The organism is Ruegeria sp. HKCCA5763, from assembly GCF_013034545.1.
Lineage (GTDB): Bacteria > Pseudomonadota > Alphaproteobacteria > Rhodobacterales > Rhodobacteraceae > Ruegeria.
Genome location: NZ_WQGF01000008.1, coordinates 167,193 through 224,384 on the forward strand (window position 1 = coordinate 167,193; position 57,192 = coordinate 224,384).

A 57,192-nucleotide genomic window follows, 5' to 3' on the forward strand; every position below is an offset into this window, starting at 1 on the left:
GCAGTGGTCCTTGGACTGGCCGGAGCCGCCTTTCTACCGCACCTGAAAGGCCGGATCGCGGTCGCCGGACACGCGCTTTTAATCCTGTGGTGTCTGGCCATGGGGGCGCACCTTCTGCCCGGTTTTCAGAACCTGAAAGTGCTGGATCAGGTGCAGGCTGGCGCCGGCAGCGCGAGCTTCACAATGTATCTGAATCTGGACAAGCCGATGGTCTTCTTCGCCGTTCTTCTGGCTTGGCCCGCCATTCTCCACAACGCGATTCCGACCAAAACTGGCGCTTTGATGGCAGGGCTGTTGCTTTTGCCCGGACTGTTTGTTTTGGGCTTGGCCTTGGATGCGATACAACCAGAATTTTCGATCCCGCCCTGGTGGCTGATCTTTGCCCTAACCAATCTGTTTCTGACCTGCCTGACCGAGGAAGCCTTTTTTCGCGGCTACCTGCAATCCGCGATCACGTCACGTCTGGGCGCCACTGGCGGAATGCTCGCGGCCAGCGTGCTGTTCGGGTTGGCTCATTTCGGTGGAGGTCCGGCGCTGGTGATCTTTGCCTCCATCCTGGGGCTGGCTTGCGGGCTGGGGTATTATGCAACCCAGAGGCTTTGGGTGCCGGTTGCGATGCATTTCGGGTTCAATCTGTTGCATCTGATAATGTTCACCTACCCTGGACCAGCCTGAAGATCAGACTGGCAGTGCAGTGGTTTTGAACACAGTGCGCAAAGCGAAAGAGCTTTGCATCTGCGCCACCCCGGGCAACCGCGACAGGTATTGCCGGTGAATACGCGCAAAATCCTCGGTGTTTTCTGCCACCACCTTCAGGATATAGTCGGCAGTTCCCGCCATCAGGTGGCATTCCAATACATCAGGGATACGCGCTACAGCCTTTTCAAACGAATCCAGAACCTCTTCGGCCTGGCCTTGCAGGGTAATCTCGACAAAGACGGTCGTCGGTACGTTCATCTTGCGAGCATCCAGCAACGCCACATAGTTGCGAATGAACCCTTCGACCTCGAGACGCTGAACGCGCCGGTGGCATGCGGAGGGGGACAGGTTGACCTGGTCAGACAGCTCCGAGTTCGACATCCGGCCATTTTTCTGCAGAGCAGCCAGAATCTTTCTATCAGTCGTGTCTAAGCCCATTCGCGCAATTCCTTTGCAACAATTTTACTATATACAGGAAATTCTTCCAAAGAAAATTCCCATGGCAGGTTTTCTTTCACAGAAATTGCAAGCCAAACTGCCCATAATTTAGGCAGCTTATGAACGGAGACCCCAATGAAAATCGGTTGCCCCAAGGAAATCAAACCCCAGGAATTTCGCGTCGGCATGACCCCCAACGCTGCTCAGGAAGCGGTCGCACGCGGTCACGAAGTACTGATCGAAAGCGGTGCAGGTATCGGCGCCGGTTTTGACAACGACGCCTACATTGCCGCAGGAGCGCGCATCATCGACACCGCAGAGGAAGTGTTTGCCACGGCTGACATGATCGTAAAGGTTAAGGAACCTCAGGCCGTTGAACGCAAGATGCTGCGCGAAGGCCAGTTGCTGTTCACTTACCTGCACCTGGCTCCCGACCCGGCTCAGACCCATGACCTGTTGGAGTCGGGCTGTACCGCAATCGCGTATGAGACCGTAACCGATGCAAATGGTGGCCTGCCTCTGCTGGCACCAATGTCCGAAGTTGCGGGCCGTCTGGCACCTCAGGTCGGTTCGTGGACCCTGCAGAAGGCCAATGGCGGCCGCGGCGTCCTGATGGGCGGCGTACCCGGTGTGGGCCCTGCCAAAGTCATCGTGATCGGTGGCGGCGTTGTTGGTACGCACGCAGCCAAGATCGCAGCCGGCATGGGTGCTGACGTCACCGTCCTGGACCGCTCGCTGCCGCGCTTGCGTTATCTGGACGACGTGTTTGGCGGACATTTCAAGAATCAGTATTCGACCGCCGGTGCCACCGCCGAGTTGATTCAGGAAGCCGACATGGTGATCGGTGCGGTTCTGATCCCCGGCGCAGCAGCTCCGAAACTGATCTCGCGCGAACAGTTGTCAACCATGAAGCCCGGCGCGGCTCTGGTAGACGTCGCAATTGACCAGGGCGGCTGTTTCGAAACGTCCAAAGCCACCACGCATGCCGATCCGGTGTACGAAGTTGACGGCATCATGCACTACTGCGTCGCCAACATGCCCGGTGCGGTTGCTCGCACATCCACCATTGCACTGGGCAACGCGACCATGCCGTTCATGCTGTCGCTGGCAAGCAAGGGCTGGAAGCAGGCTTGCAAAGACGACGCGCACCTGTTGGCTGGTCTGAACGTTCACGCCGGCAAGCTGACTTACGAAGCGGTTGGCACTGCCCTAAACCTTGACGTTGTCGACCCGACAACGCTGCTCAACTAAGAACGCTCCTGCCTCTGACCGCGCCTCTTCTCCCAGGGCGCCTTTCAGACGAGAGCAAAGCGTCGCGCCATATGCGCGGCGCTTTTTTGATTCACCGCAACTCACAAAAAAAGCACCGCGCCAATGCGCGGTGCCTGCCTCAAAGGAACGAAAGTATCCCAGCGCCCAATCGACGGGCGGAAGCCCTCAGCCTTGTTTCTGGATCTCCACCGCGTGGGGATAGGGAATCGAGATGCCTTTGTCGTCAAAGGCTTCCTTGATCGCTTTGGTCAGCTCGAATTTCGCATCCCAATAGTCGGCGGCATCGCACCAAAGGCGTGCCGTCAGATCGACCGAACTGTCGCCCAGGTTCGTGACTTTGACCCATGGTTCAGGATCACTGTGAATACGGCTGTCAGCTTTGGCCACATCCAGAATGATCTGCATCGCTTTGTCAGCGCTGTCGCCATAGTCGATACCGAACACCAGATCGACACGCCGTGTGTCATGGGCAGAGTAATTGGTGATGATCGAACCCCAGGACTGACCGTTCGGTACGATGATCTGCACATTGTCTGGTGTCACTAGCTCGGTGGTAAAGAGGTTCAGGTCCTTCACCGTCCCCGCCGTGCCACCGATATCCACATACTGGCCCAGCTTGTAGGGTCGGAACACCACCAGCATAACGCCAGCCGCCAAATCGCTGAGCGTCCCTTGCAGCGCCAGACCGATGGCCAGCGACGCAGCACCCAGAATGGCGACGATACTGGTGGCCTGAATTCCGAATATGCCCAAGACGGCAACCAGAACCATGGCCAGAATGGCCCATTTGACAAGGCTCGCCATAAAGTTCCCGAGTGTGGGATCGATATGTGGAGTGGAATTGATCCGACGCCGCACCATGCCTCCGACTGCCCCAGCCACAATCCAGCCCAGAACCAGAACGACAAGCGCCTTGACCGCATTCATGATCAGCGGGGCGTACTCGCCCACCTGTGTTACGACCTCATCCACGCGCATCTCCTTTCAACAGCAAGAAACCCGCGAGGTTTTCGCGGGGGGTCACCGGATTGTGAGCTAAGATTGCGTTTCGGTCTAGGTGCGAGTTTCGCCGGATTTCCCCGTTGTTCGTCAAAAAACACGGCCTGACCGGAGATGCACAGGGCAAAGGGCTTACATGACGGCGGATTGGCCCCTAGCTTTCAACAGATATTCAAACAGGAGCCCCCAATGGCGGACAACACAGCTCATCCGATTATGGCCCGCTGGCCTGCCCAATCCCCGGACAAGATCCAACTCTACTCCTATCCGACACCAAACGGCGTCAAAGCATCGATCATGCTTGAGGAAACCGGCCTGCCTTATGAGGCTCATCTGGTAACGCTCGCGGATGCAGATGTCAAAAGCCCCGAGTTTCTATCGCTGAATCCGAACAACAAAATCCCTGCCATTATTGACCCCAACGGCCCGGACGGTGAACCGCTTGCCCTGTTCGAAAGCGGTGCGATCCTGCTGTATCTAGCTGAGAAGTCAGGAAAGTTGCTGGGACAAAGCGCCTCTGACAAGCACCGTATCACCCAATGGCTGATGTTTCAGATGGGCGGCGTTGGGCCAATGTTCGGTCAGCTTGGCTTTTTTTACAAATTCGCAGGCAGCGAGATCGAAGATCCACGCCCACGCGAACGCTATTTCAACGAAGCCAAGCGCCTTTTAAACGTTGTTAACACCCAGTTGGAGGGGCAGGACTGGATCGCTGGCGAGTTTTCCGTCGCAGACATCGCCCTTGCCCCGTGGCTGAATGCGTTGGATTTCTACGGCGCAAAAGACGTTGTCGGCTGGGACGACCACGTCAATGTCGTCGCCTATGTCGACCGATTTATGCAGCGCCCGGCAGTGCAACGCGGCAAAAACATACCTGCGCGCGGTTAAATGGCTTGGCAGATGAAAGGGTGCCTTGGCCGGCACCCTTCTCGCATTGCTCAGCCCGGCAAAGCGCCGATGAGAACATAGCGCAGGATTTCAACGACCTGAGCAGGTTCTTCAGCAACGGCCAGCGCGGCAGCATCAACTTCTTTCAGCGCGTGTTGATGATCAGGGCCGTGCAGCACGATGATCGACTTGCCAAGCGCCGCCGCATAACCTGCGTCAAAGGCGGCGTTCCACTGTTTGTACTTGTCGCCGAAGCGGACAACCACCACGTCCGCATCCGCAATCCCCTTGCGTGTGCGGATCGCATTGACCATCGCGCCCTTGTGGTCATGCCAATACTTGTTCGGCTCGGCCCCTAGAATGGCCACACCGCAATCGTCGCTGGCGGCATGATCGGTCACAGGGCTATTGAATGTCATATCCAACCCTTGCGCGCCCTCAATGATCTGTTCCCGCCAGTCGGTGTGAATTTCGCCCGAGAGGTAAACGTTCAGCATCTTTAGTCCTCCGCAAACGCAGAAAAGGCGTCGTCGGCCCCTTCATCTTTTTAAGAATACTATCGCCGATGGCGATCCTGAGTTACCCGCGCAGGACGCCACCGGTCGCCTTCGTGACTTTGGCGATGATCTTTTCGGCCACCGCCTCGATGTCTTTTTCTTTCAGCGTCGTGTCCGTCGGTTGCAACCGCACAGTGATGGCCAGAGATTTCTTACCTTCACCCAAGCTGCCACCGATGAATTCGTCAAAGACACGTACATCCTCGATCAGCGCCTTGTCAGCACCCGCTGCAGCATTCACCAACGTCAGCGCCTCGACGCCTTCATCGACGACAAAGGCAAAGTCACGTTCGACCGCTTGCAGATCTCGCAGCTCCAAAGCGGCACGGGTGGCACCTGATTTGCGGGGCAGAGGCACCTCGTCAGGCCAGATGGTAAACGCCATCGCTGGGCCCTTGATGTCCATCGCCTGCAACACACGCGGGTGCAATTCACCGAACACACCCAGCACCTTTTTCGGACCCAAACAAATCTTGCCGTGACGCCCCGGATGCCACCAGGCATCCCCGTCGCGCAGGATCTGTACCTTCGCCGGTGCACCGATGGCAGCCAGTATAGCCTCAGCATCTGCCTTGGCGTCAAACACGTCCACCGGCCGCGAAGCACCGTGCACATCCTTGGGGCCGGAGCGCCCAACCAGCAAGCCGGTGATCTGGGTTTTCTGGTCGCCGGGTTCACCGTCATGGAACACCGGGCCAACCTCGAACAGAGCCACGTCTGCATAGCCGCGTGCCTGATTGCGGGCAGCGGCCTGCAACAGACCCGGCAGCAAATCCGGGCGCATGTGGCTCATCTCGGAAGAGATTGGGTTTTCCAGTTGGGTTGCATCGTCGCCACCACCGAACAGCGCTGCGGACGCCTGATCGATGAAGGTGTAAGACACGCATTCATTGTAGCCCAGCGCCGCGCAGGTGCGGCGCGCCATGGACTGGCGGCGCTGCGTCGGTGTCATAACCGCCTTCGGGATTCCATCCGTCACACGTGGCAGCGGTTTGCCCTGCAACTTGGTCAGCGACGCAATCCGCGCGACCTCTTCCACCAGATCGGCCTCGCCCAGAACGTCTGGTCGCCAGCTTGGCACATGAGCCATCTCACCCTCAAGGCGGAAACCCAGGCGGGTCAGGGTCTGACGCTGTTCGCTTTCCGGAATATCCATACCGACCAGAGACTGCACCCGTGCCGCGTCCAACTTGTAAGCCCGCCCGTGGTTCGGGGCCTTGCCCGCTTCGACCACGTTGGAGGCTTCGCCGCCGCAGATATCCAGGATCATCTGGGTTGCGTGTTCCAACCCTTCACGGGTGTAATCTGGATCAACACCGCGCTCGAACCGGTACCGCGCGTCCGAATTGATCTTGAGCGCGCGACCCGTAAGGGCAATCTGCACATGATCCCAAAACGCGCTTTCGAGGAAGACGTTAACCGTCTCTTCGGTGCAGCCTGTTTCCTCGCCCCCCATGATCCCGGCAATCGATTCCGGGCCTTTGTCGTCCGAAATCACCATCATGCCTGGCTGTAGGGTGTATTCTTTCTCATCCAGCGCCACCAGTTTCTCGCCACCTTTGGCGCGATGCACCCGCAGGTTGCCTTGCACTTTATCCGCATCAAACACGTGCAGCGGGCGGTTGTGGTCGAAGGTCATATAGTTGGTGATGTCCACCAAGGCCGAGATTGGGCGCAGACCGATGGCTTTCAACTGATCCTGCAGCCACTGTGGGCTGGGGCCGTTCTTGACACCGCGGATCAAACGCCCGGTGAAATGCGGTGCGCCGTCCAAAGTGTCTTCGTCAATGCTCACCTTGATCGGGCACTCGAAATCCCCGGGAACCGGCGCATAGTCACGCTGTTTCAGCGTACCGATACCGCGCGCGGCCAGATCACGCGCGATCCCCTCAACGCCCAGCGCATCGGGCCGGTTCGGCGTAATCGCAATCTCGATCATCGGGTCGACCTTCGACGGATCGTTCTCGGCCAGCCAGTCGACAAATTTGTCGCCAACTTCACCCGAGGGTAGCTCAATGATGCCGTCATGCTCCTCCGACAGCTCCAGCTCACGTTCCGAGGCCATCATGCCAAAGCTTTCGACGCCCCGGATCTTGCCGACGCTGATGGTGATATCCAGACCGGGGATGTACATGCCCGGCTTGCAAACCACGACGGTGATGCCTTCACGCGCGTTCGGGGCCCCGCAGATGATTTGCAGATCACCCTCATCTGTTTCAACCGTGCAGACCCGCAGCTTGTCAGCGTCCGGGTGTTTCTCGGCATGTTTGACATGGCCCAGCGTAAAGCCTGCCAACCGGTCCGCCGGGTTCACGATCTCTTCGACCTCGAGGCCAAGGTCGGTCAGCGCCTCGGCGATCTCATCAACCGAAGCGTCAGTGTCGAGGTGGTCTTTCAGCCAGGACAGAGTGAATTTCATTGCACGGGGCCTTTTTTGGCAGATATCCAGTCGGCACAGGCAATGGCAAAGAATGGACCAAGGTGCAAGCGCTGTGCGTCATGGATAGGTTGGGGTGCGGCCCAAAAGCTCGTCCAATTGACGCCCGATCCAGCCATGCGGGATGAAATGCCCGCCCGGATGGGTGTCCAGCACCACCTGCCCCTGTGCGCAATCGGTCCATTCCACGCGGCTGAGCGTCAGGATCGGCACTACGCTCCAATCACCGCGCGGGGTTGCTCCGTTGCAATTGTACTTTTCACGCCACAGCGAGACCGGATAGGTCGTGTCGCCATTCGCGCCATAAGGAAAATCCATCACCGTATCGCTGAGGCCATGCACATGCCGCGCCTCACGCGGGCCTTCGGGGCAGTTTTCTGTCTGGCGAATGCTGCCCGCAACGGCCAGCAAAGCGGCGATGTCGTTGCCTGACTGGCACACATAGCGCCACGCCATCGCGCCGCCGAAGGAATAGCCCGAGACATAGATGCGGTCGGGGTCAATCGGATAGCGCTTGGCCACGTCCTCCAGCACCCGGTCGGCAAAAGGCACATCGCCAGTGTCCGAGGTCCAGAAATTCCAGCTTTTGCCCAGCCCGTTCGGGGCCACCAGCAGCACGCCCCGCAGCTTGGTCGCTCCGGCAATGCGCTCATGGTTCACGACCACGGTCCCCTGCCGCGCCCAGCCGTGGAAATGCAGCAACACAGGCAGAGGCGTTTCGCCGTCCCATCCTTCGGGTTCCAGCACATGGTACGAGCGGTCGCCGACCTCACAGGCCGTGTCGCCGTGGCAGTCGGTGTTCCATGGTCCCATGGCGAAGGCGGGTGAGGCGGTCAGCAACAGAAGGCAAAGCAGTCGATAAATCATGCGCCTGACCCTAGCCAGCCAGAGCGCCAAGTCACGTCACAACCCCGTGGGAACCTGTAACAAGCAGTGGTGTCGCCAGACCGCGGGATGGCGATCCTTGATTGGTGGTGGGTAGTTTATGGAGGCCAAATCCGCGCGCTGTTCGAACGTCGCGCTGGCGGAGACAAATCGCCAGCCCGTGCGGGCGGTGTCGCCCATTGGGCTTGAACCAATGGCGCCGCAATGAACGACCGATAGCGCGGCGGCCTATCGGCCTTTGCTCCGCGCGAGGCAGAACCTCAACTACTTAGCTAAGTTCAAGAATTTTAAGCACCCACGCAACCAACACCGCTGTAACAACGGAAACAAGAACCGTGGGGATGTTGCACAAAATGTTACCGAACCATTTTTTCCACAATGGCTGAGACAGTCTCTCAAGCTCATCAAAACCCTTACTATTCAAACGCAAGCGAAATTCATCAGGCTCATCCGGAGTGAGATAAGACGACGTCGCACTCGATTCATATTTTTCTTCGAAGAGACCTTCGTCCATTAAGAACGAAATCTGAAAAAGCTCATCGCGAGACCAGTCAGGAGAATCCTCAAAGGGGTTTCCATGCTCATCTGACCAAGCTCGCTTTAGTCGGAGCCACTGGTTTGGCGATTGTTCAAATCGCTGTAGTATCGCCTTCCGAACACGTCGGTCTTTGCTCACCGCGACAAACCACCATGCAGGTTCGGCATATCCAACGCCGCAAACCCATAGTGCCGCAGCCAACGCAGGTCGGAATCAAAGAACGCCCGCAGGTCCGGAATACCGTATTTCAGCATCGCCAGGCGGTCGATCCCGATACCAAAGGCAAAGCCTTGATAGACCTCAGGATCAATCCCACCGGCGGCGATCACCTTGGGGTGGACCATGCCGGAGCCGAGGATCTCCATCCAGTCGTCGCCCTCGCCGATCTTCAGCTGACCGTTATCCCAGGAACAGCGGATATCGACCTCGGCCGACGGCTCGGTGAAGGGGAAGTGCGAGGCGCGGAAGCGCAGCTCGACGTCGTCGACCTCGAAAAACGCTTTCACGAACTCTTCCAGAACCCATTTCAGGTTCGCCATCGAGATGTCTTTATCAATCGCCAACCCCTCGACCTGATGGAACATCGGCGTGTGGGTCTGGTCATAGTCGGCGCGGTAGACGCCGCCCGGACAGATCACGCGGATCGGCGCGCCCTGTTTCTCCATCGACCGGATCTGCACCGGAGACGTATGGGTGCGCAGCACATGCGGCGGGCGATTGTCGCCCTCGGCGCGGTGCATGTAGAACGTATCCATCTCGGCCCGCGCGGGGTGATGGCCGGGAATGTTCAGGGCGTCGAAATTGTACCAGTCGGTTTCGATCCGCGGCCCTTCGGCCACCGAGAAGCCCAGTTCGGCAAAGATCGCGGTCAGTTCCTCGGTCGCCTGGCTGATCGGGTGGATCGAGCCCTGACGGCGCGCGCGGGTCGGCAGGGTGACGTCCAGCCATTCGGTGCGCAGACGTTCATCCAGCGCGGCATCGGCCAACGCGGCCTTTTTTGCAGAGAGCGCCGAGTTGATCTCATCCTTCAGGGCGTTCAGCGCGGGGCCTGCAACCTGACGTTCCTCGGGCGTCATCTTGCCCAGCTCGCGCATCTTCAACGCGACCTCGCCTTTTTTACCGACAGCCGCGACGCGGATCGCCTCAAGCGCGTTTTCGTCGCCTGCTTCGGCGATTTGGCCCAGATATTTTGCCTTAAGATCGTCCATGACGGCCCTCTGAATTTTGTCGAGAACCTGCTATCGGCCCCGCCCCGCGAATGCAAGCGGGACGGTGCGGATCAATAGCTGTATTCCGGGAAAATCCGGGTCAGGTCGCCATTCCAGTCGCCATTGTAGTGATCCAGCAACTCATCTGCCGGAACCTTACCAGTGTCGATGCTTTCCTTGAGCGCGTTCAGGAAATGTGTCTCATCCGGGACCAGCCCCCCAGCACCGGCGCGCGCGCGGGCCTTCAACCCGGCCTCAGAGATCGCAACAACCTCGCGCGCCAGATCGTGCATTTTGATGTCACCGACCTGCGCCTGAAGGCCATTGACTGCAGCTTGCACGCGCAGTTCCTCGCGCGTTTCCGCATCCCAGCCCTTGACCAAATCCCACGCCGCGTCCAGCGCGCCCTGATCGTAAGTCAAACCAACCCAGAAGGCGGGCAGCGCACACAAGCGACGCCACGGGCCACCATCCGCCCCGCGCATCTCCATGTATTTCTTGATCCGTGCTTCGGGGAAGGCCGTGGTCAGGTGATCGGCCCAATCGCTGAGGGTCGGTGTTTCACCCGGCAGAGCAGGCAATTCCCCTTTGAGGAAGTCGCGGAACGACATACCTAGCGCGTTGATATACTGGCCGTCGCGATAGACAAAATACATCGGTACATCCAGCGCATATTGTACGTACCGTTCGAACCCAAAGCCGTCTTCGAACACAAAAGGCAGCATACCCGTCCGGGCGTCGTCCAGATGCCGCCAGATATGGCTGCGCCAGCTTTTCTGGCCATTGGGCTTGCCTTCAAAGAAAGGCGAATTGGCAAACAAGGCGGTCGCCACAGGTTGCAGCGCAAGTGCAACGCGCAGTTTCTGCACCATGTCGGCCTCGGACCCGAAGTCGATATTGACCTGAACCGTGCAAGTGCGCCGCATCATGGCGCGGCCCATGGTGCCGACCTTTTCCATATAGTCGTTCATCAACCGATAACGCCCTTTCGGCATCAACGGCATTTCCTCGTGGGTCCATATCGGGGCCGCGCCCAGACCAATGAAACCAACGCCGATCTCGTCGGCGATGTCCTTCACCTCACGCAGGTGGGTGTTTACCTCATCGCAGGTCTCGTGGATCGTCTCAAGCGGGGCACCGGAAAGCTCCAGCGCGCCACCGGGTTCCAGGCTGACATTTGCACCGTCTTTTTCAAGACCGATCAGCTTGTCGCCTTCGCGCACTTCGCCCCAGCCATGGCGATCCCGCAGACCTTCCAGCACGGCCACAATCGAGCGTTTGCCTTCAAACGGCAGCGGCTTCAGCGTATCTTTGCAATAGCCGAACTTTTCGTGCTCGGTGCCGATGCGCCAGTCTTCTTTGGGTTTGCAGCCTGATTCCAGATATTCGGCCAGTTGCTCATGGCGTTCGATCGGACCGCCGCCGGACTGAGGGATGGACATGAACCGTGCTCCGATCCTGATGTGTCTGTTTTGAAGGTCAGTCGTGGTCGTAAATGGCGCCAGTGTCAATGCAACCGCAAATGTGCCGGGCGCGATGGGGTGCGTTCCCAGATGACGACGGGATGTCGTGATTTACCGTTGAGTTCCGACAGCATCTGTTCGGTTTTCAGCCCAGGCAGGCTAGAGAACACATCAAACAAAGCCTCTGCCCCTTCTGCATTCACAGGAATGTGAAGCGCCGGTTGTCCCGACTGATCCAAAACCCAATGCGCCGGGCTTGAGGTCGGGTCGAGCGCAAGCCGTTCAATCTCGCGAGTCGCCACGATGCCGCCATCCAAAGGACCCAGATAGGTGATCTGACCTTCATCCACGGTCACCACACCCTGCCCACCTGCGCCGGTTCTGAATCGGGCGCGTTGTATGCCAATGACCGCCAATGCCACAGACACCAAGATCAGGAACCAGCCCAACCATGCCAACAACCCACCCGGCCCGCTGACCCAGCTGAGGCCGAGGATTAGGACAAAGAAAGCAACCAAAACTTCGCGCCAGCGCCACAGCGCCAGTTTTGCCTCGGGTCGGATGAAACTCATCTGTACTCTCCAACAGAAACGCCCGAATACGGTGCCTGTATTGCTTCAAACTGCATGGACGTGAAATCGTGCACCAGTTGACGATTTTCAATCCCACCCGCATCGGCCAACTGCGTCTGCCACAACTTTCCGTTTTCCGCCCATTGCAACAAGTCGCCAAAACGGTCCGCCCATTCCCATCCTGAGCAACATATTGCCGGCCCGTCGTGAGGTGGCAACAAGGCATACTGACTGGAAATATGTGCGCGGTTATTTTCTCCAATCGTGAATGTTTGCCTCAGACTCCAGTTTTCGACCAGGTCCAGCCTCAGTTCTATTTCATACTTTTCGCCGCCCGCACGGACCCAACCCCTTTGCTGCAGGCGAGATGAGACGAGATCTCCCATGTGAAAACCGTCGGTCGAATTTGGGAAGCTGTCGGCCTCGGCTGCTCTCAGGCCGTCGGGCAGGTCTTCAGGAGGCGTTGCGCCGTTCAGCCAAAGCCTGCCGTCCGCAGTGAAAGCGCCACCGCCGAACCAGCTGTCGGATTGGGGCCAGTACGCGATCGCCGTAAGCCAGGGCGCTTTGGAAACGGCCGTCCAGCAGCGACCACCTTTGCACGCGAAATAGACCAGATGTCGGCCTGACGGGGAAAGATCGCATCTGTGTTCGTGGATTCGGGCCCCAAGCCATTGCCCAAGCCTTACAGTGCCGACGCTGCGGTCCCACATCAATACAGCAACTTGGTCGGTCGGACCTCGACGCAAAACAATTGCTTGATCTGACCCCAAAGCCGTTAAAACGTGCAGCCGGGGCGGTGGTGTCACGCCCAATCCCCCAGTGCCTGCTGCCACATCGTCAACGCCGCCACAGCCGCCGTATCCGCCCGCAGGATGCGCGGGCCAAGGCTGACCACATGCGCATATGGCAGAGCTGACAGTCGGGCGCGTTCTTTCTCAGAAAAGCCACCTTCGGGGCCGACGAGAATCGCCCATGGCCGTCCTTTTTCATTGGCGGCCAATCGCAGGGCTGAGCCGACCTCGGCCTCGTTGCAGAACATCAGCTGACGGTCTTTGGGCCAACTGTCCAAGACACGATCCAGCCGCTGCAGATCGGTAACTTCGGGCACGAAGGTGCCGCCGCATTGTTCCGCGGCCTCGACCGCATGGGCCTGCAAGCGATCCTGACGGATGCGTTCGGAATTGGTAAACTCGGTCTGTACCGGCAGGATGCGAGCCGCGCCCATTTCGGCAGCTTTTTCAACGATAAAATCGGTGCGGGCTTTTTTGATAGGTGCAAACAGAAACCACAAATCGGGCGGCAATTGCAAAGGTTTGGTCTGCGTGGTGCAGCTCAGTACGCCGCCACGTTTCCCGGCTTCGACCACTTCAGCCAGCCATTCGCCATCCTTGCCATTGAACAAGGCTACGGCCCCACCAACCGTCAGTCGCATCACACCAAACAGATAATGCGCCTGGTCGCGCGTCAAAGGAACCGATTGCCCCTGACCCAAGGGCTGCTCTACATACAGTCTGATCTTCGCACTCATGAGACCTTACATATGCAAGGCAATGCCCCAACACCAGACGGTCAAGTCACCGATGCTGTCACCGGCAACTGGGTCGATACCTATGCGCCAGCCTTCACCCGCCCTTATCTGCGCCTCAGCCGCGCGGACCGGCCCATTGGAACATGGCTGTTGCTGATTCCATGCTGGTGGGGCTTGGCCTTGGCCATCCTGCATGACGGCCAGCCCCGATGGGAAGATCTGTGGATCGCCATTGGCTGCGCATTTGGCGCTTTTCTGATGCGGGGGGCGGGGTGCACCTGGAACGACATCACAGACCGGGACTTCGACGGGCAGGTTGAACGCACACGTTCACGCCCGATTCCCTCGGGTCAGGTCAGCGTCCGACAGGCAGCGGCCTGGATGATCCTGCAATGCCTGCTGGCACTTGGCATTCTGCTCAGCTTCAATCAAGCGGCCATAGCGATGGGCGTACTGTCCTTGCTGCCGGTGACAATTTACCCTTACGCCAAACGGTTCACATGGTGGCCGCAAGTGTTTCTGGGCCTGGCCTTCAACTGGGGCGCGCTTCTGGCCTGGGCGGCGCATAGCGGCTCAGTCGGGTGGCCTGCAATTTCGCTATATCTGGCGGGGATCGCGTGGACTCTGTTCTATGATACGATCTACGCCCATCAAGACGCCGAGGATGACGAGTTGGTGGGGATCAAATCCACAGCACGCCTGTTTGGCGAAGACACGGCGAAGTGGCTGAAGTACTTTCTGGTGGCAACCGTTTCATTTATGGGATTGGCCATCATCGATGCAGGCGTGCCGGATGCTTCGATTCTGGCGCTGGTTGTTGCGCTTTGCGGTCCCTGGGCAATGGGCTGGCATATGATGTGGCAGCTGCGCGGTCTGGATCTGGAAGATAACGCCAAGCTGCTGCAATTGTTCCGGGTCAACCGCGACACCGGCTTGATTCCGCTGATCTTCCTTTGCGTCGCCTTGCTGCTCTGATTGCACCTGTCGAATGAGGGCTGTAAAGATCGGCCCAAACGCCTGAGGAGTGCCAAACCCAAGCATGCGTCTGCCGTATTTTATCGCTGTTTCACTGATCTTTCTGGTCTCAGCCGGGCTGTCTCTGTTGGCGGCCAGCTATGCCGTCACAAAAATCGAAGAGACATCTGAATTCGCCGTAAGGCGGTCACTGGACCTCAAAGGTCATAACTGGGCCGAGGTTGAATCCGACGGTTTGCGCGTTATCCTGACCGGCACCGCACCAGATGAGGCCACACGGTTCAACGCGTTGACTGTGGCCGGGACCGAAGTCGACACATCCCGCGTGATCGACGAAATGGAGGTCGAGGCCACCTCGGCGCTGGCCCCACCCCGCTTCTCGGCGGAAATCCTGCGCAATGACGGCGGCATCTCGATCATCGGTCTGATCCCCGCCAGTGAGGACAGGGCGAGCCTGATTGACCGGCTGCGCAACCTGGATCGGAGCGTTGCAGTGTCGGATCTGATGGAAACGGCAGATTATCCCAAGCCCGATGGCTGGGATGCCGCAATATCTTACGCCATCGAAGCATTGGCGCGGTTGCCTCGTGCAAAAGTTTCCGCCAGCTCTGGCTTGGTCAAGATCACCGCGATTGCGGACAGCCAAGAGGAAAAACAACGGCTTGAACAGGATCTGACGCGCGCCGCGCCGCCCAGTTTGCGCATCGGCTTGGCAATCTCGGCCCCTCGCCCCGTCATCACACCCTTCACACTGCGCTACCTGATAAATGATGAAGGCGGGCAGTTTGACGCCTGTTCCGCCCAGGATGAAAAGGCGCGCGACCGCATCGTGGCCGCCGCGCGCGAGGCGGGCTTGCAAGGCACCTATTCTTGCACCATCGGTCTGGGAGAACCCTCACCCCGCTGGCCCGAAGCCGCCGAACAGAGCATTCAGGCTCTGTCCGAAATCGGCAAGGGCACCGTGACGCTGTCTGACGCGGACATCACGCTGGTCGCGGCGCAAGGCACAAACCCTGCCCTTTTTGATCGGGTGGTGGGTGAGCTTGAAACTGCCTTGCCGCCGGTCTTTGCACTGCACGCCGTGTTGCCGGAACCCGAGACTACGGATGCTTCAGGCCCGGTTGAGTTTTCCGCAACCCGCAGCCCTGAGGGCTTGGTACAACTGCGGGGACGCCTGGGCGATGAGACCCTGCGGGACATGGTCGACAGCTATGCCCGTGCCGCATTTGGCTCTAATCAAGTTTATACCGCCACACGCATTGTGTCCGATCTTCCCGCAGATTGGCCTGTGCGTGTTCTGGCCGGGCTCGAAGCGTTGGCGCAGCTGCATAACGGGGCATTGACCGTGACACCTGAAATGGTCGAACTGAGCGGGATCAGCCACGAAGAAGACGCCAAGGCCCGCATCGCAAGGCAGTTGTCGGACAAGCTGGGTGAGGGGCAGGAATTCACCCTGATGATCACTTATCAGCCTCCACCAGAGCCTGAAGATGCCCTGCCCGACCCGGAAGTCTGCGAACAACAGATTGCTGAAGTTCAGGCTTCTCGCAAAATCGCGTTCGAACCCGGATCAACCACGATTGCTTCAGATTCGCGCGACACGGTGAACCAGATTGCCGATATCTTGCGGGACTGCGGACCGATCCGCCTTGAGATTCAGGGCCACACCGACAGCCAGGGCCGCGAAGAGATGAACCAGCAGCTCAGCCAGGCACGCGCGCAGTCGATTCTGAACGAGTTGCGCGGACGGCGCATTCCCACCAGCAGCTACACCGCCGTGGGATATGGCGAAACGCAGCCCATCGCTGATAACGACACCGAGGAAGGTCGGGAAGAAAACCGCCGAATTGAATTTCGTCTGATCCGTCCCGAACCTGTTGAAACCGGCGAAACAGGTCTCGAAGCGCTTGAGACTGAGACAGAATCCGACACGCCCGAGACAGACCAGACTGACACAACCGCATCAGATGCGGATGCGGAGGACCAGTAAGTTGAACAGAACCGAATTCATCATCGCCACGGCCATCATTCTGTTTGCGGCCTTCTGCATGGGATGGTTTGCCAACTGGTTGGCTCACCGCCTGTCCCGCGTACGCCAAAGCGACGTTGCTGATCTGGACCGGATGAGCCAGGAGTTGCACGAGGCCGAAGAAACCCGTGATCAGGCCATCACTTATCTGCAACAGCGCGAAGCCGAGTTGACCAACCAACTGACGCAGACCGAAGCTGAGCTGGCCGCCGCGATGGACGGCCTGCGTGCCGCGCGGCAAGAGGCCGAAGAATTACGCGGGCGGATTAACAACGCCGACTGACGCGCCTCTCACGTGGGCGGATTACAAAACCTGCGCAAGATCGGCGATCAGGTCCTCTGGGTCTTCAAGGCCAACCGACAACCTGAACACGCCGTCCCCTGCATAGTCCCGATAGCTTTCCAGCTGCGCCCCTTCCAGACGGAAAGAGGTCTGCATCAACGCGTCCGTGCCCATCCAGAAAATCAGACTGCGATGGTGGCCCAGCGACACGGCATAGTGAATGATTTTCAGTTTATCGATCATCTGCTGGGCCAGTGCTTCTCCGGTCGCGTTGTCGCCCACCTGAAAGGTGATCATGCCGGATGTGTTTCGCATCTGCCGTTGCGCCAATTCGTATTGCGGGTGTGATTTCAGACCCGGATACACGACTTTGGTGACGGCCCCACGTGTTTCAAGCCATTCGGCAACCTCCATGGCACCCGCCTGATGTGCCTGCATTCGAAGCGGCAAAGTGGCCATACCCCGGGCAATCATCCACGCGTTGAAAGGTGACATGATGCTGCCGTGATGAATGGCGGACTCGTTACGAATCTTCTCAATCAACTCTTTGCGGCCCGCCACCGCTCCGCCAATGGCATCACCATGACCGCCTATGAACTTGGTCACGGAGTGCATGATCAGATCGACGCCCAAATCTTTGCTGGGTTGACCCAGCGGAGAGGCAAAGGTGGCATCACAGGACAACAATGCCCCGGCATCTTGTGCAATGGAGGAAACCGCCGCCAGATCGGTCAGTCGCCCGATTGGGTTAACCGGTGTTTCCGTATGAATCAGCCGTGTGTTTGGCCTGATTGCCGCTGATACCGCCGCCAGATCAGACATGTTGACCGTGCTGACCTCGATCCCCAAGCGCGGCAGCGTATCCCGCGCCAGCTCGGCCACGCCCGCATAAGATACGTCAGAGACGATCACGTGATCTCCGGCTGACAGGAACGTCAGGAAAATCGCAGTTGCAGCCGCCATGCCTGACGCCAGACAGATACAATCCTCGGTGCTTTCAAACGCGCTTATTTTGGCTTCAAGCGTCCGCACGTTGGGGTTGGCCCAACGCCCATAGAGGTATGGGGCCTCTTCCTCGAGATCATGGGCGGAAAACCCAGCCACCTGGCCGGTGACAAAAGTCGAGGACATATGCAAAGCCGGTGCAGATGCACCGTTGGTCGGGTCCGGTTCTTCGCCCACATGAATCGCCCGCGTCGCAAGGCCCTTGTTTCTCAATCCGTTGTTCATGGGGTTGCCCTCTTGATCCGTATGTTCGGATTAAGCGCGAGCCCAAACGCCAACGTCTAGAGGGGAAATGTGCCAAGTATAGTTTAAAAACGACCACAACGTTCACCCCGCATTTTATGCTTTGCATCAATAGCGGTTCAGTGCGTCTGCCAACATGAAGACTACAACACTGGAGGAAGGATCAGCGGAACAGGCTAATTAGCAGTTCTGAACAAACGATAGGTGAGAGACGAATTGATCGGCGTGTTTTGGCCTACACGCCCAGTTCGACTTCAACTTCATTAATAAATTCAATAATATGAATTGGTGCGATTTTGCCTGCACATACTTAAGTCCGCTATCCAACAAAACTGGAGTGAACTATGTATCTCAAGCCAATATTGAAGACTGCCGCAACATTAACAGCACTTGCCGCGACATCCGCTTTTGCCTCAAGCGATGTGATACCGTCCGAGAACGACACCTTTACAAAATGGGGCGAAGAATCTGGTTGGACTATCTTTGTCGATGAAACACGTGGATCATGCTTGATTGAGCGCGTGGATGAGAACAACAATGTCGTTCAAATGGGCCTGACTAAAGATCAGGAAATGGGCTATCTTGGTGTCTTCACGCAAAACGACATCGGCTTGAAAGGTAAGAAGGAAAAAATCTTCTTGTCACTTGACGGAAACGTTTATGAGGCCGAAGCACGCAAGAAAACCAAGCATTTGGCTGAAGGATATACCGGAGGCTATATCTTGGCGAACAACGCGCAATTCGTTGATGACGTTATGAAAAAATACGAAATGACGGTGTTCCCCGAAAAAGAGTTCGCGTTCACTGTAAGCCTGGACGGAACGCTGAAGGCCATTGAAGCCGCTCGCACATGTAATTCCGAACAGAGCAACTAAAGTCTTGTGTTCAACTCCGGCACCTGAACTTGGGTGCCGGACGTTCCTACCACCGGGTTAATGCGTCTTCGTCTTCGTCCTTGGCGGCGACCCATTCCGCACCGGCCCCAGTGATTTCTTTCTTCCAGAACGGGGCGCGGGATTTCAGGTAATCCATCAGGTATTCAGCCGCCTCGAATGCATCTTTGCGATGCGGCGCAGCCGTGGCCACCATCATGATCCGGTCGCCTGGGGCCAGGCGACCGTGGCGGTGGATCACCAACACATCGCCCAGTGACCAACGATCCTTTGCTTCCTGGGCAATCTTGGTCAGAGCTCGTTCGGTCATACCCGGATAATGTTCGATCTCCATGACATCCAGATCACCGCTTGCAAGATCGCGTACGACGCCGGTGAAGGTGACGATGGCACCGTTGGCATCATCCCCGGCGGCAAAGGCGTTGGCCTCAGCGCCCAGATCGAATGGCTCTTCCTGAACGGCAATCTTCATCGCTTAGCCGCCTGTCATCGGTGGGAAAAACGCAACCTCACGCACACCGGTCAGCGAGGCATCAAAATCCGACAACTCTTGGTCCAGTGCCACCCGCAGGGCCGATAAATCGGCAAAGGCCGCCGCATAACGCTCTTCCCTTGCGCACAGTTCCGAGACCAGATCGCTGACCGTTGCAGCGCTTGTCTCAACTTTTTCTTTTGGCAAACCGATGCGTTCGCGCACCCATGCAAAGTACAGCACATCCATCGCTTAGCTCTCCTTAAGATGCGGCATGGCTTTACGTAGGTAGTCATAGCCGGTGATCAATGTCAGTGTTGCGGCGATCCACAAAAGCCACAGCCCGATTTGGCCAGCCCAGTACATGCCTTCAATATTCCAGCGCAGGTGGTTTACGTCTTCAACCTGCCCCGCAATGATCTGCTCGACCAGATCGGCATCCATGCCGAAACTTGCCATCACGGCATAGTGTTCAAAGATACCTTGCGAAAACAGAACCGCGATGGCGATCATCTGCGCAGTGGTCTTCCACTTGGCCAGTTTCGTAACCTTGAGTGTCCCCGCTACATCACCCAGATACTCGCGCAGACCCGAGACAAAAACCTCGCGAAACAGGATCACCGTCGCGGGCAGCACCAGCCACGGCGTCCAGTGTTCTGTCGAATAGCCCACCAGGATCATCAATGCGATCACTACCATCGCCTTATCGGCAATCGGGTCCAGCATCGCGCCGATCTTGGTTTCCTGCTTCCAAGCGCGGGCCAGATACCCATCGAACCAATCGGTAATAGCCGCCGACAGAAACAGGATCAAAGCGAACCAATCCGCATATGGCCGGGTGAAATACAAAAACATGACGGCCAGACCGGGCGCCGCCAACAGGCGCAGGACGGTCAGAATATTGGGCAAGTTCCACTTCATGGCTGGGACCCTATATCGACGCTGCGGGACAGAAAAGCCAATCAGACAAAAAACTGCGCGGATCACAGAAGCTTGGTCAAAGCGCCGCAGGCCTTTGGTCCTGTATCTCTTGGCCTTTCCGGGCTTTGCCGTCAGATTGCGGCGAAAGCCCAGATCGGAAGTGTCAGATGACAGCCCATATTCAAACCGATGCCCGCGCGAACATGATTGGCAGCCTATGGATGATTGCCGCAATGGCGGGTTTTGCGCTTGAGGACGCGCTGCTCAAAGCGTCCTCGGCCGTGGTGCCGATCTGGCAAGTCCTTGTTGTGTTTGGCGCTGGTGGATCACTTGTTTTTGCTGCGGTAGCATTGATGCGCGGAACGCGCTTGATGCATCCTGACGTGCTGTCTCGGCCGATGAAGGTTCGGGTCCTGTTCGAAGTTCTGGGGCGGTTGTTCTATGTTCTGGCCATAGCGCTCACGCCATTGTCCTCGGCCACGGTGATTTTGCAGGCCACACCGCTTGTCGTGGTCGCAGGTGCAGCGTTGTTCTTTGGTGAAGCGGTAGGTTGGCGGCGGTGGAGCGCTATTTTCGTGGGTATGCTTGGTGTTGTCGTGATCCTGCAGCCCACCGGCGACAGCTTTTCATTGCTGTCGATTCTGGCCGTTCTAGGCATGCTGGGATTTGCGGGGCGTGATTTGGCCAGTCGCGCAGCACCTGCCACGCTGGGAACCGAAGTCTTGGGATTCTACGGGTTTCTCAGCATCATCGTTGCGGGGCTCGCCTATCGGTTTTGGGAAGGCGTGCCGATGGTTTCGCTTGATCTACATACCAGCCTGCATCTGACCGGAGCGGTGCTGATGGGCGTTTTGGCTTATTCTTCGCTGATGAAGGCCATGCGCACAGGCGAAGTTTCCGCTGTGACCCCATTCCGCTATACGCGACTATTGTTCGGCATCGGCTTGGGCGTGCTCATGTTCGGCGAAAGCCTCGATCCCGTAATGTGGATCGGCAGCGCGTTGATCGTGGCTTCGGGGCTATACATCCTGTGGCGTGGACGGCGCGCCTAACCCTTGTCGTGAAAGAAATCATAGACCTTCTGCGCCAACCCGGCCGAGATCCCCTCGACTGCTTTTAGGTCCACCAGATTGGCTCGACTGACCGCCTTGGCGCTGCCGAAATGAGTTAACAAGGCACGTTTGCGCGCCGCCCCTACGCCGGGAATTTCGTCCAACGGCGTGGCGCCTACGGCCTTTGCACGCTTTGCGCGGTGAGTACCGATGGCAAACCTATGTGCTTCGTCCCTCAAACGTTGAATAAAATACAGCACAGGGTCGTTGCGCTTCAGGGCAAAGGGGCGCTGACCGGTCCGATGAAACTCTTCCTTGCCGTGATCGCGATCGACCCCTTTCGCAACCCCGACCATTGGAATGTCTGCGACCCCATGGGCCTGCATGATCTCATGCACCGCACTTACCTGCCCTGCACCGCCGTCAATCAGCAAAAGATCGGGCCAGAGCCCTTTTTCCCGATCCGGGTCTTCTTTTTGCAAACGGGTAAAGCGGCGGTTCAGAACCTCTTTCATCATGCCGAAATCATCGCCCGGCGTCAGATCGTCACCACGAATGTTGAATTTGCGATAGGCGTTCTTCATGAAGCCCTCGGGCCCCGCAACAATCATTCCACCGACCGCGTTGGTGCCCTGAATGTGCGAGTTGTCGTAAACCTCGATCCGTTCCGGTGGCGCGTCCAGATCAAACGCTTCGGCCACCCCGCGCAACAGTTTGGCCTGCGTTGCGCTTTCGGACATGCGGCGAGCCAATGACTCGCGCGCATTTCGCAAGGCGCCCGCCACCAGTTCCTGTTTCTCACCGCGCTGCGGAACAAGGATCTCCACCTTGCGGCCTGCCTTCTCGGTCAGGGCCTCCTGCATCAGATCGGCGTTTTCGATCCCGTCCGATAGGATCAGCTGCCGGGGCGGTTCCTTGTTGTCGTAGAACTGACCAAGGAACGCCTCCATCACCTCAGCGGGCGAAACATCGGGGCCGACACGCGGATAGAAATCCTTGTTGCCCCAGTTTTGATTGGCGCGGATGAAGAACACCTGCACACAAGCCTGGCCGCTATCCATATACAGGCCGATCACATCCGCCTCGGCCACGCCGCGCGGGTTGATACCCTGGGACGTCTGAACTTGCGTAAGTGCCCGGATACGATCACGCAGACCGGCGGCGCGTTCAAACTCCATTGCCTCGGACGCGGCCATCATCTGCTCGGCCAGATCCTCCTGCACCTTGGTGGATCGGCCTGACAGGAAACGCTCGGCGTCCTTGACGCTTTCGCGGTATGCCTCTTCCGAGATCAACCCGACGCACGGCCCTGAACAGCGTTTGATCTGATAGAGCAGACAAGGCCGCGTTCGACTGTCAAACATGGAATCCGAGCAGTTGCGCAGCAGGAACGCCTTTTGCAACTGGTTCAACGTGCGGTTCACCGCCCCTGCACTGGCGAAGGGCCCAAAGTAAGCACCCTTTTCCTTCTTCGCCCCGCGATGCTTTTTGATCTGGGGAAAGGCGTGGTTCTTGGCGACCAGAATGTTAGGAAAGCTCTTATCGTCGCGCAGCAGCACGTTGTACTTGGGCTTGAGCTGCTTGATCAAGTTCTGCTCCAGCAGCAACGCCTCGGTCTCGGTCCGGGTTGTCAGGAACATCATCGAGGCGGTCGAAGCGATCATCTTCTCGATCCGGCCAGAATGCCCCGGGCGTGTGTAATTCAACACCCGCGCCTTCAGGTTGCGTGCCTTACCCACATACAGTACCCGACTATCCGCATCCAGCATCCGATACACACCGGGCGAACTGTCCAGCGTTTTTGCATAGCGCTGAATGCAGGCATAACCGGTCGGAGAAGAGTCGCTGTGGGTGGTCATAGGCTTTTGATATGATTCTCTTGGACTGGCTGCAATCTCAGGCCTCTCAAATCAAGAGGAAACAAATCCACGACTTCTGTGGATAAGTGTGAAGATAAGTTTCTGCTGGATCGGAAATCCCCTTGTTTCATTGCCTCTTCCTTGATTTGCACAAAAAATGGGCAATAAATTAACGCCTTGATTCTAAATGATATTTTTTCAATCACTTAGCAAGTGTATGAAAAAAAAGACATTTTTGTAACGCGCAGGTAACACGAATGAGAGCAGTGCAAAACTTGCAGCGAAATTGCTTATTCTACGCCGAGCACGTCGGGTGTTTTCCAACCCAGATGCTGCCCCCCATCAACGCATAGAAGTTGCCCAGTGACCGCGTGCGCGTCCAGAAAATACCCCAGCGCAGCGGTGATATCCGAGGGGTTCGATCCGCGTTCCAGAACCGTGTTGGATCGTTGCGCCTGAAAATGCTGTTCGCTTTGGCGATGCCCCTGAACCGTCGGACCCGGACCAATCGCGTTGACCCGAATGTCAGGTGACAGGGCCTGAGCGGCCGTTCGGGTCAGGGCCCACAGCCCCATTTTCGCGATGGTGTAAGACATGAACTCTGGCGTCAGTTTTCGCACCCTCATGTCCACCATGTTGACGATCAAGCCCGCGGCCAAAGGCTCTTCGTTTTCGTCCATGCCAGCGGCCAGTCCCTGTTCCGCCATAGCCTGTGTCAGTACGAATGGCGCACGCAGATTGCTGTCGAGATGGCGGTCCCAGCTTTGGCGCGTTGCGGTATGGATATTGTCATATTCAAAGATCGAGGCGTTGTTCACCAGACATGTGATCGGGCCGCCCAGCGCCTCAGCCGCGTTCGGCAACAACGCCTGAACCTGAGCTTCGTCCAGCAGATCGGCCTGCAATGCCACTGCATGACGCCCAAGGGCCTGTATCTTGACGACCGTTTCCTGCGCGGGCTGTTCGGATGTAGCGTAGTGAACCGCTACATCGTAACCACGACCCGCCAGATACAGCGCCATAGCCCGGCCCAGACGGATACCGGCACCGGTCACTAAAGCTCGGGTCATGCTTCACCTCATTTTGTCAGATCACACCAGCAATACGGTGACATAAAGCACATAAAGGAAAGTCAACACCAACCCCCATACGCGCGAGATATCCTGTTTGAGGAACACAAACGGGATCAGCAGCAGCGATGCGCCCAACATAACCCACAAGTCGAACCGCAGGAACTCGGGATCAACCGGTATGCGGCCGAACCACGTTGCAATCCCGATGATGGCCAAAAGGTTGAACATGTTCGAACCGATCACGTTACCCAACGCCACATCAGCCTGTCTGCGCAATGCAGCCATAACTGTCGTCGCCAGCTCGGGTAAAGACGTTCCGACCGCGATCAGAGTCAAACCAATGACCGTTTCACTGACCCCATAAGTCCGTGCGATAATGGTCGCGTTGTCCACCAGCAGGTGCGCCCCCATTGGCAAGCCAACCAGCCCCAGTATCAAGTAAATCGACACCTTCCAATAGGGCATGTCGGGATCAGCTTCTTCCAGTCCCTCAAGCTCTTCATCTACGCAGGCTTCACCGCAAGCTTTGCGATGGGCCTTTGCCTCGCGAAAGGCGTTCAACAAGACCAGGCCCAAAGCCGCCAGCAGGATCAGGCCGCTGAAAAAGGTAAAAGTTCCGCAGAAGGCCAAACCGATGAACAGAACTGTGGCCACCAGCATGAAGACATAGTTCCGGCGGCTGTTACATTCGCTGGTGTGCAAGGTCGCAAGCAGCGCGGGAAGGCCCAGAACCAACAAAATATTCGCCGTGTTGGATCCGACAACATTGCCCAGCGCAATGCCCGGGGCATTCTCTTGCAAAGCGCTGATCGCAATCAAAAGCTCTGGCGCGGATGTGCCAAATGCCACGATCGTCAGGCTGACGATCAACGCCGGAACACCTAGGCGCAAGCTCAGGTTCACGGCACCACGCACAAGGGCGTCGCCCGCCAGCAATAGAATCAACAGGCCAAGACCGGACAGCAGCCAAGTGGTAATCAAGTCCGGCCTCCTTTTTCACAGGCGCAGGGGCCTTTGCCGATACGATACCGCCCGCAGCGCCGGCATTTCGCAGAGCTCAATTTCTTTTGCCCGGGAAAGCGCAGCTTGCCGAACATCGCCAATACGCCCATGGCAATCAGGAAAAGGGTGACGGCCTTGATGATCACGCTACAAACCGAAACGCGCGAAGGCAGCACGCTCCTCTAATCCGGCGATGGCATCCTGTGCCAGGCTGGCCCCAAAGCGTGTCCAGATCGGTTTGCGCACGCCGTAACGGCGGAATTTGACCTTTTCGCCGAAGCGTTCCTGCATCTTGGGTTTGAGGTGGGCAATGCCATCAATCAGGCCCAACTCTTGCGCACGCCGCGCCAGCCAGACTTCACCCGTGAAAAGATCGGCACTTTGATCCAACTTGTCCCCACGTCGCGCTTTGACATGATCAATGAAGTTTTCGTGGATGTCCCCCAACAACCCCTGCAGACGGGCCACGTCCTCTTTCTTTTCCGGAGCAAACGGATCCAGCATCGACTTCGATTCTCCAGCCGTGTGCACGCGCCGCTCAAGCCCCTGACGCGCCAGAAAGACATGCGCGCCAAACCCGGCCGAAATCACTCCGATCGAGCCCAGAACCGAACTGTCATCTGCCCAGATCTCGTCCGCGGCGGCGGCCAGCCAGTACCCGCCCGAGGCAGCAACATCCTCGACAAAGGCAATCACAGGCACGTCCAGCTCTTCCGACAAACGTCGGATACGGGCACCGATCAGCGAACTTTGCACAGGGGACCCGCCTGGGGAATTAAGCTCAAGCGCCACGGCAGCGGGTTTTCCCTTGCGAAACGCTTTTTCCAGAAAAGGAGCCAAGGTCGTGTCATTCAACGCACCACGGCCCGCCATTCCAATGGCGCCGGACAGGCGGACAACGGCCACGCAGGGGTGTTTTTTGACAAACGGCAGGCTGAGTTTCATGGGTGCCGATGTAGAGTGCCGCCAACCCGTAAACAAGGGACTCATTCGGCCTTAAACGCGACGTGAACCAAATTCCCACACTCAACGGGCAAAAATGCAACGCCTGACGAAAGTCAGCTGCGTATCCGCCAACCCGTTTTGAAAATCCAGCCGATGACCGCCAAACAGACCCCAGTAAAAGCGAGAATGGCCAGAAGACTAAAGACAATTGGTACGTCCGCTAGCCCATAAAAAGACCAGCGAAAGCCCGAAATCAGATAAACTACCGGATTGAACAACGTGATCGTCTGCCACAACGGTGGCAGCATCGAGATCGAATAAAATGTGCCGCCCAGAAAGATCAGCGGCGTCACCACAAGTTGTGGCACCAGTGACATCTGTTCGAAATTGCTGGCCCAGATTCCAATGATAAAACCCAGCAACGAAAAGCTGAGGCAGGAAAGGATCAGAAACGCAGCCATGGCAAAGGGATGTTCAATCCGAATATCCACAAAAAAAGTAGCGGTTGCCAATATCACCAAACCGACAAACAACGCCTTGGTGGCTGCGGCACCAACATATCCGATCACGATCTCGATGAAATTGACCGGCGCGGACAGCAGTTCATAGATAGTGCCAAGAAACTTCGGGAAATATATCCCGAAAGACGCGTTCGAAATCGACAGCATCACCACCGACAACATGATCAACCCCGGCACGATGAACGCACCATATGAGACGCCTTCGACTTCCTGAATGCGGCTGCCGATAGCCGTGCCAAATACCACGAAGTACAACGACGTGGACAGAACCGGTGAGAAAAAGCTTTGCGCGAGAGTGCGGAAGAACCGGGTCATTTCGAACCGGTAGATGGCGGCAATTGCAGTCCAGTTCATGCCATTTCTCCGGATACAAGATTGACGAATATCTCTTCCAGACTCGATTGCCGTGTTTGCACGTCCCGCAGTATCAACCCGGCTTGTGAGACGTCATTCAGCAGTGTCGTGATACCCGTGCGGTCCGCGTGGGTGTCATAGGTGTAAATCAAGACATCCCCCGCACCATTCAGTGTCAGGTTGTGCAGCGCAAGACTGTCTGGAATCTGCGCGATGGGCTCTGTCAGCATGACCTCAATCTGCTTTTTACCCATCTGTGCCATCAGTGAGTCCTTATCCTGCACCAAAAGCAGCTCACCCTTGTCGATGACCCCGACACGATCTGCAATGGCTTCGGCCTCTTCGATATAATGGGTGGTCAGAATGATTGTGACCCCGTCCCTTTTAAGCTCGGCCACGATTTCCCACATGTCTTTACGCAGCTCGACATCCACACCGGCAGTGGGTTCATCCAGAAACAGAACGCGGGGCTCATGAGCCAGTGCTTTGGCGATAAGCACCCGACGTTTCATACCCCCAGACAATTCCTTGATCGCATTGTTGCGCTTGTCCCAAAGGGACAGTTTCCGCAGAATCTCTTCGATCCGCGCATTGTTTTTGCCAAGCCCGAACAGCCCCCGCGACAGGCGTACGGTGTTCCAAACCTTCTCAAACGGTTCCAGCGCAATTTCCTGCGGCACAAGCCCGATCATCCTACGCGCAGCGCGGTAATCGGCCTGAATATCATGCCCTCCCACCGTGACCTCACCGGAACTCGGGGTGGTGATCCCGCAGATAGTTGAGATCAAGGTTGTCTTGCCAGCACCGTTTGGCCCCAACAGGGCAAGAATCTCACCCTCTTCAATGTCCAAGGACACACCTTTCAGCGCCTCAAACCCATCGGCGTAAGACTTGCGCAGATCTCTGATGGACAAAATTGTCGTCATATCCGTTCCCCGTTCTGGTGTGGACCCTATCGCGCCAAACCTGGGTATAACAGGTCAATTCAACATCGCTTGACACACATCTGCCTTACAGGCGACGATCTGCGCCACTAACATCCGCCTTGCAATCCGCAGCCTGCTCGCAAACTCTGCCCGAAACGGAGGGTGCAGATGCTAAAGGGAATTCGTGTCGTCGAAATCGAAGGTTTGGGCCCCGGCCCGTTTGCCGCCATGCAACTGGCCGATTTGGGCGCTGATGTGATAACCATTCATCGCAAAAGCGGTGCTGTCACACCCGGAATGCCAGAACGCTCACTTCTGGATCGCGGAAAGCGGTCCATCGCGCTTGACCTGAAAGACCCTGATGACCTGGAAACCGCCCTGTGTCTGATCGGCACCGCAGATGCCTTGATCGAAGGCTTCCGCCCCGGTGTGATGGAAAAGCTGGGCCTTGGCCCCAAACCCTGCCTGGCCCGTAACCCGAAGCTTGTCTATGGACGCATGACGGGCTGGGGCCAGGATAGTCCGCTGGCTGACACAGCCGGGCATGATCTCAACTATATCGCCCTATCCGGAGCGCTCTGGTATGCCTCTCATCCCAACCAGCCCCCGCAGACACCCGCAACTCTGGTGGGCGATATTGGCGGCGGAGCCATGTATCTCGTCGCGGGTCTTCTGGCCGGTCTTATTAACGCGCAACGCACTGGTGAAGGTACAGTTGTCGATGCTGCAATATATGACGGTTCAGCCCATATGATGAACCTTCTGATGACCATGCGCCAAACAGGCAATCTGTCCGATACGCGCGGTGAAAGCCTTTTGGACGGCCCACACTGGAGCCGCACATATACGTGCGCTGATGGTGGCTTCATTACAGTCCAATGCCTCGAGCCCAAATTTTATGCTCAGTTTTTGCAGACCCTCGGCCTGGCCCGTGACGCCGAATTCCAGAACCAATATGATCGCACACTCTGGCCTGATCTGACCCAACGCCTTGCCGAAATCTTCGCCAGCCAACCGCGCGATCACTGGGACGCCGTGTTTCGCGGCACAGATGCCTGTGTCGCCCCGGTGCTCAACCCGCAAGAGGCGCAGGACCACCCGATGAACACTCATCGCAACACTTGGCAAGACATCGACGGCACTCTCCAAGCCGCCGCCGCGCCTCGGTTTTCAAATCATCAATGGAACCACAGACCCAGCCCAACACGCGGAGAGCACACAAAGGACATCCTCGCGCAGCTCAACGACCCACGCTGATCCGCGCTTCATCTGGCCCTAAATACCTCGGGGGATGAATTGGTCGCAGACCAAGAAGGGGGCTGGCCCCCTTTCACCAGCTTACCGTGCGCGCACCGTGTCGATCATCAACTGCACATTCTCAGGATCCGCATCTGGCGTGATCCCGTGGCCCAGGTTGAAGATATGTGGCCCCTTCGAGAACGCCTCAACAATGCGCCGCGTTTCATCCACCAACGCCTGCCCGCCCGTCACCATATGGGACGAGGCCAGATTGCCCTGCACACAGCCATCAACCTGTACATGCTCGGCCGCCCATTCCGGCGACACCGAGTTGTCCAGCGCGACGCAATCTACACCTGTTGTTTTGGCAAACCCGATATACCCTTCGCCCGCCTCACGCGGGAATCCGATGACCGGTATGCCTGGATGGCGTTCCTTGATGGCCTGAGTAATCACCCGGCACGGTTCGACCGCGTATTTATGGAACGCCTCACCTTTCAAGGACCCCGCCCAACTGTCAAAGATCTTGACCACCTCGGCCCCGGCTTCGATTTGCGCGGACAGGTATTCGATCGTTGCGGCAGTGATACGTTCCAACAAGGCCTCAAACAGCGCGGTGTTCCCTTCCCGCAACGCGTGCGCGGGGCCCTGATCAGGCGTGCCGCGCCCTGCGATCATGTAAGTTGCGACCGTCCACGGCGCGCCGGCAAAACCGATCAGAGTGGTTTCCGACGGCAATTCGCGCGACAGAATTCGTACCGTTTCATAAACGGGCGACAGTGTTTCATGAATCGCGTCAACTGGTTTTAGCGCGTCAAACTCGGATTGCTGCGTGATCGTCGACAGGCGCGGGCCTTCACCGGTCACAAACCACAGATCAGCGCCCAGCGCCTGCGGCACCAACAGGATATCGGCAAACAGGATCGCGGCATCAAACCCGTAACGACGGATCGGTTGCAATGTGACTTCGGCCGCAAGCTCAGGGTTATAGCACAAGGACAGGAAATCGCCGGCCTGTGCGCGGGTGGCGCGATACTCGGGCAAATACCGGCCCGCCTGACGCATCATCCAGATCGGCGGCACATCCTGCACCTCACCCGCCAGCGCCCGCAGCAGTTTCTTTGTCTCGGCCATATTCGCCCCCAGTCATCCGGTTTTCGCAACGGGTCGTCCTTCGGCGGCAATTTGTCAAGCGCAGCCCCCATTGTCAGGGCAATGTGACGCGACTAAAGCTGTGAGCATGACTGTGAATTTGCCCACACCCGCATCGCCCCTCAGAATCGGCACCCGTGGCTCGCCGCTTGCTTTGGCGCAGGCCCATGAAACACGCCAACGCCTGAGTGATGCCTTCGACCTGCCCGAAGATGCATTCGATATCGTGGTAATCAAAACAACGGGCGACAATCGCGCCATGATCGATGCTGATCGACCGCTGAAAGAGATCGGCAACAAGGGTCTGTTCACCAAAGAAATCGAAGAAGCGATGCTGCGCGCTGAAATCGACATCGCCGTGCATTCGACCAAAGACATGCCGGTCGCACAGCCCGACGGCCTTGTGCTGGATACTTTCCTGCCGCGTGAGGACGTGCGAGATGCGTTTATCTCCCCGCGCTTGGGTTCCATCCACGAACTGCCCGAGGGTGCCGTTGTTGGCACCTCCTCGCTGCGTCGCCGTGCTCAATTGCTGAACCGGCGTCCTGATCTGAAGGTGGTCGAATTTCGTGGAAACGTTCAGACGCGACTGAAAAAGCTGGAAGATGGCGTGGCAGATTGCACCTTCCTGGCGATGGCGGGAATTCGACGTCTGGGTATGGATGATGTCCCGGCAAGCGCCATTTCCCCTGACGATATGCTGCCCGCCATCGCGCAAGGCACCATCGGCATTGAACGGCGCAGCGACGATATGCGTGCGGCAGAAATGCTTGAGGCGATTCACCACGCGGAAACAGGCCAACGGCTGGCGGCCGAACGTACGTTGCTGGATGCTCTGGACGGGTCGTGTGAAACGCCGATCGCGGGTCTGGCCGAAATCAACAATGGCGCCCTCAGGTTGCGTGGCGAAGTTCTGCGACCAGATGGAACGGAAACCGCCAGTCGGGATATGACGGGCGCAATCACAGACGGGCCGGAAATGGCCCGCGCGATGGCTGCCGAATTGCTTGCGCAGGCTGGACCGGATTTATTTGATTGGAAAAATTCAAAATAAATTCTTCGAGTGTGAACTGGGTCACTGTAAAAGGCGATTTCTTCAGGCATTAAAGTGACATACCAACCAGGAAGTCAGGTCAGTCTCGAAAGTATCGAAAAGTTTTCAGATTGCGGTGATTTAATCAGTATTCGAGGGGGCGAGGCTGGCCCCTGACTTCCAGAGGTGACGGGTCGCAGTTGTTATCAACAGCGACCCGTTTTTTTACAATGATCAGGAAATTGCAGCCACGGCGTGGCGTACGGCTTCTCTGGTCTGATCCAGATCGGCCTCGGTCACCGCTAATGACGGGTACAGCTTGCCCGGAGCTTTGAAAATCCCATGCGACCGCAAAGCGCCATTATACGTTGCGTTGCGTGCAGGGTCGTCGTGACTGGCGCTGCGGTAGTCCCTGCATTCGGCTTTGGTAAAATAGATATCGAACAAAGTCTCGTCTCCGCAAATCCGATGCGGAATGCCGGCTTCGTTCAGCGCGTCCTTCTGCATGTCTTGCAACTGCCGCCCGATACCGCGCAAGTGTTCATAGGCCCCATCACGCCGCAGGATTTCCATTGTTTTCAATCCCGCAACCGAAGCCACCGGATTGCCCGACAAAGTGCCCAATTGCATCAGCCAGCCGTCTTCACCGACTTTCGATTTGTCGAAATGCTTCATGATCTCGGCGCTGGCGCCTAAAGCCGCCAAAGGAAACCCGCCGCCGGTGATTTTGCCCAAGGTGCAGATATCCGGGGTCACGCCATAACGTTCCTGCGCCCCGCCATACGCCAGACGGAACCCGGTGACGATCTCATCGAAGATCAGCAGCACATCGTGTTTGTCGCACAAATCCCTCAGCCCTTGCAGGTACCCGGGCAAGGGCGGAATGATCCGCTGCAACGGTTCGACCATGATCGCCGCCACATCGTCATGCTCGTCCAGCAGGGCCGCGACAGCCTCAAGATCATTGAACGGCGCGATCAGCATCTGTTCGGCCACGCTTTCGGGAATTCCGGCACTGTCGGGCACGGCCTGAGGGAAATTGACCCGACGACTGGGCGCCAGACTCATCTGCGCTTCGGCGCTCATCCCGTGATAGCCACCTTCGAACTTGAGGATCTTGTTGCGACCCGTATAGGCCCGTGCCAGCCGAATGGCATACATGTCAGCTTCGCCACCTGACGCAACAAACCGCACCTGATCACAGCAGGGAACGGCCTCGATGATGGCTTCGGCCAGTTCGATACCCTTTCTGTTATTGGCAAAGAAGGTCATGCCTTGCGGCAACTGTTCCAGAACAGCCTCCATCACCTCGGGGTGACCATGACCGAGCAGCATCGGGCCTGAGCCGATCAGATAATCGACATATTCGTTCCCGTCCTCGTCCCAGACACGGCTGCCTTCGCCACGGGCGATTATGATACCCGGATCAAAATTGCCAAACCCGCCTGCGGGTAACACAGACTTTGCGCGGGCGATCCATTCGGATTGAGTTTTGATCTTCAACATGTGACCCGATCTCCAACTTCAATGTGTTGAGTGTTTATCGATAAACTGCGACCGGGGTGCCAAGCGCATTTTCGTCCGGATGCACACCCAGTCCCGGGGTTTCGGGCAGGTGCAGGTGACCATCAATATTGCGCGGGCCACGACCGCCCGCAATATCGACCGCAATCATATCCTGACACGCCCAGACTGCGTGGAAATTGTCATCCGGGATGGTGGCCGCCAGATGCAGCGCCTCGGTATCGGCCAGAACCGTGCCGCCGGTGGCCATCACAAACATATCGATACCATGGGCCAGCGCGATATCCCGCATCCGAGCCGCCTTGGTCAGTCCACCAACGCGGTTCAGCTTGATCCCGAAAATTTCGGCAATACCATCGCGGGCGATCCGGGCTGCATCCTGCAAAGTCACCAGAGTTTCATCCACGGACACAGGCGAGGCATGCAGCCCCGAGATTGCCGCAATATCGTCCAGCGTCTCGCCGGGCTGTTCGAACATCACGTTCAGATCTTCGCAAGCGCTCATCACCCGCAGGGCTTGCTGACGAGACCAACCCCGATTGACGTCATAGAGGACAATCTCGCCCGGTCGCCGGATGCTTTCCACATCGCGGACCCGAGCGATATCGCGTTCCACGTTACCACCAATTTTGACCGAATGCGCAATGTAACCCCGGCTGCGATAGCGTTCCATCACTTCGCGGGTTTCTTCGACAGTCTTCGCTCCTACCGACGAGGCAATCGGGCGCGGTGTGCGCGACCCACCGCCCATAAGATCGGCAATGGGCAGACCTGCGGCCTGACCTGCAATATCCCAACAAGCCATATCGATCGGGCTTTTGGCGTAAAGATGCCCGGGCAATGCCAGATCCATCGCCCGTTCCACGTCCAGCACCTTGCGCGGATCGAGACCCAGAATGAAAGGTGCCATCGTTTCGATACCAGCGCGAATGCCTGGCCCGTGGGCAGGAACATAGGTGTGCCCCCAAGGGGTGCCTTCGCCCCAGCCGACCAGACCGGAGGCGGTTTCGATCTTCACAATCGTCGCATCGAGCGTTTCGAACTTCAGCCGCCCGCCAGACAGCCAATAGGGGTGCTCCAACGGCAGGTCCACCTGATAGACGGTAATGGACTTGATCTTCATAGTGTGTACTCCGCCACCGGCGCACCGAGGCTTTCAAAGTCAGGTGCCACGCCCAAACCCGGCGTGTCGGTTGCATAAAGCTTCCCGTCTCGGGCCGTCGGTCCACCGATGCCGGTTGATCGAGTGTTGTAGTTCATCAGATCAGTTGTGTTCTGCAGATATTCGGGCGGGGTTGAGGCAGCAAAATGTGCCACCACAGACGTCGTGATTTCGCCCCCCCACGTGTCTTCGCTGACAACGGGGATGCGGTTGTCTATCAGATAATCCCGCACACGCCGCGCTTTGCTGATGCCGCCAAGATTCGAGATCTTCAGACAACAGATCTCGGCCCCACGATCCGCAACAATCCGCTGCGCCATTTGGATGCCTGTTACACATTCATCCAGTTTCATTGGTTGCTCGGCCACACGGCGCACCTGTTGGCATTCCTCGTAGGTACGACAGGGTTGTTCGAGGATGAAATCCAGGTCGCGCGTCGCGCGCGCCACCCGAATTGCATTGTCAACACGCCACCCCTGATTGGCATCGGCCATCGCTTTTTCGTCCGGCTCCAACAGCGGAACAGTCGTCCGTATCCGATCGATGTCCGTGGCCCAGTCACCCCCGACCTTGACCTGAAACTGGCGGTAGCCCTGATCGCGATAGACATTCATCTCGGCTACCGTTTCATCCACCGCTTTCTGCGGGGCCACCCGGTACATCGGCGCACCGTCGGTCAGCTTGCCGCCCAGCAACATCCAAAGCGGCTGATCACACGCCTTACCCAAAATGTCCCAGCAGGCTGCATCGAAAGGAGACTTGGCATACCCATGGCCCTGAACCAGTTGATCCATCAACTGTTCGATCCGTCCGACCTGACGCGGGTCTTCACCCAACAGTTTCGGGGCAACAAGCCGCGCCAGGGCTGTTACGCCCTCGGAATGCGCGACCATATAGTTATCGCCACACGGCGTGAACTCGCCACAGCCCTGAAAACCCGCGTCAGTATCCATAACCACGACCGAGGCGATGGCCGTTTTGATAGCGTTTCCGGCGCCCCAGACATAAGCACCACCGACATAGGGCAGCCCTGTCTGATAAACCCGAATTCGTGTGATCTTCATTGCGCATCCATTCTGGGTAGATCTCCCATGCCCTCACCGCGCCACAGCACAAAGGTCAGGATCGGTTGATCCGTTGTGACCATGGCATGGCTTTGCCAACTGGAATGCAGACGTGTCTGGTTGGGACCAACAAAAGCCGCATCACTCTCAACCTTGAACACCGCGCCACCAGCCAGCGTCAGATAGATTTCTTCGGCTTGATGGCTGTGCCAGTCATAGATCAGCCCAGCCCCCCAATACCCGATATAGCCACGCAGCTGAGTTGAATGAAAATGGCCGGTTGGGCCAAACAGCTCGTAATAGCCATACCGGCTGAGAAAATCCGCGCCGACCTCTTCCTCTGTGTATGTCTGTTTCCAATGGGCCAGATGAGTGGTTGCCTTGACTGCGTCGATCAACGGCTGAGTCAGATCGCTCCCCCGAAAGTCGCAGTCCCGCACCAGATCCGCCGCAGGAACATGACTTGGCTCTGACATCGCAACAGACAGATCAGAAGGCCATGCGCCAAAGGCCGACAGGTCAGGATGTGCCTGATGTACATGCCGCGCGGCCTCCAAAACGCTGTCCAGTGTCATGGAATCACCACTATGTTTCCGGTGTGCTCTTTGGCGATGAAGGCAGCTTGTGCCTCACGCAACTCCTCCAACGGATATGTCGCTGCCAAAGCCGGTTTGATTTCACCGGCCTCAATGTAACTCACAAGGTTCGTCATCACCTGCGGGTCAATCACGGTCGAACCCGTAAAAGTCAGGTCGCGCAGATAAAAGGTGCGCAGGTCAAACTCGACCATCGGTCCAGCAATTGCACCTGAGCAGGTGTAACGTCCGCCGCGTTCTAAAATATCGATCAAGTGCGCCCAATAGGGACCACCGACCACATCGGCGACCACGGTGATCTTTTCGTCACCCAACGCCGTGCGCAGGTTTTCAGGCGCCCGAGGTAGAACCTTATCGGGACCAAGCGCCGCCACAGCGGGATGCTTCGCTTCAGATGCCATCGCGATGACCCGCGCACCGCGCCGCTTGGCCAATTGCACCAACGCGCCGCCCACACCGCCCGATGCTCCGGGCACCAGCACGGTGTCTTTGTCGTTCACATTGGCTCGGGTCAACATTCCTTCGGCGGTAGAGTAGGAACAAGAGAACGTTGCCAGCTCTGCATCCGACAGATCCGAGGAAATCGGCACAGCATTGACCGCAAGGGTCGTCGCGTATTCAGCGAACCCACCATCGCGTTCCGAACCAAAATAACCGGCGTTGTCCATGTTGCCGGGATCAGCGGAATCACGCAGCCAACCGTCGGTAATCACACGCTCACCCACGCGCCGGGGGTCGACCCCTTCGCCAACAGCTACAATGTGCCCGCAAATGTCAGCCCCCTGAATTCGTGGGAAAGTTATTGGGTTGCCACCCCAAGTAGGGTCTTCTTCGCCAACCTCTTCAAACGCGCCGCCGGTTGTGGCATCGGTCACAGTCTTGGAGTACCAGCCAGATCGCGTGTTAACGTCGGTGTTGTTCAAGCCGCAGGCCCCAACCTTGATCAACACTTCTCCAGTCGCCGGTTCAGGACGCGGCCAATTTTCGTGCAGGACCATCTGTTCCAGCCCGCCATGGCCCATCGTAACCATAGCCTTCATTGTTTCAGGCAAGCTCATTTAGCGTTCTCCACCAATGCGTTAGGACAGGACAACACTGTCAGTGTCTTGCCCGCTTTCAGAAATGTCCGGTCAACGCGCGCCTCACAACGCGCTTGGCCCTCCCCTAGGAGCAACGCGCAAGCACCATTGTATCCGCCTTCAACCCACGTCATGTTCAGATCAAAGCACCGACAAGCTGCAGCCATCGCAGACACTGGAGGTGGCGTTTTGTGCGCGGGCATGGTCGTTCCTCATTCCGAGTCGCGTTTCTGCTCGACACGCTAATTTCACATTTGTACCATCGTCAATCATGAATGACACAAACATATCACAAACCGTTCTGAACCGCCTGACTGAAGAATGGAACGCCCTAACGCCAGAGGCGCAAAAAGCCGCGCGTTATGTGTTGGAAAACCCAACAGATGTGGGGGTTTCGACCGTCCGTGAAATAGCAGAGGCCGCCAAAGTTAAACCCAACACATTTGTGCGGATGGCGCGGCAGGTCGGCTTTGACGGGTATGACGATTTCCGGGAACCCTTTCGCGACGCTATTCGCAAGGGGCAAGCCTCTTTTCCTGACCGTGCCCGCTGGTTGCAGGACATCGGCAAATCTGGGGAACTGGGCACGCTTTATGCTGACATGGTTGGCGCAGCGATCCGCAACATTGAAGAAACCTTTGCCGGAATTGATGCCGACCGCCTGAAGAAAGCGGCAGAAGACATTTGGAACTGCCGGCAGATTTTCACTTTGGGGGTGGGCGTCAACAATTCGAACGCACGCAATTTCACCTACCTGGCGTCCACAGGGATGAAGCAATTCCACGCTATTCCACGCCCGGGATCAACACCGGTTGACGATTTGGCTTGGGCTGATGAACAGGACGTATTGATCGCCATCACCTGCCATCCTTACCGCACGGAAGTGATTGAGGCGATCAAACTGGCGCGGCAACAGGGACTGACCGTTGTGGGGATCTCGGACAGCCCGGCAAGCCCTGTGATACTGAACGCGCATCACGGTTTTGTTGTGTCCGCAGACACGCCCCAATTCTTCCCTTCCTCCGTTTCGACCATAGCATTGCTTGAAACTCTGCTGTCATTTGTGATCGCCGTTTCCAGCGACGAGATTGTTGAACGGGTCGAACGTTTCCATCGCCGGCGGCATCAACTTGGCCTTTACGCCTTTGAACCGGATTGATCCCCTCTAACTGGCGTTTTCGGCAAAACCTTTGACCCGCAGGTTTCGCCTGGCCCAAACCTCACTTCCGGTGCCTTAAACGCGAATCCTGACATGCCTGTGCTTCTCAGATGTTGAAATTCTGGGAGTGATACGTGTCCAATTTCAACGCGTACCGCCTTGAACCTGTTCTATTTCAAGGATTTCCGGGAATTTGAAGAAAACTGTCAAACCGTCGACAAATGGCCTTGTATTTCCAGCGTTTGCAAGGATATACCCGTCGGCGGAGACGTGGCCGAGTGGTCGAAGGCGCTCCCCTGCTAAGGGAGTAGGCGGGAAACCGTCTCGAGGGTTCGAATCCCTTCGTCTCCGCCATTATCCAGCAAGAGCCTGCCTCTAAATCACTGTAAATAGTTGATTTTCAGCTGGATTGACTGACTCCCCGCTTGAGGCTGGATGTTTTTTGCTGCACATTTTGCTGCACAAATCTCTTCATGCTTGGAGGCTGTTGAACTGTGAATGTTAAACTCAGAGGCTCTATTTACTGTATCGTTAGGCGCGTTCCACGCCGTTTCGCCAGCGTCGAAGAACGAAAAACCGTCTGGATCAGCCTGAAAACCGATTCACTGAGTTTGGCAATGGAGAAAGCGCCATCTGTTTGGGCGAAGATGTTGGATAGCTGGGAAGCTCGCCTTGCCGGCGACACCGTAGAAGCTGAAAAGCAGTTTAGCGCAGCACAAAACTTGGCTAGATCGAGGGGGTTTCGGTACTTGGAAATGCCGAAGGTTGCTGAGCTTCCTCTCGAAGAATTGCTGAAACGAGTTGAGGCGATTCCAGTTGTGCAAGGCAGCCCAGACACGTTCGAAGCGAAGGCTCTGTTGGGCGCCGTTGCTGCACCGGAGATTTCGGTTTCCCAAGCGTTGGAAATGTATTGGTCCCTCGCCAGGGATAGGACACTAGGTAAAGACGCTGATCAGATTCGCAGGTGGAAGAACCCACGGAAGAAAGCGGTGAAGAATTTCATCGCGGTCGCCGGAGACGTGGCAATTTCCGAGATCACTCGGGATGATTTGTTGGATTTCCGGGAGATGTGGATTGAGCGAATTGAAATGGGCGAAGTTACACAGAACTCTGCTAACAAGGACTTCACGCACCTAGGTGATATTCTAAAAACAGTTAACGAAAAAAAGCGACTTAAGATTGATTTGCCTCTGTCTGGTCTGAGTTTGAAGGAACCAGAGAGGCGATCTCGACCATCATTCTCCGACGATTGGATTCGTAATCGTATTTTGTCTGAAGGTGCTTTGAGTGGATTAAACACCGAGGCGCGGTGCATTTTGTTGGGTATGATCAATACAGGGTATCGACCTAGCGAAGCCGCAAATCTGGACAGGGCTCGCATCCATCTTGAGGGTTCTGTTCCCTACATTGAAATCGCACCGGTCGGGCGACACTTGAAGAACAATGCCTCCAAGCGAACTATTCCTCTTGTTGGCGTTAGCCTTGAAGCGTTCCAAGAATGTCCGAACGGTTTTCCCAGCTACAAAGGCAAAGCGTCACTTTCTAACACAGTTAACAAGTATTTGAGATCCAATGGTCTGATGGAGTCCGATAGACATGTTATGTACTCACTCCGTCATGCATTTGAGGATCGAATGATCGCGGCTGAAGTTGATAACCGGATTAGACGCGATCTCTTCGGCCATGCTCTTCAAGAACAACGATATGGTGATGGTGCTTCGCTTGAGCACAAAGCCCGCATCCTTCAAGAAATTTCCTTCTTTTGAACAATGGCCAACGCCCTTTCCACCGGGCAGTTGGCAAGCTGTTCCTGCATCTGACAAAGTTCATGTTCAAGCCGCTCCATTATAGGAACATAAGTTGGGTCCTTGATCACAAGAAGCGCAGCCTTTTCGAGCGCGGACGTCACACGAGCGATTTCGCGAACTAACGTTCTTTCTGCCTTTCTTTTTTGAGGACCAAACTTTTGACCGTCGCGAGCTCTGTTGGTGTATTTATTAATTGCCTTGAGATCCGAAAAACTGCGGCTGGCAGGGAAACTATTTGCCTCGTGAAATTCTACATGCATCGGGCTATGCCTCTGTTTTTGTTTGCCCGATTTTTAAGATCTTTCGATTTATCTGACGTTAAAGAATTTGTGCGTTGGCTCCAAATCTGGACGCCCTAGAAAAGCGGGCGAAACTCAATCATGTGGCCGGTGCACCGTCAAAACCCGTCCGCTTTATGGCCGAAAAACACCTTTGTCACGTCTTCGATGATGTCCCAGACCACCCGGCTGCCATCACGCACAAAGAGACTGTCGCCCGGGCCCAACTCTTGAACCTCGCCACTGGTCAGGTTGGTCATCCGGCATCGACCGGACAGGATGGTCATCAGTTCATCGCCTTGCTCGGTGCATTCAAAAACGCCCTTGGTGCAGCGCCAGATGCCCGTGCGCGTCGTATGGCCTGGCCCGCCAGCATCCATGCGGCCTGATGCCTGCGGGGAGCCTTCTTTGATCTGATATCCGCTTGCGGGATTGTCGAAAGGCCAGTGCTCAAGAGGACCGACATCGTCGCCTAAAACATATTTGATCATTCTATTTTCTCCCGCAGGCTAACCGTTTGAGAACGGTCCTCTCGGCAACGATGGCGGTTTCTTTGGAGTCCTACAAGTTGAGAACGCGGAACTCTGAGATCTTCAGGAACCGCTCCAGTTTTTCCCGCACCTGACTTTCCGGGGCAAACACCAAGGCCTCTTTGCTTGGTGGCTTCTTGCCCGCCTCAACCGTTGGCCAGAACTCGATACGGAGAGGGAGGCTCTCACCGTCAAATCCCCCATATGGTTCTATACTACATGGATCTTTTGACAGAAGCTTCGCGCGGTTTTTGTCGGTGGCGGCAACTTGTCTGGACCGCCAGAACTCAGGCATGTACCGGTTGCAATCGGCCGGTGACTGGAAAATCAGCCCGTATTTCGCAATGGCCTTGTCAACCTTGCTGCCTCCCTTCTTGAAATCCAGCCATTCTACGATCCTACCTACGGTTACGTTCGCCACCACGGGTGACATCAAGAAGACCTCCTTTGGCTGGGTATTGTGGATTAGTCTGACACGATCCATTGCCTGCTCGATCTCGGCTTCGCGTATCTGTTGCAGAATGCGGTCTCCCCAAGGGTCACGATGTGCAAATACATCTATTGAATGGCTGCCTTTTTTCACTCTGATGCCGCGGCGTTGCTTGACGTAGTCACCCGGCTGGAATTCTTCTCCCGCTGCGGAGGCATAGGCTCTGGCAATGCGTTCGACATCCAAATGCCCAGGTTGTTCGCGACCAATGACGATAGCCTGGTTAAACGCTTCCCACTTGTTCTGACCCCTGAGCTTGCCGAAGTGGCCAGCCCGTCCGGGGCGGTCAAAATCCAAGGAAGCAATCACGTCTTTTGTCCCGAACACAGCGGCACTCGGGTATCGCGCAACCACGCCATTTACAAAGTCACGCAGTGTATCGTTTTGCGTTCTAATACTTCCGTAAGTGCGCTGTTTCTCCTGTGCTTTCAGGCTCAACCTGCGCTTGGAAAAATTGCAGCCCAAAATTTGCATGACCTTTGCGTTTCGTTCCACCGGGTAGTGATGCGTTTCCAAATCCGAGCCGAACAGCAGACGAGACAGATCAGCATTTGCTGTGCCATCCAGATACAAAAACGGGCGTCCGGTGATATTTTTCAGATTGCGCAGGCGAACCGCAGTATAGCCTGCCTGATGCTGCGCCGGACGCGCTCTTTCGACATCAGCAAACACGGCACTTGAGGTGGCCAAACCGCTTTCCATATCGGCCAGCAGGCATTCGCATAGCATCTGAAGACGCCTTGCGTGGCTGGCCTTGCTACTATTAAGGCGACTGCCGATGACACCAAGCTGGGCCTCACCGATGGTGTCATCCTTGCATGCGAAAAGAGGCCTTAGAGCCCGGTTCGTATTGCCAGTTTTTAGCTCCTCCAGATGCCTGATGGCGGTTCGCAACAGCTCAGGTGAGACGCCCAGATCGCGCAGTCGCTCCATTTGAACACCCGCTCCGGTTCCAGCCACAGCCAGCAGGGCTGACTTCACTGGAGAAATCGCCTGATCTTGCAGGACGATGGCATCCCCGATTTCAACGCCTCGTTGGTTTTGGTTTTTAGCAGGCGGCAGAAGAGTTTCAGTCAGCTCAATGAGCGACACATGGGCTTCTTCCTTCCCAAAATCGCGCGGCCGCTCATCAAAAACGGTAAGATCTGGCAAAGTTTCTGCTGGCAAAGGAAGATGACCGTATTCATGCGGGGCAAAGATCACCAAGCCAGCTTTGGTCTTCAGCTGTGCTTTGATGTCAGCTTCCTGACGGAGATAGCCACAATCCATCTGAAAAGGGCATTTCTTGCAGAGGGTGGATCGGATCGAAAAGCCAAGCTCCGACAACTTCCTCGCCGTTGGATAGATCCGGCACATTTTGACGGTGTCATTGTCGGCCTCTGGATCGGGTCGATTGCGCCCCTTGAGGGAAATGGCTGGCGGAGCCGATGCGGGTGCATTTCTCTTATAGTCATTGAAGGCTTCTTCTACCTTCTCGTGATCTGGCAAAAGCATCAATGACACCAAGCCTTCAGTGCTGTGTAGAAAGCCAGGCCGCCTATTGCGGCCAACTAGGGCAGCGGTTTTGCCAACCCCCTGCGCCCCGGAAAGCAAAACACGGGGTGGACTATCTTTGCCTTGCGAAGGGTTGCCTGGGCTTTGCTTGCGAAGAAATGCCAAAGCTTCGTTTCCCCAGACCTCAATAGTCTTGGCATGCATTGCGATGGCTTGGTCTTTTGGGATCGCGCTATGCGGATAATAGGGGGCGGGTTCCTCCGCATCTGAGGCCCCACCTATTGGACGCGCCAGGCCATCCCGAAGCCCGTTTCTTACGGCTTCCTCATATCGGTCGTGCCCGGTTTGGTGGGCGGCCTTCAGAAGCCTTTCAAGCGCTTCGGCTTCACAGATTTCGCCAGCACTGACAAACCCTCCGATGAGTTGGGATTCATTATAGATGGATGTGTTCCGATCCGTTCCTCTGGCAAGCTTGGCACAGGATTTCGAAAGCTGCGCTTCGCCTGTCTTGGTAGTGATTGTCTTTGCTGAAGAAGAATTGGCCTTCGAAGGCAAGGATTTGGAAGGCTTTCCATTCCTTGTCTGGCGTTTGCTTCTCTTCACTTCTTTTGGAAACGCTATCGAACTCGTGTCCAGTCTTTCTTGCTCTTTCCTTATGATCCCAATCCTTGGCGTTCCTTCCAATGGATCGGGAACCCCGTCAAATACCGGGGCTGCGATGTAGTTTGGCTGTGCAATCCGAGCCAGACTTTCGTCGCTGCCAACCTGTTCAAAAAGGTGGTGCCGCTCATGTGCAAGGAGGGGGCGATCTGCAAGGCAGTAGAAATGGAATTTGGCCAGATGGTCTTTGCCGGCAGTCGCAGCACTCGAGGATGCTTGCCAGACAACCGAGAGATCCTTGAGCGCAGGCAATCCATGGCAGATATTGCGCCAGGTCCATTCGGCCAGGGCCTGCGGATCTCCCCAGTCCAGGTGATCTGGGCGTTCAACATCATCGATGTCGAAATGTAGCCAGGAGCAGCCAAGGTCTTCGAGAGTTGGATTCGCGCCATTTCGTGGTTTGGCCAAACGGCGGATTTTTTTGTGATGGCGGACCTCTTCCTTCACAGATCCAGACACCGCAACCTTTTGCACTGATTGAGAGAGTTCGGAGATTAGGGCAAGAAGGTCTTCAAAATCCGAAACTTCTCGCTCTTCAAATGTGAAGTTTCGTGCCCGGCTCGAGTTGTCTACGCCACCTTCATGAAATCGTTTTGTTTGAATACGTCCTGGCCGGGCTTCCAATATTGTGAATTTGGCAGGCTGGTATTCTTCGGAATGTGTTTTCTGTTTCAAATTGACTGCTCTTGGATCCGCAGGACGGAAAGCGATCAAAATGAATTGGTGCTGAAATAGGTCTTTCGTTGGTCACTGCACATTCTCCGGCCCGGCGGCTCTTGCTGTTGGCCGGCGGGATTGCCGGCACGCGCACACTCGGACATCTGGGTTTCGCCAGAATTAAAGCTGGGAGGTTTCCTGGGACCGGCTGAAATTCGGGCGGATTCAGAGCGAAGGAACTGGATTTCTAGGATCAAAGGTTAACGAAAGATTAAGAAATGGGTTTTGGGAGAGGGACATACCCTGACTTACCCCCCCCTATTTCCGTTAAACAGAAATAGGGGGGGTAAGTCCCCAGCCGTTCACTTAAGTTGTGCCCCCGACGCCTCGTTGGGGGTGTCATTTTGTGGTCAACTTCAGAAAGCTACAAAATGTTGTGGATTCGACGAGGAATTGCTTTTCTGCCGGTTGCCACGAGAGCAATAGATACTTCGCGATTGTGAAAGGTCAGATTCCTTGGTGCGCTGCGATCACAGTTGTCCAGGAAGCCCACAGTTCCCTGCGGGCTTTCAGAACTTTTTTATCCAACGATTTGAAAATTAGTCAATTTTCGCAACATCGTCGGGTTTCCAAGTTTGGTCGAAGAACTCGATACCCGTTCCAAACAGTCGCACAGCTGTCAGGAAGTTTCTTCCCTCAACGGTCTTGATGAAATTGGACTCAGGAGCGCCGTCTGGCAGCGTCGGACCGAAGTAGAGATCAACCGAACCATCATCATTCTTCTCGTAATCGTTGAATTGATTGATAGACGGCATGAACTGGTCAGTTTCCGGCATCGTCCCATCGGTTACGTTGTAGAGCGTTACTGCCCAGAACAGCTTCGCCGGAATACCCGCCGGCAGATGTAGCTTGTAGTGGTGGCTACCATTCAAGAATTCGCCGTCCGCGTCTCTGGCAGTAACCGGATATTTTGCACCACCATTGATAACGCGTTTAACCATTGCTGGTGACGTGCTGTATGCAAATTGCATAAAGGCAGCCCTTTGGTCGATGTCGAGGTAGCCGTCCTGCATAAACTCGGCGGTAGCTCCAGACCAAACGCGTTCATACTGTCTGTCATAGTAATAGAAGTTACGGCCATCCGGTCGACCGACCTGCCTGGAGGCAAAGATCATCTTTGGTGCAACTTCCATCGCCTTGTTCAAGGATTCCATTTGCTTGGCAGTTGGATTAAATGGCTCACCCTTCTTGATGCCGAGGGAAGCCAAAACACCGCGAGTAGCCGGCGGAATGGCCGAGTAAGGCTCATGGTCCACGAACTCTTTCATTTTCGTCCAAAAGTCGAAATCGGTTTCATACATCATGTTGAGGCGCTTGCCCGAGGCGTTCGGGAACTCCATTGCCGGAATATCCTTCTCCACTTCCCAAAGTGGGTAAATACGAATTTGTTCCGCCGTCGCGACCGCCTCGGAGGGATCTGGACCACCATCACCCTGCTTCATGATTGTGCGAAAGAAGATAAACACGTTGTATGTCGGAGACTCGAACGTGTAATACCCGCCATTCGGAACCGGGCCATCGTAGTTGGGTGGAAGAAGGAGATACAGTCCGCCTTTTCCGCCATCTGGACCAGCGGCGCCTACGTCCGTCAACGTTACTTGGAAGAAATCTGTGAGCATGCTCACTGTATTGGGTGGAGCCGCAACAACCAATGGGCCGGTTTCTTTGAGATCTGCGTAACCCATTGAATAAATAACGTCAGCGTTAGGTGTCGGAACCCATGCGCGGGAGTCCATTCTTTCTTTCCAGATCGGAATGACGTTGTAGCCCGCTCCAAACACTGCCTCAGACCCATCGCGCAGGCCAATGGTGTTCATTGCCGGTAACATGTCGTAGTAGGCCTGAATCGCTCTATGATAGTAGAGTTCGTCTACCAATTTCTGCGCCTCAGACTCCTCAAGCCAGTTGCCATTGTTGATTTGCTGCATCAATGGCGGAAGCTCCGTTGAGACAGTGTCCTCATTTGCATGGGCCTTGGAGGCGCTGGCGCCCGCCGCAATGAGGCTGAGGGCAATTGCCGCCGATAAATGATTGGTAAGAAGTTTCATGTATCTCTCCTAAAAAATTTGATCGGAATTCTTGTGGCTGAAGGCGCCGCTGCGCAACCATCAGACTACTCGACAATGGTGGCCTCTTTGGCTGTCAAAATCACGCATCATTCTTATCCAAAATCTGCAAACATCTCTTGAGACTGGGTTTTTGAGACTAAACTTCCGTCTAATTGCGATGCAGTGTTTCCGATGGCAGGCAGCCGAACAGCCGCTTGTATTGGTTCGTGAAATGCCCTTGATGGTGAAAGCCGTAAGTCGCGGCCACGCTGCCTATTGTAGCCCCATTCGAGATCGCGCCTTGCAGTTCGCGATGCACTCTATTGAGCCTCATGCGTCGCAGCCAGGTCGCAGCTGAAAGGCCCGTGACATCTTTGAATGCATAGTGAAGTGTCCTAAGGCTGACACCATAATGAGCGCAAAGAGTGGTCAATCCTATGTTTCCGGTCACGTCGGATAGAACCAGATCTGTTGCGTCCCCCACCAGTCTGGCCGGTCTGGAAACCCGGTGTTCCTTTAGGCCGCCGCCATTTGACTTCACCAGCTCCCAAAGGAACAACTTGATAAACTGATCGGAGAGACGCTTAAGAGCGGCTCTGTCGTCGGAAAAATCTGAGATAGCCCGGTCAATGAGCGATTGTCCCTGATGGCGTAAAGAAGCTGCACCTGCCGTCGAAAGGGTTGAGGCCCCATGCAAGTTGCCACTGATTTCGCCTTTCCCAGATAGCGCCGATGAAATCCGGAACACGTCGTTTTCAGGAACTCCGAGCACCAGCGCGTCGTAGAAATTGGAGGAAATCAGATCGCCGGCCTTGTTTGGTGCTTGCATGAGAACTGTGTCCACGCCCGCTTTCTGGCCGATCCAGTTTGCATCTCCTTGCTGATCGAACGGCAAAGCAAAGGCAAAAGCCCCAGCTGGGGCTGTTCCACGGTAGCGAATTTTTTGTCCCCATCGAATTCTGAGGATCTGGGACTCATTAACCTGCGCCAGCTTGAGGCCACCCTCGAATTGACCGCCCGACAACTGGTCATACTCCTGATCCCAGTTGACGACTGCGTCGCTTAGCTCTTCAAAGCTTTGCGTTTTAAGGCTGAACGACTCAACTATATCATCGTGGCTTTGCATCCATCGAATCCCAACAACGATACCTAACTGACGCAAGGCTACTCAGATGTCGCTTCGACTCCAAAAGGGTTATTCTTTGACGCCCTTCGGCAAAGACACGCTCTCATGCGAAAGGTGTCCGTCGTCAGGGATATTGGGACAGATTTCTGCCTGAGCTAAGAGAGGATCTGGCGCATCTGGTTGTTTTGATTATGCGGCGGATTTGCGGTGAAGCAAGCGCCGGGTTTCGATTGTCTTCCGTTTGATCCTTTCTCGTTGTTTCAGAATGGTGTGGCCGCGCCCGAAGTAGACATCAGCGGGCGTGAGGTTTTGCAGGCTCTCGTGATAGCGCCGGTGGTTATAGTGATCGACAAAGGCATCGATCTGCTGCTGAAGGTCGCCGGGCAGATAGTAGTTCTCCAATAAGATGCGGTTCTTGAGAGTCTGGTGCCAGCGCTCGATCTTGCCTTGGGTCTGTGGGTGATATGGCGCGCCTCGAACATGATCCATTTTCTGATCTTCCAGCCATTCGGCAAGCTCACCAGAGATGTAGCTGGACCCGTTGTCGCTGAGCAGGCGCGGTTTGTGCAGCACGGTTGCCTGATCACAGCCCGACGCCTGTAGTGCCAGGTCCAGCGTGTCGGTCACATCCTCGGTCTTCATCGTCGTGCAAAGCTTCCAGGCGATGATGTAACGGCTGTGATCGTCCAGGATCGTACTGAGATAGAACCATCCCCAGCCGATCACCTTCAGATAGGTGAAATCGGTCTGCCAGAGCTGGTTCGGCCGTGTCGTCTTGTCGTGGAACTCATCTGCTGCTGACAGAACCACATAGGCCGGGCTGGTGATCAGGTCGTAAGACTTAAGGATGCGATAGACCGAAGCCTCTGACACAAAGTACTTTTCCGTGTCGGTGAATTGCACGGCCAGTTCGCGCGGCGACAGATCGCTTTCCTTCAGAGCCAGGTCCTTGATCTTCTCACGCATCGGCTGCGGAATGCGGTTCCAGACCCGTGATTGCTTGGGACTACGATCCTCAAGCGCCTCAGGACCACCCGACAGATACCGGTCATACCAGCGATAGAAGGTGGTCTTCGGGATGCTCAGCTTTTCCAGAGTGCGCTTGGTCGGGAGATGCGAACCTTCGACGAGGCGGATGATCTCCAGTTTTTCGGATGCGGGATACCTCATTCGTCGTCGCCCCCATCCGCGATCATGCTTTTTTTGAGCAACCGCAGTTCAAGAGCCTGTTCGGCAACCACTTCTTTCAGATCGCGGGCCTCACGGCGCAGATCTTTGACCTCGGTCGATGTCGCTGCACGGGCCGTGTCGCCTGCCAGACGTTTCTTGCCGGCTTCAAGGAACTCCTTGGACCAACTGTAGTAGAGGCTCTGGGCAATGCCTTCACGGCGGCACAGCTCTGAAATACTGTCTTCGCCCTTCAGGCCGTCCAGCACGATCCTGATCTTCTCTTCTGCTGAATATTGCTTACGCGTCGCGCGGCGGATGTCTTTTACGACCTTCTCACCGTGGCTCTGCTTGGTTCCGGGTTTCTTTCTCATCTCCACTCCTTGGCGGTTACGATGAGCCAGAAACCCTCTCTTATCAAATCGACCTAAACTGTCCCATTGGTGCTGACGTCAGACAATTTGCTGGCCCTGTACCCCGAAGTCAGTGTCTTTCTGATCGGCATCGTTGCTGGTGTGCTATTGGTCAGTGAAGGCGCGGGCTACGTGAGATACGCATATGGCCTTAAGAACGACATTTCCATGTCCCTGTGAAACGAGGTCATGCCAATTCTATTCTGATCACGCTACCAATCGGGTGCAAAGCGAAATCGCACAGCAATACTTGTCCCAACGCGCGGGGCGTAGCCTGACAATAAAATTGGCTTACTGGTCCATTTCAAACCCAAACTAGGCGACTCACAACGAAAGCGGACTGTCTCAGCTACAAAGAAAAACCAATTACCGAACCTTATGCAACCGTAGTAACCGGAGGCGTACAATGAAGCTGCTCGAAAAGCCAAGCTGACGATATCCAGATCCGAACTAGAAACTGAAACCAAAGAAGTTCAGCGGTAGTTTGAACAGAAATCAGAAAACGAAAACTGATCGTTCGGTAAACTCCAAACTAACCTGTCAGAGCGTCGTGGCTGTGCAGGTTTATCGTCTGCGTCGGATAGGCAAGCTCTGTATTTGCCGCCTGTACTGCCTCAAGGATCTTGAGCGACAGACGCTCATTCACCTGAAGGAAATTGTCATAATCAGGGTTGATTGTCCAAGCATAGAAAATCAGCGTTACGGCGCTGTCCGATAGTCCTTCGACATAGACATGTTGCGGAGCATCCTCTGACAACTCAAAATCTCCACTGGTCGTCAGGTGCTCCCGCAACGCATTCCGAACTTGCACGACCTGAGCCTCGGTGCTGCTCAATACCAAAGGTATGGAAAGCATGACCCGCCGATGGTGGCGATGCGAGAAATTGAGAACAACCGCATTGGACAACTCGGAATTCGGGACATAGCGGGGAATCTGATCGAACCCCCGGATAAGGGTGGAACGCAGGTCGATGGCCTCGACCGTGCCGACGAAAGATCCGTCGATCTGGATTGCGTCCCCGACTGCAAAGCGCTTCTCGCTCATGTTGTTCATACCTGCGACAAGGTTGCGGATCAGGTCCTGCGTCGCAATGGCCAGCCCGGCCCCCAACACACCAACCCCGGTCAACGCGGCACTGATGTCGACCTGCCAGACTTCCAGAAGGGAGGTGATACCAAACAGAAGGATGCCAAAACGGGCAACGCGCTCCATCCACCCGGTTTCCATTCGGACGTCCGAAAAGCGGTCGCTTTGAAGCAGGGATACAAAAGGTCCACTTAGGTTGTACCAACCGGAAAACACAGCAATCACGGCCACCGAAGCCAGAATTCGCCTGAACAGATCGACGGGCATTCTGGGAAAGTTCAAAACCTCCATAACCCCAAAGACGGCAAAGGTCACAAGGAGAACCGATGTCGTTCGTGTCAATTCCTGCACAACACTGTCCGAGATATCGATGGACAACCGCTTTAGTAAGGCCGAAATCAGCGCCATGATCCAGCGGGACAAAGACTTCCGACAGAGGACGACAACCACAAGGAAGACCACCAAGGCAACGACAACGCTCAGGTCCAAGCCGTCCAGCCAGTGATCAAACCGGTCGCGCACTTCGACAAAAGTGTCCATTGACGGGATATCACTTTCTTCCACCTGGGAAACCACCTTCCTTCATTGACCTGGGCAGTAAGTAAGCCCAAACCAGAGCTTGTTTCGTTCTCAAAAATAGCATCCAAAACTCTTTACGAATACTACAGTTCTTTCCGGAGAACCTGATTAACACTTTCGGTAAAACCGAAATGGGTACACGGACCAAAAAAATGTCCTCGCAAAAGCTCCGAGAATTGGCAGAATTCCCTCACTGTTGCATACTCAAACTCAATTGATTTTTCCGCGCCGAACGTCCAACCCTCAAACCTTGCGGTCAGTTGGCGCAAGCTGAAGAGGGCCCAATTGTGTCTACAATTCTGATCCTGTTGCTGATCCTCCTGGAGGCCACTGCCATCTGGTTCGCTTGGCGGGCGATCTCATCGGCCCGAACGTCTCAAGGCGCCGTAGGTTGGGTTGTTTTCCTAGTTACCGCCCCATATCTGGGCGTTCCGCTGTATCTGTTTCTGGGTCATCACAAGTTCAGTAAATACCTGACCGGGCGCCGAAACAGCGAAGAGGTGATCGAGGGCATCAAGACTTTTCGCGAAGCCCATGCACCTGAGGTTCCCACCGAGTTTCCTTCCGAGGCATTGGAAAGAATTTCGGAACTCCCTGTAGTGCGTGGCAACAACATGCGCATTCTGATTGACGGGAACGAGACATTCGATGCGATCTTTGAGGCCATTGACGCTGCGCAGAACTATATTCTGGTTCAATTCTACATCGTGCACGATGACGAACTGGGGCGGGTTTTGCGGGACCGCCTGATCGCCGCTGCAAAACGCTCGGTCACGGTTCTGTTCATGTGCGATCCGGTCGGCAGCATCAAATTGCCTAACACCTATCTCAACGAGCTTCGTGCGGGCGGCGTTCGCGTGGTGGATCCCAGTCAGATGCGGGGGCCGAAAAACCGGTTTCAACTCAATTTCCGCAATCACCGCAAGACTGTGGTCGTGGACGGAACGGTCGGATTTACTGGTGGGTTGAATGTTGGAGACGAATACATGGGGCGAGACCCGAAGTTCGGTGACTGGCGCGATACGCATGTGGAACTTCGCGGTCCGGTCGTTTCGCAGTTACAACTTGTTTTTGTGGAAGACTGGCACTGGGCAACCGAAGAAATCCTGATTCCGGACATGAACTGGGAGGCAGGTCACATGGATGAAAACATGTCCGGCTTGATCGTGCCAACCGGCCCCGGGGACGAAATGGAAACCGGCGCCCTTTTCTTTTTCACGGCCATCGCAAATGCAAAGAAACGGATCTGGATCGCCTCGCCGTATTTTGTACCCGATGCCGATGTGCTCACAGTCTTGAAGCACGCCGCTCTGCAAGGGGTTGATGTACGCATTCTGGTTCCGGAGGTCATCGACCACAAAATCCCTTGGCTAACGGCCTTCGCCTATTTCGACGAAATTCGGCAGGCTGGTGTGCAAGTCTGGAGATACCAATCAGGCTTCATGCATCAGAAGGCTCTGGTCGTGGATGACACCCTTGCCGCGATTGGCACCACGAATATGGATAACCGCTCTTTCCGCTTGAATTTCGAGGCGATGGCCGTTTTCTTCGACAGCCGTGCTGCCAATGCGACCGCCTCCATGTTGGAAAAGGACTTTGAAAGGTCGTTGGTTCTGAACAAAACACTGGCGGAACAACCCCGGCACATCCGCGTCGGTGCCCCGATTGCAAGGTTGTTCTCACCGGTGCTTTGACGGTCAGTAAAAGGCGTCAGGTAGCGCGAATTTCAGCCTTCGAGGCAGAACCGAGATTTCGAATGTTGTATCCACCATCGGTTCCCCATCAAGATTCAAATGAAACGGCTTTTCGGTTTCCAGAACCGCCTGCTTGAAACGACTGCGCTGAACAAGTCCTGCAATCGGGTCGGTCAAGTCCGGCAAGCGTCCGAAAGGCAGTTTTTCCGGAAGCAGCCCATCGGTTGTCAAAACCCCCAGATCGAGCAACCCGTCGAACATGTCAGCTTCAGGTGTGACCTCAAACCCGCCTCCGGCGTAACGGTTGTTGCCTATGACGAGGGCGGAAATGGACGCCGAATGCGGCTCTGACCCATCTAGAGAAATCCGGGCCTGCGTGGGCTTCAGTTCCGAAAGCCGCGCCAGACCAGTCAAAGTATAGGCCAAACCGCCCAGATGTTTCTTGACCTCCTTAGGGGTCGTCGCGGTGATCATCGCCCCAAAGCCGCCACTGGCGACGTTCACGAAAGGGCGACCGTTGATCAGCCCGACATCAATCGGCCTTGCCTCACCCGTTGTCGCTCGCTTTAGCGATGTAGTGAGATCCAATCCATCATCACCGTAAGATCTGGCAAAGTCGTTGGCGGTGCCAAGGGGGATAAGCCCCATCGTTACGTCCGGCCCCGCATCACACCGCAGCAGGGCACTAGTCACAGCGTTGAGCGTCCCGTCTCCCCCTCCTGCAACAAAGTGAGTCGCCCCTTTAGCCAATCGCTTGCGGATCAACTTGCGCAACTGTTTGCCTGACCATGGGATAGTGACCTCGATGCCGAGTTCCTTTTCCAGAGGCCGGACCGCCGCTCTGACGTCAGGGCGGGCGGCAGATTTCCGGTTAAGAATGAGCAGCGAGCTACAAACCATTTTATCCAATCTCCGCTTAAGTCTTGAGGTTCTTGATCACAGCTTTGGCAACCGATCCCGCCAGCCCCGGAGCAAATGTCCCGAGTGGGTCCCGCGCCATCTTCTTGAGCGCATCCGCGGCAGACCTGGCTTCTTCTGCTGCAACGCGCAATTCGGCTTCGATGTCCTCCAGCGCCATGTCGCGAACCTCGGCCACAGGGGCGGTCTCCTCAGCAACCTTCGAGTTGTTGGCAAGCGCTACCAAAAGAACGGCAAGCGCCAAGTTAACTAGTGCGACTATCAGTGCTGCCGCTGGCCGAGAAATCATGTCAGACAAGGCAAAGAACGCTGCAACATTGAGCATGATCAAACCCACCCCGGCGGCAATGCCCGCCGCTGCCATCAAGCCGGTCTGCCGTCGGAGCACCGCAAGATGACGCTGTGCAATAAGGCGCTCGGAGCGCAGGACGATTGAGATGTTTCTTGAAATTCGGTTCATATCCCGTCTCCTATCTTGAGCGACCGATCAAATAACCCAGAGCAAACACTCCAAGCGCAAGCAGTATCGTCTTTTTGTGCGGAACGTCGTCGAACTCGGCCAAGAGATCGGCGATGTCCTTTTCCAAGTTTGGGGGTTCGGCCGCTTCTTCCTTGGCTTCGGTTGCCACGGCTTCCGATTCAGGGGCCGCAACCAACTCTGGTCGCTCAGCCAGTTGCTGACGCAATGCTGCAAGTTCCATCTCAAGCTCGGCTTTAGTAGCCATTATGACTTATCCTCCAACGCTGACTTAACGATTGACTAAGGACACATTCCACAACCCGCCAGGTCCAAATTGTTCGAACCACCCAGAAAGGCAAAAAAGTCTTCTTGCGCAAAAATTGTCCCCGCGGACACGCTGAATATGCAACGCCAAATAGTGTCCCGGATCAAGTGAGATGGCTATTCGGTTCGTGTAATGGAAAACTTGGTTGGTATCCTGTCCACTGGGTCCATATTGTCCTTTGGAAAGCTCCTGAGCCAGACCCATGGTCTGCCAATCACAAACCTGTTGAGGATGTTCAGTCGAAATTTCTGAAAATTGGCGCAACACGGAGATGTAAAAACCACCTTGTCTGGGGCTCCTCCATCGCGCTGCTCTGGACTATTCTGAACTTGTTGAAGACGCAGAAAAAAGCTTTGCTTTGTCCGGTCAGACGATCAACGTAGACACAGCATCTGAAATTTTTTCGTTGATACGGACCTAAGGGTGCCCGACGAGACAGCGTGATCCAGCACAGGGATAGGCCGAATAGATCCCATGAAACGCATTCTGCATCTGATGGTTTCGACAGCCGTTCGCTTTGACCGCAACGATGGGTGGGCGCACAGCAGTCATATTGCTCTGTCAATGCTGCTGGCCTTGTTCCCATTCTGTATTTTTGCACTTTCGCTCGCAGGGCAGCTCCACGCCGACATCAGCACGCAGGAATTGGCAGATTTCGTACTTGGAGCTTGGCCTGACGACCTGGCGGAACCAATTGAGCGCGAGATTTTGGCCGTTCTGGAAGCAAGCGATACGACCAAAATTACCTTTGGCGCTGTCCTCGCCGTTTTCTTTGCTTCGAACGGTATTGACGCCATTCGTAAAGCGGTCTCAGGCGCATACTACGAAACAGATACCAGACCGATGTGGTACACACGCCTGATCTGCATCCTATTTGTACTTTTTGCAGCTTTCGTTCTTAGCCTTGGGGGTCTTTTGACCGTCGCACTACCAGCTTCTTTCAGCTTTGTAGAAGAGTCAGCACCCGAACTGTATTCGGCGTTGTTTTCGAGCGAAATCCTCAGAGGAACAATCGCAGTTATGTTTCTAACCTTGCTAGTCACGGCTAGCCACATTTGGCTTCCGCAAACTCACAGACCTTTGAGACGCGTGTTCCCTGGGGTCTTTGTGACCCTCGTATTGTGGGGGAATTGTGGCTGGGGGTTCTCAATCTACATTCGTGATATATCAACTTACAGCGCAACATATGCGGGGCTTTCCGGCATCATGGCGACTATCGTGTTTTTGTATCTTATGGCGGCCGTGTTCATTTTGGGCGCTGAATTTAATGCCCAGAATGCCGAAACGGAAAGCTCCATCTGACATTTCGACCTATTCGAGTCCCGCCTGGACAACACGCTTGCAGTGATCTCTAGCACGTTTTTCACGCCACGCAGCGTTTCTATCGTCACTTTAGCTTTGAACTGATCCGTCAAACTCCGGGGCTTCGTCAATTTCGTATCTTTCCAATGTGGTCCGATACAATTTCGCCAGCCGTCTGATTTTCACAGACCACTTATGACGGTTCAAAGCAGTTCTCTTTTTTAAGTTTGGAGGATCAAAGAAACTGCATGTTTAGGGCGAAATAGACCTGCATCTTTGGTTGGCCAGCGCCCTTGTCGCGAACCGACCATTGCGGTTCTACAAACAGGTTGAAGACGGTCTTGTCACGCTTGACGACTTTGCCCAAGCGAATGCCCAGGGGAACAGAGTAGTTGTTGTTGCGGAAGTTGTATGTCCAGATAGGCGCACCGCCCGTGTACCAGCCGTTGCCCAACTGGTAGAAGGCAAAAGGCTGGAAGGCGCCCAAGCTGACACGGGGCCCGCCTTTTGTATCGCCAACCCCTCCACGCCAGGTCAGCAGGTATCCGTACTGGAACTTGGGCGATGTGGCATTGAAATAGACATTGGCGATGCCCAGCTGCCATTGATCCGATCCCAGCCGATTGTCGGTCGCCGTTGGCGCGACAACCTGCGGTCCTACCGCAAAACTGATTGCCGGGTTGCCGGTATCTATCTGGTAGGCGGCAAAAATGTCAAAATCACCGATCCCATTGACGGTCGATCCCCCGGTGCCGACCGGGAAGCTGTTGTACGGCAGCGAGGCGCGGATCAGCCATTTGGAATTCCCCCATTGCACGGGTTTGGCATAGCGCAATACAAACTGGTTTCCCGATTGGTTTCCCGGCCCGGTGAACTCGTCGATGTAGTAGTTCTGAATGTTGAACGCCGTTATGTCGGCCAGCGGGTTGTTTGCCTGTGCTTCTGCGTTCTGCGCAGCGGCTTCTTCCGAGTGCAGAGCTAATGCAGTCAGAGTGGCAAGAACCAACACCCTGAAAATTGAAAAATACCTAGAAGAAGTCATATACCAATTCCTTTCCAACAGGGTACAAACGCCGCCGTTTTAGTGCTGTGGGTTTGATTTACCTAAAGTCCGTCATATTCGGCGGCGACGGATTGGGGTGATCCTTCAGCGTGGCGAGATAGGTGTTGATGATTTGCAGATAAGGCGCCATCGCCCAGCCTGCGCCGGCATGAGCTAAGTTCACTCGTTCCTTTGGGTCCGCTTCGATGTTAAAAATCTGCGGGAAGCCGGCGGTATCGGTGATCGCACCCATGTAGCCGCCTACAGCCGGGTTGGTTTCGGTAACCCCGACTTCGAACGGATAAAAACGGAATTGCCTCCAGCGAACGGCGGCGATGCGGTCGCCGATGAAGGTGATAAGACTTTCGCGGGCCGATGTGTCCGAGTTACCAAGCAAGAAATCAGATTGGTCCACTCCGTCAATGGGGCGGTCGGTTGGGATATCTGCGCCAATCAAGTTGGCAAGTGTCGGGAAAAAGTCGTGAATGGCAAACATCTCGTTGCTGACCCTTGGTTCGACTGCTCCCGGCCACCGGATCATGCCCGCCGTGCGGATTGAGCCTTCGTAGGCGTCCCCCAATTCCCCTCTGAATGGCCCGTTGTCGCCCTGATGCACTTCGTCCAAAGACGTTGCGGTCACCGTCGCACCATTGTCCGAAATCCAGATTACCATTGTGTTGTCGCGGATGCCCGCCTGATCGATAGCAGCCAGAACCTCGCCGGTGCGAATGTCCAATTCCATAACCGAGTCGCCGTATTTGCCAGCGCCAGACATGCCCATGAATTCGTCGGTTGTGTCATTAGGGAAGTGTGGCCGGGTCCACCCGATCATCAGGAAGAATGGGGCCTCCGCCTTGGCTTGCTCCGTGATGTAGGCGGCAGCCGTAGTGGCAATGTCACCTTCGATCTGTTTGCGGTATTCGAAATCATAGGGCCGCACAAAGGAGGTTTCGCCCGGCCCCCTGGCCTCGATGATCTTCGCACCGTATGCCTCTGCTTCGGCATCCGA

General features: G+C 55.9%; 55 protein-coding genes and 1 tRNA gene (2 of these 56 running past the window's edge). 16 read left to right on the plus strand and 40 right to left on the minus strand.

Features of this window, described 5'->3' with window-relative positions; all coding sequences use genetic code 11:
* Window positions 1-675: the 3' portion of a CPBP family intramembrane glutamic endopeptidase gene (locus tag GOV89_RS23080; protein WP_171238507.1), read on the plus strand. The gene continues 165 nt to the left of window position 1, outside the view; 675 of the gene's 840 nt are visible here — the last part of the coding sequence; its start codon lies beyond the left edge, outside the window; its stop codon occupies window positions 673-675.
* A 3-nt stretch (window positions 676-678) separates the two neighbouring features.
* Here GOV89_RS23080 and GOV89_RS14940 read toward each other — a convergent pair whose 3' ends face one another.
* Entirely contained in the window at window positions 679-1,137 is a 459-nt protein-coding gene (locus GOV89_RS14940; protein WP_171179015.1) for an Lrp/AsnC family transcriptional regulator, read from the minus strand.
* 135 nt (window positions 1,138-1,272) lie between these two features.
* Here GOV89_RS14940 and ald point away from each other — a divergent pair, with 135 nt between their 5' ends.
* A complete protein-coding gene (gene ald / locus GOV89_RS14945) occupies window positions 1,273-2,388 on the plus strand; it encodes an alanine dehydrogenase (RefSeq protein WP_171179013.1) in 1,116 nt (371 codons plus the stop codon).
* A 186-nt stretch (window positions 2,389-2,574) separates the two neighbouring features.
* Here the strand turns inward: ald and GOV89_RS14950 are convergent, their stop codons facing one another.
* Entirely contained in the window at window positions 2,575-3,381 is an 807-nt protein-coding gene (locus GOV89_RS14950) for a mechanosensitive ion channel domain-containing protein (RefSeq protein WP_171179011.1), read from the minus strand.
* A gap of 216 nt (window positions 3,382-3,597) precedes the next feature.
* Between GOV89_RS14950 and GOV89_RS14955 the strand changes: the two genes are divergently transcribed.
* On the plus strand, window positions 3,598-4,296 hold the full coding sequence (locus GOV89_RS14955) for a glutathione S-transferase family protein (RefSeq protein WP_171179009.1): 699 nt from the start codon (window positions 3,598-3,600) through the stop codon (window positions 4,294-4,296).
* Between the two features lie 50 nt (window positions 4,297-4,346).
* Here GOV89_RS14955 and GOV89_RS14960 read toward each other — a convergent pair whose 3' ends face one another.
* The 9 genes from GOV89_RS14960 to GOV89_RS15000 form a co-directional block, all read right to left on the minus strand.
* The gene (locus GOV89_RS14960; protein WP_171179007.1) at window positions 4,347-4,793 is read right to left on the minus strand and encodes a YtoQ family protein; all 447 of its coding nucleotides are present in this window, start codon (window positions 4,791-4,793) and stop codon (window positions 4,347-4,349) included.
* Between the two features lie 82 nt (window positions 4,794-4,875).
* Window positions 4,876-7,272 carry a phenylalanine--tRNA ligase subunit beta gene (gene pheT / locus GOV89_RS14965; protein ID WP_171238508.1) on the minus strand — a complete coding sequence of 799 codons (2,397 nt, stop codon included), beginning with the start codon at window positions 7,270-7,272 and terminating at the stop codon, window positions 4,876-4,878.
* Between the two features lie 78 nt (window positions 7,273-7,350).
* Complete coding sequence (locus GOV89_RS14970) at window positions 7,351-8,157, minus strand: PHB depolymerase family esterase (RefSeq protein WP_171238509.1); 807 nt, start codon at window positions 8,155-8,157, stop codon at window positions 7,351-7,353.
* Window positions 8,158-8,443: 286 nt separating this feature from the next.
* Window positions 8,444-8,851 (minus strand): hypothetical protein, encoded by a 408-nt coding sequence (locus GOV89_RS14975; RefSeq protein ID WP_171179002.1) that lies wholly within the window; start codon window positions 8,849-8,851, stop codon window positions 8,444-8,446.
* Window positions 8,848-9,921 carry a phenylalanine--tRNA ligase subunit alpha gene (pheS, locus tag GOV89_RS14980; RefSeq protein ID WP_171179000.1) on the minus strand — a complete coding sequence of 358 codons (1,074 nt, stop codon included), beginning with the start codon at window positions 9,919-9,921 and terminating at the stop codon, window positions 8,848-8,850. Before pheS ends, GOV89_RS14975 begins: the two co-directional genes overlap by 4 nt.
* Before the next feature lie 71 nt (window positions 9,922-9,992).
* A complete protein-coding gene (locus GOV89_RS14985; protein ID WP_171178998.1) occupies window positions 9,993-11,363 on the minus strand; it encodes a glutamate--cysteine ligase in 1,371 nt (456 codons plus the stop codon).
* 65 nt (window positions 11,364-11,428) lie between these two features.
* Window positions 11,429-11,956, minus strand: a complete 528-nt coding sequence (locus GOV89_RS14990; RefSeq protein ID WP_171178996.1) for a hypothetical protein — start codon at window positions 11,954-11,956, stop codon at window positions 11,429-11,431.
* Window positions 11,953-12,762, minus strand: a complete 810-nt coding sequence (locus GOV89_RS14995; RefSeq protein ID WP_171178994.1) for a hypothetical protein — start codon at window positions 12,760-12,762, stop codon at window positions 11,953-11,955. The genes GOV89_RS14990 and GOV89_RS14995 overlap by 4 nt, the downstream gene beginning before the upstream one ends.
* Window positions 12,759-13,484, minus strand: a complete 726-nt coding sequence (locus tag GOV89_RS15000; RefSeq protein WP_171178992.1) for a 16S rRNA (uracil(1498)-N(3))-methyltransferase — start codon at window positions 13,482-13,484, stop codon at window positions 12,759-12,761. Before GOV89_RS15000 ends, GOV89_RS14995 begins: the two co-directional genes overlap by 4 nt.
* 12 nt (window positions 13,485-13,496) lie before the next feature.
* Between GOV89_RS15000 and ubiA the strand changes: the two genes are divergently transcribed.
* From ubiA to GOV89_RS15015, 3 genes are all read left to right on the plus strand, one after another.
* Window positions 13,497-14,459 (plus strand): 4-hydroxybenzoate octaprenyltransferase, encoded by a 963-nt coding sequence (ubiA, locus tag GOV89_RS15005; RefSeq protein ID WP_171178990.1) that lies wholly within the window; start codon window positions 13,497-13,499, stop codon window positions 14,457-14,459.
* Window positions 14,460-14,523: 64 nt separating this feature from the next.
* Complete coding sequence (locus GOV89_RS15010) at window positions 14,524-16,449, plus strand: OmpA family protein (RefSeq protein ID WP_171238510.1); 1,926 nt, start codon at window positions 14,524-14,526, stop codon at window positions 16,447-16,449.
* A 1-nt stretch (window position 16,450) separates the two neighbouring features.
* A complete protein-coding gene (locus GOV89_RS15015; protein WP_050603973.1) occupies window positions 16,451-16,771 on the plus strand; it encodes a hypothetical protein in 321 nt (106 codons plus the stop codon).
* A 21-nt stretch (window positions 16,772-16,792) separates the two neighbouring features.
* On the opposite strand, the gene GOV89_RS15020 is transcribed toward GOV89_RS15015, so the two are convergent.
* On the minus strand, window positions 16,793-18,001 hold the full coding sequence (locus GOV89_RS15020) for a PLP-dependent aspartate aminotransferase family protein (RefSeq protein WP_171178986.1): 1,209 nt from the start codon (window positions 17,999-18,001) through the stop codon (window positions 16,793-16,795).
* A 362-nt stretch (window positions 18,002-18,363) separates the two neighbouring features.
* Here GOV89_RS15020 and GOV89_RS15025 point away from each other — a divergent pair, with 362 nt between their 5' ends.
* On the plus strand, window positions 18,364-18,894 hold the full coding sequence (locus tag GOV89_RS15025) for a hypothetical protein (RefSeq protein WP_171178984.1): 531 nt from the start codon (window positions 18,364-18,366) through the stop codon (window positions 18,892-18,894).
* Between the two features lie 46 nt (window positions 18,895-18,940).
* Here GOV89_RS15025 and GOV89_RS15030 read toward each other — a convergent pair whose 3' ends face one another.
* From GOV89_RS15030 to pgsA, 3 genes are read right to left on the minus strand one after another with little or no spacing between them, the layout of a single operon-like run.
* Window positions 18,941-19,384 (minus strand): molybdenum cofactor biosynthesis protein MoaE, encoded by a 444-nt coding sequence (locus GOV89_RS15030; RefSeq protein WP_171178982.1) that lies wholly within the window; start codon window positions 19,382-19,384, stop codon window positions 18,941-18,943.
* 3 nt (window positions 19,385-19,387) lie between these two features.
* Window positions 19,388-19,633 (minus strand): molybdopterin converting factor subunit 1, encoded by a 246-nt coding sequence (moaD, locus tag GOV89_RS15035; protein ID WP_171178980.1) that lies wholly within the window; start codon window positions 19,631-19,633, stop codon window positions 19,388-19,390.
* Window positions 19,634-19,636: 3 nt separating this feature from the next.
* On the minus strand, window positions 19,637-20,305 hold the full coding sequence (gene pgsA / locus GOV89_RS15040; protein ID WP_171093855.1) for a CDP-diacylglycerol--glycerol-3-phosphate 3-phosphatidyltransferase: 669 nt from the start codon (window positions 20,303-20,305) through the stop codon (window positions 19,637-19,639).
* Window positions 20,306-20,472: 167 nt separating this feature from the next.
* On the opposite strand from pgsA, the gene GOV89_RS15045 reads away from it, so the two are divergent.
* Window positions 20,473-21,357 (plus strand): DMT family transporter, encoded by an 885-nt coding sequence (locus tag GOV89_RS15045; RefSeq protein WP_171178977.1) that lies wholly within the window; start codon window positions 20,473-20,475, stop codon window positions 21,355-21,357.
* Here GOV89_RS15045 and uvrC read toward each other — a convergent pair.
* From uvrC to GOV89_RS15080, 7 genes are all read right to left on the minus strand, one after another.
* Window positions 21,354-23,216 carry an excinuclease ABC subunit UvrC gene (gene uvrC, locus GOV89_RS15050; protein ID WP_171178975.1) on the minus strand — a complete coding sequence of 621 codons (1,863 nt, stop codon included), beginning with the start codon at window positions 23,214-23,216 and terminating at the stop codon, window positions 21,354-21,356. The two genes, GOV89_RS15045 and uvrC, sit on opposite strands and share 4 nt — an antisense overlap.
* Window positions 23,217-23,506: 290 nt before the next feature.
* Complete coding sequence (locus tag GOV89_RS15055; protein ID WP_171178973.1) at window positions 23,507-24,286, minus strand: SDR family oxidoreductase; 780 nt, start codon at window positions 24,284-24,286, stop codon at window positions 23,507-23,509.
* 21 nt (window positions 24,287-24,307) lie between these two features.
* Window positions 24,308-25,267, minus strand: a complete 960-nt coding sequence (locus GOV89_RS15060) for a calcium/sodium antiporter (protein ID WP_171179426.1) — start codon at window positions 25,265-25,267, stop codon at window positions 24,308-24,310.
* Window positions 25,267-25,437, minus strand: coding sequence for a hypothetical protein (locus tag GOV89_RS15065; RefSeq protein ID WP_171178971.1), 171 nt, complete (start codon window positions 25,435-25,437; stop codon window positions 25,267-25,269). Before GOV89_RS15065 ends, GOV89_RS15060 begins: the two co-directional genes overlap by 1 nt.
* Before the next feature lies 1 nt (window position 25,438).
* On the minus strand, window positions 25,439-26,236 hold the full coding sequence (locus GOV89_RS15070) for a S49 family peptidase (RefSeq protein ID WP_171178969.1): 798 nt from the start codon (window positions 26,234-26,236) through the stop codon (window positions 25,439-25,441).
* Between the two features lie 113 nt (window positions 26,237-26,349).
* Window positions 26,350-27,111 carry an ABC transporter permease gene (locus GOV89_RS15075; protein ID WP_171183797.1) on the minus strand — a complete coding sequence of 254 codons (762 nt, stop codon included), beginning with the start codon at window positions 27,109-27,111 and terminating at the stop codon, window positions 26,350-26,352.
* Entirely contained in the window at window positions 27,108-28,037 is a 930-nt protein-coding gene (locus GOV89_RS15080) for an ABC transporter ATP-binding protein (RefSeq protein ID WP_171178965.1), read from the minus strand. Before GOV89_RS15080 ends, GOV89_RS15075 begins: the two co-directional genes overlap by 4 nt.
* 168 nt (window positions 28,038-28,205) lie before the next feature.
* Between GOV89_RS15080 and GOV89_RS15085 the strand changes: the two genes are divergently transcribed.
* Window positions 28,206-29,294 (plus strand): CaiB/BaiF CoA-transferase family protein, encoded by a 1,089-nt coding sequence (locus GOV89_RS15085; protein ID WP_171178963.1) that lies wholly within the window; start codon window positions 28,206-28,208, stop codon window positions 29,292-29,294.
* A gap of 81 nt (window positions 29,295-29,375) precedes the next feature.
* On the opposite strand, the gene hemE is transcribed toward GOV89_RS15085, so the two are convergent.
* Window positions 29,376-30,410 (minus strand): uroporphyrinogen decarboxylase, encoded by a 1,035-nt coding sequence (gene hemE / locus GOV89_RS15090; protein ID WP_171178961.1) that lies wholly within the window; start codon window positions 30,408-30,410, stop codon window positions 29,376-29,378.
* Between the two features lie 106 nt (window positions 30,411-30,516).
* Here hemE and hemC point away from each other — a divergent pair, with 106 nt between their 5' ends.
* Window positions 30,517-31,482: a hydroxymethylbilane synthase gene (gene hemC, locus GOV89_RS15095; RefSeq protein WP_171178959.1), complete on the plus strand. Its 966-nt coding sequence runs from the start codon at window positions 30,517-30,519 to the stop codon at window positions 31,480-31,482.
* A gap of 213 nt (window positions 31,483-31,695) precedes the next feature.
* Here the strand turns inward: hemC and GOV89_RS15100 are convergent, their stop codons facing one another.
* From GOV89_RS15100 to GOV89_RS15120, 5 genes are read right to left on the minus strand one after another with little or no spacing between them, the layout of a single operon-like run.
* Complete coding sequence (locus GOV89_RS15100) at window positions 31,696-32,967, minus strand: aspartate aminotransferase family protein (RefSeq protein WP_171178956.1); 1,272 nt, start codon at window positions 32,965-32,967, stop codon at window positions 31,696-31,698.
* Between the two features lie 34 nt (window positions 32,968-33,001).
* Entirely contained in the window at window positions 33,002-34,108 is a 1,107-nt protein-coding gene (locus tag GOV89_RS15105; RefSeq protein ID WP_171178954.1) for a mandelate racemase/muconate lactonizing enzyme family protein, read from the minus strand.
* Window positions 34,105-35,211 (minus strand): mandelate racemase/muconate lactonizing enzyme family protein, encoded by a 1,107-nt coding sequence (locus tag GOV89_RS15110; RefSeq protein ID WP_171238511.1) that lies wholly within the window; start codon window positions 35,209-35,211, stop codon window positions 34,105-34,107. The genes GOV89_RS15105 and GOV89_RS15110 overlap by 4 nt, the downstream gene beginning before the upstream one ends.
* Window positions 35,208-35,786: a dimethylsulfonioproprionate lyase family protein gene (locus GOV89_RS15115; RefSeq protein ID WP_171178950.1), complete on the minus strand. Its 579-nt coding sequence runs from the start codon at window positions 35,784-35,786 to the stop codon at window positions 35,208-35,210. Before GOV89_RS15115 ends, GOV89_RS15110 begins: the two co-directional genes overlap by 4 nt.
* The gene (locus tag GOV89_RS15120; protein ID WP_254451535.1) at window positions 35,783-36,865 is read right to left on the minus strand and encodes an alcohol dehydrogenase family protein; all 1,083 of its coding nucleotides are present in this window, start codon (window positions 36,863-36,865) and stop codon (window positions 35,783-35,785) included. Before GOV89_RS15120 ends, GOV89_RS15115 begins: the two co-directional genes overlap by 4 nt.
* A gap of 292 nt (window positions 36,866-37,157) precedes the next feature.
* Here GOV89_RS15120 and GOV89_RS15125 point away from each other — a divergent pair, with 292 nt between their 5' ends.
* The 3 genes from GOV89_RS15125 (at window position 37,158) to GOV89_RS15135 (ending at window position 39,811) form a co-directional block, all read left to right on the plus strand.
* Window positions 37,158-38,045 (plus strand): MurR/RpiR family transcriptional regulator, encoded by an 888-nt coding sequence (locus GOV89_RS15125; RefSeq protein WP_171178948.1) that lies wholly within the window; start codon window positions 37,158-37,160, stop codon window positions 38,043-38,045.
* Between the two features lie 264 nt (window positions 38,046-38,309).
* Window positions 38,310-38,399 (plus strand) — tRNA-Ser (locus GOV89_RS15130).
* 140 nt (window positions 38,400-38,539) lie between these two features.
* Entirely contained in the window at window positions 38,540-39,811 is a 1,272-nt protein-coding gene (locus GOV89_RS15135; protein ID WP_170467186.1) for a DUF6538 domain-containing protein, read from the plus strand.
* On the opposite strand, the gene GOV89_RS15140 is transcribed toward GOV89_RS15135, so the two are convergent.
* From GOV89_RS15140 to GOV89_RS15165, 6 genes are all read right to left on the minus strand, one after another.
* A complete protein-coding gene (locus tag GOV89_RS15140; protein ID WP_170467184.1) occupies window positions 39,790-40,113 on the minus strand; it encodes a hypothetical protein in 324 nt (107 codons plus the stop codon). The genes GOV89_RS15135 and GOV89_RS15140 overlap by 22 nt on opposite strands.
* 137 nt (window positions 40,114-40,250) lie before the next feature.
* Window positions 40,251-40,622 (minus strand): cupin domain-containing protein, encoded by a 372-nt coding sequence (locus GOV89_RS15145; protein ID WP_170467182.1) that lies wholly within the window; start codon window positions 40,620-40,622, stop codon window positions 40,251-40,253.
* A 70-nt stretch (window positions 40,623-40,692) separates the two neighbouring features.
* Window positions 40,693-43,764, minus strand: coding sequence for a hypothetical protein (locus tag GOV89_RS15150; RefSeq protein ID WP_171238512.1), 3,072 nt, complete (start codon window positions 43,762-43,764; stop codon window positions 40,693-40,695).
* A 797-nt stretch (window positions 43,765-44,561) separates the two neighbouring features.
* On the minus strand, window positions 44,562-46,070 hold the full coding sequence (locus tag GOV89_RS15155) for a DUF1254 domain-containing protein (RefSeq protein WP_170352520.1): 1,509 nt from the start codon (window positions 46,068-46,070) through the stop codon (window positions 44,562-44,564).
* A gap of 169 nt (window positions 46,071-46,239) precedes the next feature.
* Entirely contained in the window at window positions 46,240-47,196 is a 957-nt protein-coding gene (locus GOV89_RS15160) for a helix-turn-helix domain-containing protein (RefSeq protein ID WP_170352519.1), read from the minus strand.
* Window positions 47,197-47,385: 189 nt separating this feature from the next.
* Window positions 47,386-48,737, minus strand: a protein-coding gene (locus GOV89_RS15165; protein WP_170486480.1) for an IS3 family transposase whose coding sequence is annotated in 2 segments (ribosomal slippage) — window positions 47,386-48,401 and window positions 48,401-48,737 — 1,353 coding nt in all. Because the reading frame shifts where the segments join, the coding sequence is not laid out codon by codon here.
* 69 nt (window positions 48,738-48,806) lie between these two features.
* Between GOV89_RS15165 and GOV89_RS15170 the strand changes: the two genes are divergently transcribed.
* Window positions 48,807-48,956: a hypothetical protein gene (locus tag GOV89_RS15170; protein WP_170486479.1), complete on the plus strand. Its 150-nt coding sequence runs from the start codon at window positions 48,807-48,809 to the stop codon at window positions 48,954-48,956.
* A 352-nt stretch (window positions 48,957-49,308) separates the two neighbouring features.
* Here GOV89_RS15170 and GOV89_RS23085 read toward each other — a convergent pair whose 3' ends face one another.
* The gene (locus GOV89_RS23085; RefSeq protein WP_170486478.1) at window positions 49,309-50,427 is read right to left on the minus strand and encodes a mechanosensitive ion channel family protein; all 1,119 of its coding nucleotides are present in this window, start codon (window positions 50,425-50,427) and stop codon (window positions 49,309-49,311) included.
* A 302-nt stretch (window positions 50,428-50,729) separates the two neighbouring features.
* Here GOV89_RS23085 and cls point away from each other — a divergent pair, with 302 nt between their 5' ends.
* Window positions 50,730-52,136 (plus strand): cardiolipin synthase, encoded by a 1,407-nt coding sequence (gene cls / locus GOV89_RS15180; protein ID WP_170486477.1) that lies wholly within the window; start codon window positions 50,730-50,732, stop codon window positions 52,134-52,136.
* 3 nt (window positions 52,137-52,139) lie between these two features.
* Here cls and GOV89_RS15185 read toward each other — a convergent pair whose 3' ends face one another.
* From GOV89_RS15185 to GOV89_RS15195, 3 genes are read right to left on the minus strand one after another with little or no spacing between them, the layout of a single operon-like run.
* Complete coding sequence (locus GOV89_RS15185; protein WP_170486476.1) at window positions 52,140-53,036, minus strand: YegS/Rv2252/BmrU family lipid kinase; 897 nt, start codon at window positions 53,034-53,036, stop codon at window positions 52,140-52,142.
* A gap of 16 nt (window positions 53,037-53,052) precedes the next feature.
* Window positions 53,053-53,514, minus strand: coding sequence for a phage holin family protein (locus tag GOV89_RS15190; RefSeq protein ID WP_170486475.1), 462 nt, complete (start codon window positions 53,512-53,514; stop codon window positions 53,053-53,055).
* Between the two features lie 10 nt (window positions 53,515-53,524).
* Complete coding sequence (locus GOV89_RS15195) at window positions 53,525-53,779, minus strand: hypothetical protein (RefSeq protein ID WP_170486474.1); 255 nt, start codon at window positions 53,777-53,779, stop codon at window positions 53,525-53,527.
* A gap of 534 nt (window positions 53,780-54,313) precedes the next feature.
* Between GOV89_RS15195 and GOV89_RS15200 the strand changes: the two genes are divergently transcribed.
* Entirely contained in the window at window positions 54,314-55,141 is an 828-nt protein-coding gene (locus GOV89_RS15200; protein ID WP_170486473.1) for a YihY/virulence factor BrkB family protein, read from the plus strand.
* Between the two features lie 235 nt (window positions 55,142-55,376).
* On the opposite strand, the gene GOV89_RS15205 is transcribed toward GOV89_RS15200, so the two are convergent.
* Both GOV89_RS15205 and GOV89_RS15210 read right to left on the minus strand, forming a co-directional pair.
* The gene (locus GOV89_RS15205; RefSeq protein WP_170469327.1) at window positions 55,377-56,183 is read right to left on the minus strand and encodes a hypothetical protein; all 807 of its coding nucleotides are present in this window, start codon (window positions 56,181-56,183) and stop codon (window positions 55,377-55,379) included.
* A gap of 58 nt (window positions 56,184-56,241) precedes the next feature.
* On the minus strand, window positions 56,242-57,192 hold the 3' portion of the coding sequence (locus GOV89_RS15210; protein ID WP_170469324.1) for a sulfatase-like hydrolase/transferase. Its footprint extends 513 nt past the window's final position; the window shows 951 of its 1,464 coding nt (coding positions 514-1,464); its start codon lies beyond the right edge, outside the window; the stop codon is at window positions 56,242-56,244.

Excerpts from the sequence above, each read along its gene's own strand:
- GOV89_RS14940 (WP_171179015.1), bottom strand. The coding sequence starts at position 1,137 with ATGGGCTTAGACACGACTGATAGAAAGATTCTGGCTGCTCTGCAGAAA.
- ald (WP_171179013.1), top strand. The coding sequence starts at position 1,273 with ATGAAAATCGGTTGCCCCAAGGAAATCAAACCCCAGGAATTTCGCGTC.
- GOV89_RS14955 (WP_171179009.1), top strand. The coding sequence starts at position 3,598 with ATGGCGGACAACACAGCTCATCCGATTATGGCCCGCTGGCCTGCCCAA.
- GOV89_RS14960 (WP_171179007.1), bottom strand. The coding sequence starts at position 4,793 with ATGCTGAACGTTTACCTCTCGGGCGAAATTCACACCGACTGGCGGGAA.
- pheT (WP_171238508.1), bottom strand. The coding sequence starts at position 7,272 with ATGAAATTCACTCTGTCCTGGCTGAAAGACCACCTCGACACTGACGCT.
- GOV89_RS14970 (WP_171238509.1), bottom strand. The coding sequence starts at position 8,157 with ATGATTTATCGACTGCTTTGCCTTCTGTTGCTGACCGCCTCACCCGCC.
- pheS (WP_171179000.1), bottom strand. The coding sequence starts at position 9,921 with ATGGACGATCTTAAGGCAAAATATCTGGGCCAAATCGCCGAAGCAGGC.
- GOV89_RS14985 (WP_171178998.1), bottom strand. The coding sequence starts at position 11,363 with ATGTCCATCCCTCAGTCCGGCGGCGGTCCGATCGAACGCCATGAGCAA.
- GOV89_RS14990 (WP_171178996.1), bottom strand. The coding sequence starts at position 11,956 with ATGAGTTTCATCCGACCCGAGGCAAAACTGGCGCTGTGGCGCTGGCGC.
- GOV89_RS15000 (WP_171178992.1), bottom strand. The coding sequence starts at position 13,484 with ATGAGTGCGAAGATCAGACTGTATGTAGAGCAGCCCTTGGGTCAGGGG.
- ubiA (WP_171178990.1), top strand. The coding sequence starts at position 13,497 with ATGCAAGGCAATGCCCCAACACCAGACGGTCAAGTCACCGATGCTGTC.
- GOV89_RS15010 (WP_171238510.1), top strand. The coding sequence starts at position 14,524 with ATGCGTCTGCCGTATTTTATCGCTGTTTCACTGATCTTTCTGGTCTCA.
- GOV89_RS15020 (WP_171178986.1), bottom strand. The coding sequence starts at position 18,001 with ATGAACAACGGATTGAGAAACAAGGGCCTTGCGACGCGGGCGATTCAT.
- GOV89_RS15025 (WP_171178984.1), top strand. The coding sequence starts at position 18,364 with ATGTATCTCAAGCCAATATTGAAGACTGCCGCAACATTAACAGCACTT.
- GOV89_RS15030 (WP_171178982.1), bottom strand. The coding sequence starts at position 19,384 with ATGAAGATTGCCGTTCAGGAAGAGCCATTCGATCTGGGCGCTGAGGCC.
- moaD (WP_171178980.1), bottom strand. The coding sequence starts at position 19,633 with ATGGATGTGCTGTACTTTGCATGGGTGCGCGAACGCATCGGTTTGCCA.
- pgsA (WP_171093855.1), bottom strand. The coding sequence starts at position 20,305 with ATGAAGTGGAACTTGCCCAATATTCTGACCGTCCTGCGCCTGTTGGCG.
- GOV89_RS15045 (WP_171178977.1), top strand. The coding sequence starts at position 20,473 with ATGACAGCCCATATTCAAACCGATGCCCGCGCGAACATGATTGGCAGC.
- uvrC (WP_171178975.1), bottom strand. The coding sequence starts at position 23,216 with ATGACCACCCACAGCGACTCTTCTCCGACCGGTTATGCCTGCATTCAG.
- GOV89_RS15055 (WP_171178973.1), bottom strand. The coding sequence starts at position 24,286 with ATGACCCGAGCTTTAGTGACCGGTGCCGGTATCCGTCTGGGCCGGGCT.
- GOV89_RS15070 (WP_171178969.1), bottom strand. The coding sequence starts at position 26,236 with ATGAAACTCAGCCTGCCGTTTGTCAAAAAACACCCCTGCGTGGCCGTT.
- GOV89_RS15075 (WP_171183797.1), bottom strand. The coding sequence starts at position 27,111 with ATGAACTGGACTGCAATTGCCGCCATCTACCGGTTCGAAATGACCCGG.
- GOV89_RS15080 (WP_171178965.1), bottom strand. The coding sequence starts at position 28,037 with ATGACGACAATTTTGTCCATCAGAGATCTGCGCAAGTCTTACGCCGAT.
- GOV89_RS15085 (WP_171178963.1), top strand. The coding sequence starts at position 28,206 with ATGCTAAAGGGAATTCGTGTCGTCGAAATCGAAGGTTTGGGCCCCGGC.
- hemE (WP_171178961.1), bottom strand. The coding sequence starts at position 30,410 with ATGGCCGAGACAAAGAAACTGCTGCGGGCGCTGGCGGGTGAGGTGCAG.
- hemC (WP_171178959.1), top strand. The coding sequence starts at position 30,517 with ATGACTGTGAATTTGCCCACACCCGCATCGCCCCTCAGAATCGGCACC.
- GOV89_RS15100 (WP_171178956.1), bottom strand. The coding sequence starts at position 32,967 with ATGTTGAAGATCAAAACTCAATCCGAATGGATCGCCCGCGCAAAGTCT.
- GOV89_RS15105 (WP_171178954.1), bottom strand. The coding sequence starts at position 34,108 with ATGAAGATCAAGTCCATTACCGTCTATCAGGTGGACCTGCCGTTGGAG.
- GOV89_RS15110 (WP_171238511.1), bottom strand. The coding sequence starts at position 35,211 with ATGAAGATCACACGAATTCGGGTTTATCAGACAGGGCTGCCCTATGTC.
- GOV89_RS15115 (WP_171178950.1), bottom strand. The coding sequence starts at position 35,786 with ATGACACTGGACAGCGTTTTGGAGGCCGCGCGGCATGTACATCAGGCA.
- GOV89_RS15120 (WP_254451535.1), bottom strand. The coding sequence starts at position 36,865 with ATGAGCTTGCCTGAAACAATGAAGGCTATGGTTACGATGGGCCATGGC.
- GOV89_RS15125 (WP_171178948.1), top strand. The coding sequence starts at position 37,158 with ATGAATGACACAAACATATCACAAACCGTTCTGAACCGCCTGACTGAA.
- GOV89_RS15140 (WP_170467184.1), bottom strand. The coding sequence starts at position 40,113 with ATGCATGTAGAATTTCACGAGGCAAATAGTTTCCCTGCCAGCCGCAGT.
- GOV89_RS15145 (WP_170467182.1), bottom strand. The coding sequence starts at position 40,622 with ATGATCAAATATGTTTTAGGCGACGATGTCGGTCCTCTTGAGCACTGG.
- GOV89_RS15155 (WP_170352520.1), bottom strand. The coding sequence starts at position 46,070 with ATGAAACTTCTTACCAATCATTTATCGGCGGCAATTGCCCTCAGCCTC.
- GOV89_RS15160 (WP_170352519.1), bottom strand. The coding sequence starts at position 47,196 with ATGCAAAGCCACGATGATATAGTTGAGTCGTTCAGCCTTAAAACGCAA.
- GOV89_RS15185 (WP_170486476.1), bottom strand. The coding sequence starts at position 53,036 with ATGGTTTGTAGCTCGCTGCTCATTCTTAACCGGAAATCTGCCGCCCGC.
- GOV89_RS15190 (WP_170486475.1), bottom strand. The coding sequence starts at position 53,514 with ATGAACCGAATTTCAAGAAACATCTCAATCGTCCTGCGCTCCGAGCGC.
- GOV89_RS15195 (WP_170486474.1), bottom strand. The coding sequence starts at position 53,779 with ATGGCTACTAAAGCCGAGCTTGAGATGGAACTTGCAGCATTGCGTCAG.
- GOV89_RS15200 (WP_170486473.1), top strand. The coding sequence starts at position 54,314 with ATGAAACGCATTCTGCATCTGATGGTTTCGACAGCCGTTCGCTTTGAC.
- GOV89_RS15205 (WP_170469327.1), bottom strand. The coding sequence starts at position 56,183 with ATGACTTCTTCTAGGTATTTTTCAATTTTCAGGGTGTTGGTTCTTGCC.